At 66.2% G+C, this 56208-nt stretch carries 56 protein-coding genes (1 of these 56 only partly in view); 23 read left to right on the top strand and 33 right to left on the bottom strand.

Going from position 1 to position 56208, the window contains the following annotated elements:
* The 4 genes from ACM6JT_RS20685 to ACM6JT_RS20670 all read right to left on the bottom strand — a co-directional run.
* Nucleotides 1–136, bottom strand: partial view of an SDR family NAD(P)-dependent oxidoreductase gene (locus ACM6JT_RS20685; RefSeq protein WP_217588476.1) — the 5' end (the start) only. 623 nt of this gene lie to the left of the window's left edge; the window shows 136 of its 759 coding nt (coding positions 1–136); it begins with the start codon at nt 134–136; its stop codon lies beyond the left edge, outside the window.
* Nucleotides 137–143: 7 nt separating this feature from the next.
* A complete protein-coding gene (locus tag ACM6JT_RS20680) occupies nt 144–908 on the bottom strand; it encodes an SDR family oxidoreductase (RefSeq protein WP_034181113.1) in 765 nt (254 codons plus the stop codon).
* A gap of 76 nt (nt 909–984) precedes the next feature.
* Nucleotides 985–2016, bottom strand: coding sequence for a phosphotransferase (locus ACM6JT_RS20675; RefSeq protein WP_414857157.1), 1032 nt, complete (start codon nt 2014–2016; stop codon nt 985–987).
* A gap of 19 nt (nt 2017–2035) precedes the next feature.
* Nucleotides 2036–2710 carry a histidine phosphatase family protein gene (locus ACM6JT_RS20670; RefSeq protein ID WP_131948186.1) on the bottom strand — a complete coding sequence of 225 codons (675 nt, stop codon included), beginning with the start codon at nt 2708–2710 and terminating at the stop codon, nt 2036–2038.
* A 194-nt stretch (nt 2711–2904) separates the two neighbouring features.
* On the opposite strand from ACM6JT_RS20670, the gene ACM6JT_RS20665 reads away from it, so the two are divergent.
* A complete protein-coding gene (locus ACM6JT_RS20665; RefSeq protein WP_072438058.1) occupies nt 2905–3060 on the top strand; it encodes a DUF3309 family protein in 156 nt (51 codons plus the stop codon).
* A gap of 129 nt (nt 3061–3189) precedes the next feature.
* On the opposite strand, the gene ACM6JT_RS20660 is transcribed toward ACM6JT_RS20665, so the two are convergent.
* From ACM6JT_RS20660 to ACM6JT_RS20570, 19 genes are all read right to left on the bottom strand, one after another.
* The gene (locus tag ACM6JT_RS20660; RefSeq protein ID WP_217588472.1) at nt 3190–4479 is read right to left on the bottom strand and encodes an acyl-CoA dehydrogenase family protein; all 1290 of its coding nucleotides are present in this window, start codon (nt 4477–4479) and stop codon (nt 3190–3192) included.
* A gap of 171 nt (nt 4480–4650) precedes the next feature.
* Nucleotides 4651–5328, bottom strand: a complete 678-nt coding sequence (locus ACM6JT_RS20655; RefSeq protein ID WP_207921117.1) for a TetR/AcrR family transcriptional regulator — start codon at nt 5326–5328, stop codon at nt 4651–4653.
* 167 nt (nt 5329–5495) lie between these two features.
* A complete protein-coding gene (locus tag ACM6JT_RS20650) occupies nt 5496–6971 on the bottom strand; it encodes an NAD(P)/FAD-dependent oxidoreductase (protein WP_217588471.1) in 1476 nt (491 codons plus the stop codon).
* Between the two features lie 11 nt (nt 6972–6982).
* The gene (locus ACM6JT_RS20645) at nt 6983–8224 is read right to left on the bottom strand and encodes a thiolase family protein (RefSeq protein WP_131948189.1); all 1242 of its coding nucleotides are present in this window, start codon (nt 8222–8224) and stop codon (nt 6983–6985) included.
* A gap of 25 nt (nt 8225–8249) precedes the next feature.
* Nucleotides 8250–9803 carry an AMP-binding protein gene (locus tag ACM6JT_RS20640; RefSeq protein WP_217588470.1) on the bottom strand — a complete coding sequence of 518 codons (1554 nt, stop codon included), beginning with the start codon at nt 9801–9803 and terminating at the stop codon, nt 8250–8252.
* A 42-nt stretch (nt 9804–9845) separates the two neighbouring features.
* Nucleotides 9846–10979, bottom strand: a complete 1134-nt coding sequence (locus ACM6JT_RS20635; protein WP_131948191.1) for a saccharopine dehydrogenase family protein — start codon at nt 10977–10979, stop codon at nt 9846–9848.
* A gap of 176 nt (nt 10980–11155) precedes the next feature.
* Entirely contained in the window at nt 11156–11836 is a 681-nt protein-coding gene (locus ACM6JT_RS20630) for a c-type cytochrome (protein ID WP_414857156.1), read from the bottom strand.
* Entirely contained in the window at nt 11837–13315 is a 1479-nt protein-coding gene (locus tag ACM6JT_RS20625; RefSeq protein WP_217588465.1) for a flavin monoamine oxidase family protein, read from the bottom strand. It lies immediately after the preceding gene.
* A 42-nt stretch (nt 13316–13357) separates the two neighbouring features.
* Nucleotides 13358–14326 (bottom strand): WD40/YVTN/BNR-like repeat-containing protein, encoded by a 969-nt coding sequence (locus tag ACM6JT_RS20620; RefSeq protein ID WP_414857155.1) that lies wholly within the window; start codon nt 14324–14326, stop codon nt 13358–13360.
* 31 nt (nt 14327–14357) lie between these two features.
* Entirely contained in the window at nt 14358–14642 is a 285-nt protein-coding gene (locus ACM6JT_RS20615; protein ID WP_131948195.1) for a hypothetical protein, read from the bottom strand.
* A 31-nt stretch (nt 14643–14673) separates the two neighbouring features.
* Complete coding sequence (locus ACM6JT_RS20610; protein WP_414857154.1) at nt 14674–17034, bottom strand: efflux RND transporter permease subunit; 2361 nt, start codon at nt 17032–17034, stop codon at nt 14674–14676.
* 75 nt (nt 17035–17109) lie between these two features.
* Entirely contained in the window at nt 17110–18954 is a 1845-nt protein-coding gene (locus tag ACM6JT_RS20605; RefSeq protein WP_258284825.1) for a DUF1302 domain-containing protein, read from the bottom strand.
* 78 nt (nt 18955–19032) lie between these two features.
* Entirely contained in the window at nt 19033–20397 is a 1365-nt protein-coding gene (locus ACM6JT_RS20600; RefSeq protein ID WP_217588446.1) for a DUF1329 domain-containing protein, read from the bottom strand.
* A 229-nt stretch (nt 20398–20626) separates the two neighbouring features.
* Complete coding sequence (locus tag ACM6JT_RS20595; protein WP_047901979.1) at nt 20627–21040, bottom strand: RidA family protein; 414 nt, start codon at nt 21038–21040, stop codon at nt 20627–20629.
* A 17-nt stretch (nt 21041–21057) separates the two neighbouring features.
* Nucleotides 21058–21891, bottom strand: coding sequence for a phytanoyl-CoA dioxygenase family protein (locus ACM6JT_RS20590; protein WP_131948199.1), 834 nt, complete (start codon nt 21889–21891; stop codon nt 21058–21060).
* Nucleotides 21892–21979: 88 nt separating this feature from the next.
* The gene (locus tag ACM6JT_RS20585; RefSeq protein ID WP_414857153.1) at nt 21980–22273 is read right to left on the bottom strand and encodes a hypothetical protein; all 294 of its coding nucleotides are present in this window, start codon (nt 22271–22273) and stop codon (nt 21980–21982) included.
* 21 nt (nt 22274–22294) lie between these two features.
* Nucleotides 22295–22972 (bottom strand): hypothetical protein, encoded by a 678-nt coding sequence (locus tag ACM6JT_RS20580; protein WP_131948201.1) that lies wholly within the window; start codon nt 22970–22972, stop codon nt 22295–22297.
* A 35-nt stretch (nt 22973–23007) separates the two neighbouring features.
* Nucleotides 23008–23667: a c-type cytochrome gene (locus ACM6JT_RS20575; RefSeq protein ID WP_414857152.1), complete on the bottom strand. Its 660-nt coding sequence runs from the start codon at nt 23665–23667 to the stop codon at nt 23008–23010.
* Nucleotides 23668–23677: 10 nt separating this feature from the next.
* Nucleotides 23678–25162, bottom strand: coding sequence for a flavin monoamine oxidase family protein (locus ACM6JT_RS20570; protein WP_243565930.1), 1485 nt, complete (start codon nt 25160–25162; stop codon nt 23678–23680).
* 440 nt (nt 25163–25602) lie between these two features.
* Here ACM6JT_RS20570 and ACM6JT_RS20565 point away from each other — a divergent pair, with 440 nt between their 5' ends.
* The gene (locus ACM6JT_RS20565) at nt 25603–26352 is read left to right on the top strand and encodes a response regulator (RefSeq protein WP_414857151.1); all 750 of its coding nucleotides are present in this window, start codon (nt 25603–25605) and stop codon (nt 26350–26352) included.
* Nucleotides 26349–27434, top strand: a complete 1086-nt coding sequence (locus ACM6JT_RS20560; protein ID WP_243565929.1) for an ATP-binding protein — start codon at nt 26349–26351, stop codon at nt 27432–27434. Before ACM6JT_RS20565 ends, ACM6JT_RS20560 begins: the two co-directional genes overlap by 4 nt.
* Nucleotides 27435–27483: 49 nt before the next feature.
* On the opposite strand, the gene ACM6JT_RS20555 is transcribed toward ACM6JT_RS20560, so the two are convergent.
* Entirely contained in the window at nt 27484–28170 is a 687-nt protein-coding gene (locus ACM6JT_RS20555; RefSeq protein ID WP_217588405.1) for a hypothetical protein, read from the bottom strand.
* A 193-nt stretch (nt 28171–28363) separates the two neighbouring features.
* On the opposite strand from ACM6JT_RS20555, the gene ACM6JT_RS20550 reads away from it, so the two are divergent.
* Nucleotides 28364–29635, top strand: coding sequence for an MFS transporter (locus tag ACM6JT_RS20550; RefSeq protein ID WP_414857150.1), 1272 nt, complete (start codon nt 28364–28366; stop codon nt 29633–29635).
* 96 nt (nt 29636–29731) lie between these two features.
* Here the strand turns inward: ACM6JT_RS20550 and ACM6JT_RS20545 are convergent, their stop codons facing one another.
* Entirely contained in the window at nt 29732–30679 is a 948-nt protein-coding gene (locus ACM6JT_RS20545) for a LysR family transcriptional regulator (RefSeq protein ID WP_217588397.1), read from the bottom strand.
* Nucleotides 30680–30795: 116 nt separating this feature from the next.
* On the opposite strand from ACM6JT_RS20545, the gene ACM6JT_RS20540 reads away from it, so the two are divergent.
* From ACM6JT_RS20540 to ACM6JT_RS20500, 9 genes are all read left to right on the top strand, one after another.
* Entirely contained in the window at nt 30796–31851 is a 1056-nt protein-coding gene (locus ACM6JT_RS20540; protein ID WP_217588396.1) for a 4-hydroxythreonine-4-phosphate dehydrogenase PdxA, read from the top strand.
* A gap of 59 nt (nt 31852–31910) precedes the next feature.
* The gene (locus ACM6JT_RS20535) at nt 31911–33083 is read left to right on the top strand and encodes an L-rhamnonate dehydratase (protein WP_131948209.1); all 1173 of its coding nucleotides are present in this window, start codon (nt 31911–31913) and stop codon (nt 33081–33083) included.
* A gap of 8 nt (nt 33084–33091) precedes the next feature.
* The gene (locus ACM6JT_RS20530; RefSeq protein WP_217588395.1) at nt 33092–34009 is read left to right on the top strand and encodes a dihydrodipicolinate synthase family protein; all 918 of its coding nucleotides are present in this window, start codon (nt 33092–33094) and stop codon (nt 34007–34009) included.
* Between the two features lie 126 nt (nt 34010–34135).
* Nucleotides 34136–35428 carry an MFS transporter gene (locus ACM6JT_RS20525; RefSeq protein ID WP_131948211.1) on the top strand — a complete coding sequence of 431 codons (1293 nt, stop codon included), beginning with the start codon at nt 34136–34138 and terminating at the stop codon, nt 35426–35428.
* Between the two features lie 50 nt (nt 35429–35478).
* Complete coding sequence (locus ACM6JT_RS20520) at nt 35479–36426, top strand: YncE family protein (RefSeq protein WP_217588394.1); 948 nt, start codon at nt 35479–35481, stop codon at nt 36424–36426.
* 1 nt (nt 36427) lies between these two features.
* The gene (locus ACM6JT_RS20515; RefSeq protein ID WP_414857149.1) at nt 36428–37387 is read left to right on the top strand and encodes an amidohydrolase family protein; all 960 of its coding nucleotides are present in this window, start codon (nt 36428–36430) and stop codon (nt 37385–37387) included.
* Nucleotides 37388–37564: 177 nt separating this feature from the next.
* Nucleotides 37565–38587: a MerR family transcriptional regulator gene (locus ACM6JT_RS20510; RefSeq protein WP_243565922.1), complete on the top strand. Its 1023-nt coding sequence runs from the start codon at nt 37565–37567 to the stop codon at nt 38585–38587.
* A 238-nt stretch (nt 38588–38825) separates the two neighbouring features.
* Nucleotides 38826–39782, top strand: coding sequence for a hypothetical protein (locus tag ACM6JT_RS20505; RefSeq protein WP_034181418.1), 957 nt, complete (start codon nt 38826–38828; stop codon nt 39780–39782).
* A gap of 43 nt (nt 39783–39825) precedes the next feature.
* A complete protein-coding gene (locus tag ACM6JT_RS20500; RefSeq protein ID WP_414857207.1) occupies nt 39826–40263 on the top strand; it encodes a GNAT family N-acetyltransferase in 438 nt (145 codons plus the stop codon).
* Nucleotides 40264–40285: 22 nt separating this feature from the next.
* On the opposite strand, the gene ACM6JT_RS20495 is transcribed toward ACM6JT_RS20500, so the two are convergent.
* The 3 genes from ACM6JT_RS20495 to ACM6JT_RS20485 all read right to left on the bottom strand — a co-directional run bounded on the left by ACM6JT_RS20495 (nt 40286) and on the right by ACM6JT_RS20485 (nt 45233).
* Nucleotides 40286–41143: a peptidyl-prolyl cis-trans isomerase gene (locus ACM6JT_RS20495; RefSeq protein ID WP_105393525.1), complete on the bottom strand. Its 858-nt coding sequence runs from the start codon at nt 41141–41143 to the stop codon at nt 40286–40288.
* 316 nt (nt 41144–41459) lie between these two features.
* The gene (locus ACM6JT_RS20490; protein ID WP_414857148.1) at nt 41460–43394 is read right to left on the bottom strand and encodes an SMP-30/gluconolactonase/LRE family protein; all 1935 of its coding nucleotides are present in this window, start codon (nt 43392–43394) and stop codon (nt 41460–41462) included.
* Between the two features lie 540 nt (nt 43395–43934).
* Nucleotides 43935–45233, bottom strand: a complete 1299-nt coding sequence (locus tag ACM6JT_RS20485) for a dicarboxylate/amino acid:cation symporter (RefSeq protein WP_414857147.1) — start codon at nt 45231–45233, stop codon at nt 43935–43937.
* A gap of 540 nt (nt 45234–45773) precedes the next feature.
* Here ACM6JT_RS20485 and ACM6JT_RS20480 point away from each other — a divergent pair.
* Both ACM6JT_RS20480 and ACM6JT_RS20475 read left to right on the top strand, forming a co-directional pair.
* Complete coding sequence (locus tag ACM6JT_RS20480; protein WP_105393522.1) at nt 45774–46919, top strand: glycosyltransferase; 1146 nt, start codon at nt 45774–45776, stop codon at nt 46917–46919.
* 143 nt (nt 46920–47062) lie between these two features.
* Nucleotides 47063–47794 (top strand): polysaccharide deacetylase family protein, encoded by a 732-nt coding sequence (locus tag ACM6JT_RS20475; protein WP_414857146.1) that lies wholly within the window; start codon nt 47063–47065, stop codon nt 47792–47794.
* Nucleotides 47795–47953: 159 nt separating this feature from the next.
* Here the strand turns inward: ACM6JT_RS20475 and ACM6JT_RS20470 are convergent, their stop codons facing one another.
* Genes ACM6JT_RS20470 through ACM6JT_RS20460 form a run of 3 tightly spaced genes read right to left on the bottom strand, consistent with a single transcriptional unit; the run spans nt 47954 to nt 49700 of the window.
* Nucleotides 47954–48139, bottom strand: a complete 186-nt coding sequence (locus tag ACM6JT_RS20470; RefSeq protein ID WP_152855903.1) for a DUF1289 domain-containing protein — start codon at nt 48137–48139, stop codon at nt 47954–47956.
* Between the two features lie 2 nt (nt 48140–48141).
* Entirely contained in the window at nt 48142–49416 is a 1275-nt protein-coding gene (gene dmeF, locus ACM6JT_RS20465) for a CDF family Co(II)/Ni(II) efflux transporter DmeF (protein ID WP_414857145.1), read from the bottom strand.
* An 11-nt stretch (nt 49417–49427) separates the two neighbouring features.
* On the bottom strand, nt 49428–49700 hold the full coding sequence (locus ACM6JT_RS20460) for a metal/formaldehyde-sensitive transcriptional repressor (protein ID WP_072438025.1): 273 nt from the start codon (nt 49698–49700) through the stop codon (nt 49428–49430).
* Nucleotides 49701–49905: 205 nt separating this feature from the next.
* On the opposite strand from ACM6JT_RS20460, the gene ACM6JT_RS20455 reads away from it, so the two are divergent.
* Nucleotides 49906–50883, top strand: a complete 978-nt coding sequence (locus tag ACM6JT_RS20455) for a chromate resistance protein ChrB domain-containing protein (protein ID WP_175746957.1) — start codon at nt 49906–49908, stop codon at nt 50881–50883.
* Entirely contained in the window at nt 50880–52058 is a 1179-nt protein-coding gene (locus ACM6JT_RS20450; RefSeq protein WP_414857144.1) for a chromate transporter, read from the top strand. The genes ACM6JT_RS20455 and ACM6JT_RS20450 overlap by 4 nt, the downstream gene beginning before the upstream one ends.
* A 218-nt stretch (nt 52059–52276) precedes the next feature.
* Here ACM6JT_RS20450 and ACM6JT_RS20445 read toward each other — a convergent pair whose 3' ends face one another.
* The gene (locus tag ACM6JT_RS20445) at nt 52277–52492 is read right to left on the bottom strand and encodes a hypothetical protein (protein ID WP_152855901.1); all 216 of its coding nucleotides are present in this window, start codon (nt 52490–52492) and stop codon (nt 52277–52279) included.
* A gap of 612 nt (nt 52493–53104) precedes the next feature.
* Nucleotides 53105–53254: a hypothetical protein gene (locus tag ACM6JT_RS20440; RefSeq protein WP_193727055.1), complete on the bottom strand. Its 150-nt coding sequence runs from the start codon at nt 53252–53254 to the stop codon at nt 53105–53107.
* 81 nt (nt 53255–53335) lie between these two features.
* Between ACM6JT_RS20440 and ACM6JT_RS20435 the strand changes: the two genes are divergently transcribed.
* From ACM6JT_RS20435 to ACM6JT_RS20410, 6 genes are all read left to right on the top strand, one after another.
* Nucleotides 53336–53620 carry a hypothetical protein gene (locus ACM6JT_RS20435; protein WP_175959803.1) on the top strand — a complete coding sequence of 95 codons (285 nt, stop codon included), beginning with the start codon at nt 53336–53338 and terminating at the stop codon, nt 53618–53620.
* Between the two features lie 297 nt (nt 53621–53917).
* Complete coding sequence (locus ACM6JT_RS20430; RefSeq protein WP_034181431.1) at nt 53918–54121, top strand: cold-shock protein; 204 nt, start codon at nt 53918–53920, stop codon at nt 54119–54121.
* Nucleotides 54122–54838: 717 nt separating this feature from the next.
* A complete protein-coding gene (locus ACM6JT_RS20425; RefSeq protein WP_034181798.1) occupies nt 54839–55123 on the top strand; it encodes a hypothetical protein in 285 nt (94 codons plus the stop codon).
* Nucleotides 55124–55170: 47 nt separating this feature from the next.
* Complete coding sequence (locus tag ACM6JT_RS20420) at nt 55171–55380, top strand: hypothetical protein (protein ID WP_034181432.1); 210 nt, start codon at nt 55171–55173, stop codon at nt 55378–55380.
* 33 nt (nt 55381–55413) lie between these two features.
* The gene (rpsU, locus tag ACM6JT_RS20415) at nt 55414–55626 is read left to right on the top strand and encodes a 30S ribosomal protein S21 (protein WP_034181433.1); all 213 of its coding nucleotides are present in this window, start codon (nt 55414–55416) and stop codon (nt 55624–55626) included.
* Nucleotides 55627–55645: 19 nt separating this feature from the next.
* The gene (locus ACM6JT_RS20410; RefSeq protein ID WP_034181799.1) at nt 55646–55843 is read left to right on the top strand and encodes a hypothetical protein; all 198 of its coding nucleotides are present in this window, start codon (nt 55646–55648) and stop codon (nt 55841–55843) included.
* Nucleotides 55844–56208 lie beyond the last annotated feature (365 nt).

The following is a 56208-nucleotide window of genomic DNA, read 5'->3' as shown; positions in this document are numbered from 1 at the left end:
CGAGCGCTTCGCCGTTCAGGTCGCCGAGTACCAGCCGCGCGCCCATCGCGGCCAGTTCGCTCGCGAGCAACGCGCCGAAGCCGCTTGCGGCGCCGGTGATCATCACGGCCTGCCCGGCGTAGCTGTCGATTTTCATCGTGCGCTCAGATCGTCAGGCCGCCGTCGACGACGATGCATTCGCCGTTCGTGTAGCTCGCCGCGTCCGACACGAGATACAGCACGGTGCCGGCCATCTCACGCGGCTCCGCGTGGCGGCGCAGCGGGATCTTCGCCATCCAGTTCTCGTAGATGTCCTTGTCGGCGAACAGCGCGCCCGCGAACTTCGTTTTCGTCAGGCCCGGCAGCAGCGCGTTCACGCGGATGCCGAGCGGCCCGCATTCCTTCGCGAACGCCTTCGTCATGTTGACGACCGCCGCCTTCGTGATCGAGTAGATGCCCTGACGATCGCCCGGCTGCAGCGCGTTCACCGACGCCGTGTTGACGATCGCGCCGCCGCCGTGCGCCTTCATCAGCTTGCCGGCCTCGACCGACATGAAGAAGTAGCCGCGGATGTTCACGTCGACGGTCTTCTCGTACGCAGCGAGATCGGTATCGAGGATGTGCCCGAAATACGGATTCGCGGCCGCGTTGTTCACGAGGATGTCGAGCCGCCCGTGCTTGCCGCGGATATGCTCGAACGTCGCGGCGATATCTTCCAGCCGCCCGACGTGGCACGCCAGCGCCTCGGCGCGGCCGCCCGCCGCGACGATCGCGTCGGCCACGGCCTGGCAGTCGTCGAGCTTGCGGCTCGACACGATCACGTGCGCGCCCTGCTCTGCGAGCAGCTTCGCGATTTCCTCGCCGATGCCGCGGCTCGCGCCCGTCACCAGCGCGATCTTGCCGGTCAGGTCGAACAGATTCGTTGCCATGTCGTTGTGCTCCTCCATTGATGGTTTGTCGTGTCGCCGTTCTGCGATCCCGGCGATGTCAGCGATTTCAGTGATTTCAGCGATGCGCGTCGATCACGCCGACGGCCAGTTCGGCCAGCCGCCCGGCCATTTCGCCGACGCGCAGCGCTTGCTCGCTCGACGCGTTGCCCTGCAGCGCGCGCGCCTTCACGCCCTGCGCGATCGCCGCGAGGCGGAAGAAACTGAACGCGAGATAGAAGTGCCAGTCGCGGATCGGCTCGATCCCGCGCAATTCGCAATAACGCGCGACGATCGCCGCTTCGTCCGGCACGCCGAGTTCGGCGCGATCCAGGCCCGCGATCCCGCGCACCTGCCCGCCGGACGGCAGCCGCAGGCACATGCAGAAATACGCGAGATCGGCGAGCGGGTTGCCGAGCGTCGACAGTTCCCAGTCGAGCACGGCCTGCACGCGATAGCTGTCGCGCGCGAACATCAGGTTGTCGATCCTGAAATCGCCGTGCACCAGCGCCGGCCGGCCCGTGTCCTCGGGGCACGCCTTCGGCAGCCAGTCGATCAGCGTCTCCATCGCGTCGAGGCGCCCGGTTTCGGCCGCGCGATACTGCTTCGTCCACACGCCGATCTGGCGCTCGAAGTAATTGCCGGGGCGGCCGTAGTCGGCAAGGCCCACCGCGTCGACGTCGACATCGTGCAACGCGGCCATGGTCCGCAGCAGCGCGTCGTAGCACGCCGCGCGATCGGCCTTCGGCAGTTCCGGCAGCGCGGGATCCCAGAAGATCCGGCCGTCCTCGAAGCTCATCACGTAGAACATGCTGCCGATCACGTCGCGGTCGACGCACAGGTGATACGGACGCGCGACCGGCACCGCGGTGCCCGACAGCGCGGTCAGCACGCGGAATTCGCGGTCGACCGCATGCGCGGATTTCAGCAGTTCGCCCGGCGGCTGGCGGCGCAGCACGTAGCGGCCGCTCTTCGCGTGCAGCAGGAAAGTCGGATTCGACTGGCCGCCGGCAAATTTCTCCGTGTCGACCGGGCCTTCGAAGCCCGGCACGTGCGCTTCCAGATAGCGCGTGAGGCGGGCAGTGTCGAGTTGCTGGGAAGGGTTCGTCATCGTCGCGATCATTCGTGGGTCAGCCGTAGGTTCGCAGCGCGAGTCGTTCGGGATCCTCCAGATGCGGGATGCCGTTGAACGACGCGAGGTGGAACGCATCGGCGTTGAAGAAAAACTGCGAAAGACTGCTGTTGCGGATCTGCAGGTTCAGCGCGATCGCGCTCGACGGCGGCGCCGCGAGCACCTGCTGCACGGTGACCGCGATCGGGCCGCCGGAGCTCACCGCGAGCACGCGCTGGCCGCCGCCGTGGCGGATCGCGGCGCGCGCATCGGCGACGCGCTGCTGGAACTGCGCCCAGGTCTCGGGGGCCGCATCGCCGAGCTTGTCCTCGGACCACAGCTGCAGCACCTGCCGGAGCGCACGGAAATATTCCTTCATCGATCCGTCTGCGCGCCGCGCGATCTCCGGATAGTCGCCGGCGGCCGCCGCGAACAGCCCGTGGAAATCGTATTCGTTCAGGCCCGGATGACGGTCGTACGGCACACCTTCGCGGCCCATCCCGCGCAGGATCGCGTCGACCGTCTGCGCGTGGCGGTTCAGCGTGCCGCAGATCACACGGTCGAACACCAGGCCCTGCCGCGCGAAGTATTCGCCGAGCCAGACGCCCTGCTGCTCGCCGGCCGCGGAAAGCCGGTCGTAGTCGTCGGTGCCGAACGACGCCTGCCCATGCCGTACCAGAAAGAGTTCAGCCATCGCATGCCTGCCGGATCAGAAGAATTCAGCATAACGAGCGGGGGTGCATTTTTGAAATTTATTTTCTGAATCGAACAGTATTCACCCCATGAATTCAACCGCCCCAGCCAGGCTCGTTCGCGACACGCGGCCCCGCGGCACGCAAATTGCGGCGCCAACCGCCGTCAAGTCGACAACGTTCCAGGAGGGATGCGATGCTCGGTACCATCCTTATCGTCATACTGATTTTGTTGCTCATCGGAGCATTTCCTACATGGCCGCACAGCCGAAGCTGGGGCTATTGGCCATCGAGCACGGTCGGGCTGATCGTCGTCATCGTCGTCGTGCTGGTGCTGCTGGGTCAAATCTGACGTCCGGCGGCGCCGGTCGTGCTGCCGGGAAGCCTGTTCGGGGCCGGTTACGCCGGCCGCGTGAATCCGGATCAGCACTTCGCCGCGCCCCGGCGGTGTCCTGCCGGGAGCGCGGCCGCATGGCGCCGCTTACTCGCGCGTCCAGCCGTTCTGATAGAGCTGCCCGGCCAGCACACCGAGGCGCGACGCAAGCACGTAGTTCTCGCCGTCCTCGATCAGCGCCGAACGCACGTCGCGGAACAGCTTCTCGATCGGGAACTCGCGCGTGGTGCCGTTGCCGCCGAACAGCTGGAACGCCTCGTGCGTGATCTTCATCGCTTCCTCGGTCACGCTCACCTTGGCCTGCGCGGTTGCATACGGATGGCTCTGCGGCGACAGGCGCGAGAACGCGAGGCTGCGGCGCGCGATCGCACGCGCCATCTCCAGCCGGCGCAGCATCTCGCCGATGCGCAGGTGCGTCATCTGGTGATCCATCAGCAGCGCGCCGCCCTGCTTGCGCTCGTGGCAATACGCGAGCGCCAGTTCGAACGCGGCGCGCGCCGCGCCGACGAACACCTGGCACATGTGCGTGCCGGCGTACGACCACGTCGAAGCGAGGTTGCCGAGATAGTCGTCCTTCAGCGCGACCGCGAAGCGCTTCGGCACCTTCACGTTGTCGAAATAGATCTCGCCCTGCGGCAGCGCGCGCTGGCCGATCTTGTCGAGCGGCTTGCCGCGCGACACGCCCGGCAGATCGAGCGGCAGGATCATCGCGATGCCGTTCGTGAATGCGCTGCGCTCGCCTTCGCCGTAGAACCCGTCGCCGTAGTCGGCCGCCATGTATGCGAGCGCGACCTGCGCGACCGACCCGTTCGAGATCCACGCCGAGCTTTGCCCGTTGATCACGATTTCATCGGCGCCGACCTTCGCGGACACGTTGCCCACCGGCTGCCTGCCGTTCGCGCTGAGTTCCTGCCGATACAGGATGGCCGCGTCCGACCCGCGATCGGGCTGCGTGTTCATCCAGCAGCCGACCTTGCCAGCGCACATCTCGATCAGTTCCTGATTGCCGACCGTCTGCGCCATCATCAGCGGCATCGTCGCGGCGCCGATCGACACGGCGAGGCCCGAATCGCCCCAGCCGAGTTCCTCGCCGATCAGCGACTCGATGCGCACGGCCGTCTCCGGCGGAAACTGCGCGATCAGTTGCGGATCGAGCCCGAGCTTCGCACTCTCGACGATCGCGGCCCAGTACGGCGAGCCGGGTGCGATCACCTCCTCCGGCGTCATCCGGTCGAGCTCGCGGCCGATCGGCCGCAGCACGTCGCGCGCAAAGCGGTGAACCGTGTGCTGGATTGCGCTTTCCTCTTCGCTCAGCGGCGTCTCGAAGCCGGTCAAGCCGACCAGCGGCAGCGCCGCGGACTTGTTCAGACGAATCATCTCCGTTCTCCTCCTGGACTCGAATCATGTCGACCAGGCAGCGGACGCGCCCGGCCATCCCACACCTAGTAACACATACCAAACATAGGTCATCATGGCAAACACAGGGAGCAAAAAAAAGACAGGGTATTCCCCTGTCTGCTCCTGCGTGGCGGCTGTGAGGTCCGGCCGCTATTTGCCGGCGGGCACCACTAACGTGCCATAGGCGAGCGCGCGAGACGTCGCCGCGAAATACGCGTCGAGCGCCTGCGTGTGCCGCCCGGTGCCGTACTGCATCGCGAGGCCGTCCGCCAGCGCGATGAGCATCGTCGCCGCATGCCGGCTGTCGGCCGCGCTGAATGCGGGATTGACGGTGCGCAGCAGTTGCGCGAGATCGCGCGTCAGCGTCGCATACCATTCGTCGTAAAGCTTGAAGCACTCGGGATCGGTCGCCGCGAACGACAGGAAGTGCCGGAACAGTGCGTTGTACTTGGCATCCTTCGCATCGCGGATCGAGCGCTCCACGATCTCCTCGAACACGTCGCGCGGCGACGCGTCGCTGCTGAGCGCGCGCTTCATGTCGTCCAGGTATGTATCGATGACCGGCTCGATGACGGCCCGCAATACGGCGATCCGGGTCGGGAAGTAGTACTGCAGATTGCTGACGCTGATGCCTGCCGCCGCGGCAACCGCGCGCTGCGAGAATTCCAGCGGGCCGCCTTCCAGCAGCAGCTTCCGCGCGACACGAATAATCGTGTTGCGGGTGCGCAGGCCTTGCGCCCGCAAACCGTCCGGGTTGCTTGCCGCTGCGGTGGTCGCAGTCGAAGTGCGCCGCTTTTTGCCGCTGCGCTGCTCGTTGGGCACTGTCATCGTGTTCGTCGTGAAGGTGGCGTTTCGGCTTCGTCGAATTGACGCTCCGTACCTTACGGAGCGCCAACGACTATACCCGATGCGAGCCTCATTTTCCATCGAGCCGCCCGTCGGCGGGGCAGTCCGGCCGGATGCACGTTTCAGCGTCGTGACGATCGCTTGCGCCGCTACATCTTCCGCGCCTTGCGGTTCACGCGCTCGTCGAGCAGGTTCGCGACGCCGAGCATCGCATTCATCGCGCACCATCGCAGCGGCTCCGGCGGCACCGATGGCGTCTTGTGCGTCAGCGCCTCGAGCAGCGGCGATTGCTCGCCCTGGATCCGCTCGGCCAGCACGCGCCCGATCAGCGACTGCGTGCCCACGCCATGCCCCGAGCATCCGGCCGTATAAAACACGTTCCCGTGCTTGCCGGCCGCGCCGACCACCGGCAACGCGTCGCCGGCGAACGAGATATAGCCGCTCCAGCACGCGCGCACCGGCACGTTGCCCAGTTGCGGAAAGCGCGCGTGCAGCGCCTTCACGAGCGCGCGATACGCGTCGTCGTCCGGCACGTTCGGCGTCTGCGAACCGTAGACGTAATGCAGCCGCTTGGTCGTCAGCAGCAGCGTGTTGCGGGCGGTGAGGCGATGGCTCTCCATCGTCAGGTGCGACGTGACGATGCCCTCGCGACGCGGCCAGCCGAGCGCCGCGAGTTGCGCATCGGACAGCGGCTCGGTTTCGAGCGCCGACACGCGCAACGGCATCACCTTGTCGCCGAGCAGGCCGAGCTGCGGCGTGTAGGCGTTGGTGGCGAGCACCAGCACCGGCGCACTCGCGCTGCCGCGTGCCGTGCGCACGCGCACCGTCTCGCCTTCGTCGAAATCGAGCAGCGCGGTGTTCTCGTAGAGCTTCACGCCGGCCGCGAGCGCGGCGCGCCGCAACCCCGTCACGTACTTGCCGGGATCGAGCGTGCCGCCGCCCGGCACATACGCGCCGAACAGGAAGGCCGGCGGAATCCCGCGCGCGCGCATCGCCGCGCCGTCGAGAAACTGCGCGGGCGAGCCGAGTTCGATGCCGGTTTCCATGCTCTCGCGCAAACGCTTCTCCTGCGACGGATGCACGCCCGCGCGGATGATGCCCGACGCACGGTAGTCGCAGTCGATCGCATATTCGGCGAGCTTGCGCTCGACGTAGGCCACGCCTTCGTCGTAAAAGCCGACGATCTGCTTTGCCTGTTCGCGCCCGACGCGCTTGAGAAACAGCTCGTATTCGAGCCCCTGGCCACCGGCGAGATAACCGGCGTTGCGCCCGCTCGCGCCGAAGCCCGCGAACTCGCGTTCGAGCACGACGACGCTCGCGCCGCGCGCGGCCAGTTCCAGTGCGGTGGACAGGCCGGCAAAACCGGCGCCGACGACGATCACGTCCGCGCGGACGTCGCCTTCGAGCTGCGGCTGCGCATCATCCGGCGCCTCGATCCATCCGCCGACGGGACGATACTTCTGCAACGCGGCGTCGGCCCGGATTTCCTCGCCCCAGCGCGCCAGCGGCCCGGCCGCGGCCGCGCCCACTGCCTGCATCGACGCCGCCGCGCCGACGCCGTCCGGCGCGCGCCGCGCCGCCTGCCCTGCCCGCCCGAGCGCCATCGCGCCATGTGCGTCGCTCATGTCCGCCTCCGTCAGTCCCTGCTGAGAATGTGAATCGCCAGCGCTGCTTCCTCGACGCCCTGCAATCCGCCGCCGTTTTCCTGGATCGCATGGCGCGCGCCCTGCACCTGGCGCCCGCCCGCCTCGCCGCGCAACTGCGTGACCAGCTCGTACAGCTGCCCGATGCCGGTCGCGCCGAGCGGATGGCCCTTCGATTCGAGGCCGCCCGACGTGTTGATCGGGATCCGCCCGCCGAGCGTGAATTCGCCCCGCTCGGCAGCCGGGCCGCCTTCGCCGAACGGCACGAAGCCGAGGTTCTCGGCCTGGATGATTTCGCCCATCGCAGACGCGTCGTGCACTTCGGCGACGTCCATGTCCTCCGGCCCCACGCAGGCCTGCTCGTAGGCCTGCAGCGCGGCAAGCCGGCCGATGTGCTTGTGCGGCTCGTCGATGCGCCGACGCGTGAAGCTGCGCAGCACGCTCGCGGCGATCCGGATGCAGCGGCTGCGATCGGCGCCGATGCGCTCCAGCCCTTCGTCGGTGCAGAGGATCGCGGCCGCCGCGCCGTCCGACAGCGGTGCGCACATCGGCAGCGTGATCGGGTACGTGATCGGCGCCGCCGCGAGCACCTCGTCGATCGTGAACGGCTGGCGGAACTGCGAATACGGGTTGTGCACCGAATGCCCGTGGTTCTTCGATGACACGGCGGCGATCTGCCGCTGCGTCGTGCCGTACGTGCGCATGTGATGCCGGCACAGCGCCGCGTAGATCTTCATGAAGCGGCTATACGGGCGGTCGGATTCGGAGCCGGGCGGCGACTCGATCCCTTCGCCGAGCTGCGCGAGCATCGCGAAGTTTTCGTCGATGCGCGACACGTCCCAGCCCGCCTCGAACAGCGCGAAGGATTTCGCCTTGTCCGCGACGTTCATCTTTTCCGCGCCGAGCGCGAGCGCGACGTCGCACGCGCCCGACTGAAGCTGTCGCACGGCCAGGTGCACGGCCGTACTGCCGGACGCGCATGCATTCTCGACGTTGAACACCGGAATGCCTTCGAGGCCGATCTTGCTGAACACGACCTGACCAGGAATCGACAACTGCCCCTGCAGCGGGCCGTTGGTGATGCCGGCGTAGAACGCAGCGCGAATCGCATCGGCATGGCAGCCCGCGTCGCGCAACGCACGCTGCAGCGCCTCGCGCGCCAGGTCGTCGAGGCTACGGTCGAGGTGCCGGCCGAACACGGTCATCGAAATGCCGGCGATGTAGATGTTGCTCATCGTCTGGAATCCATATTAAATGGGCTCATATCCTGCGCTGCTGGCCCTGCCAGTACTGTTCGCGCAGGTCCTTCTTCAGCACCTTGCCGGCCGTGCTGCGCGGCAGCGCGACGACGAAGTCCACGCTCTTCGGCGCCTTCACCGAGCCGAGTTTCTCCTTGCACAGCGCGACGAGCTCGTCCGCGCTCACGTGCTGGCCGGCATTGAGTTCGACGACGGCCTTCACGGCCTCGCCCCACTTGTCGTCGGGCACGCCGATCACCGCGCAGTCCTGCACCGCCGGATGTGCCCAGATCACCTGCTCGACCTCGCTCGGATAGACGTTGAAGCCGCCGCTGATGATCATGTCCTTCTTGCGGTCGGTGATGTGCAGATAGCCTTCCGTATCGAGATGACCGATGTCGCCGGTGTGCAGCCAGCCGTCGACGATCGTCTCGGCCGTCTTGTCCCGCGCGTTGTAGTACCCCTTCATCACGAGATCGCCGCGCACGCAGATCTCGCCGGTCTCGCCCTGCTTCAGCACGTCGCCGCGATCGTCGACGATCTCGACGCGCACCAGCGGATTCGGGCGGCCAACCGACGACAGCCGCTCGTCCGGTGCGAGCCGGCCGTCGACGAAGTGCTCGGCCGGCGTCAGGTACGAGATCGACGCGGGGGCTTCGGTCTGCCCGTAGCCGCCCGTCATCACCGGCCCGAATACATCGATCGCGCGCTTGAGCTTCTCGACCGACATCGGCGCCGCGCCATACAGGAAGTAGCGCAACGACGAAAAATCGACGTTGTCGATGCCCGGGATGTCGAGCAGCCGGTAGATGACGGTCGGCGGCAGGAAGAACTCGGTCACGCGGTGCTTCACGATCGCGCCGAGCAGCAGCGCGGGGTCGGGCTTCGGCAGCACGACCACCGTGCCGCCACGCGCGGTGCATGGCAGCGACAACATGCCCGCCGTGTGCGTCATCGGCGCCGCGGCGAGATTCACCGGCCGCTCGGCGCCGTACGTCATCGCAATCATGAATTGCGCGAAATACGTCTGCAGCGAGCGGTGCGTGTTCATCACGCCCTTCGGCGCACCGGTTGTGCCACCGGTGGCCGACAACGCGACGACGTCGTCCATCGCGTATTCGACGGCCGGCAGCGTCGCCGGCTGGCGCCCGCTCCAAGTGGCCAGCGACGGCGCCCACGACAAGTCGGCGTCGAGGCACACCCACAGCCGGATCTTCGGCAGGCTCGGCCGCAGCGCGTCGATCGCGGACGCGAACGCCTGGTGGAAGAACAGCACTTCGCAGTCGAACGCATCGAGCACGTACTGGTTCTCCGCAGGCGCATTGCGCCCGTTCACCGGAATGTACGCGAGCCCGGCCCGCCACATCCCGAGCGCGCAGCTCCAGCCGATCACGTCGTTGTCCGCCCACACAGCCGCCTTCGTCTCCTTCGCGAAGCCGGCGGCAAGAAGTCCGTTGGCGATGCGGCACGACAGCTCGCCGATCTCCTGGAACGTATAGCTGCGGTCGCCCTGGATATAGGCAATGCCGTCGGGATTGATGCGCCACCCGCGGTCGTAGAAATCGATAATGGCCATTTCACAGGTTCCGTTGAGTCTGTACCGGTAATGCGGCGGCCGTCACAGTTGCGTGACCGTGGCGCGCGCGAGCCCGCGCTGCTCGAGGAAGCCGAGCAGGTAGCGATGGCCGAACGCCTTCGAACCCGATGCGAAGCCGACCTTCGCGGTATCGCCGTCCAGGAGCTTGATGGCGCCCGCTGCATGCAATGCACCGGTTGCGATGTACGGCGTGATGCCATGCAACGTCGCGCGGACTGCGTTAAGGTGGCCACGACCGATCGCGAAGTCGACCGTGCGATGAAGCGACGTACGCTCGCGCGGTGGCATCGACGGCGTCGTCGAATCCACGATCTGCTTCAGCACCGCGTCCTGCTGTTCGCGCGGCAAGTGCTTGTACTCCGCATCCCATTTCTGGCCGAGCGCATGCACCATCTGCATCGCGTTGTTATCGTAGAAACCGACGGACGAGATACAGCTGCGCACACGCGCGTCATGCTCGAAGTACACCGGCAGGGACGTGCCGCCCCACGGCAGCGAGAACACCGGCTGAATGAAATCCGGGGAGACGATGCTGAACGAAGCGTGCTGTTCGTGCGGCACCAGCTGCTTTTCCCACAGATAGCAGGCTTCCTGTCGATACCCTTCGAAGATGGTTGCCGTCGAACCGACACTTACGCCGGCGCCTGCGCCCCGCGGGCCGCGCGTAAGCGTTGCGGTTTCCAGCGCATCGATGCCCGGCGTCTCGAGTGCCAGCTCCGCGGCAATTTCCGCGAACGAGTACATGTACGCAACCGAAGGGGACAGCAGCAGCCCTGCCTGCCGATACAGTTCGCCGAACTGTTCGCGGACCTGGCGGATATAGTGCTGTTCGCCCGTGGTGTCGAGGTAATGACAACCCGCCTTGAGCGCTGCTTCGACAGACACCAAACCGAAATTGAAGAACGGTCCGACCGTGTTGCATACGACCTTTGCGCCACGGAATGCGTTGACGAGCGAATCGACGCTGTGATCCGCTTCGATGATCTCGAAGTTCGCCGATTCGAGGCGCACGACGCGCTGCGCCATCATTTCCTTCGTGCGGCCCGCGTTGCGCGCGACCGCGGTGAACGGGATGTTCTGGTCGATCAGCCAGTCCATGATCAACATGCCGGTGTAACCGCTTGCGCCATAAACGACGACGGGGTGCTTAGCCATGGTTGTCTCCTGAAACGTACGTTGTTCAAAATCGATTCGGCCGAACGCCGGGTACTGCCGCTTCACATCCGGGGGGTGTTTCTTTTATAGAACACATTACCAATCTTAGGTCACTATGACAAAGTAAGCGGCAAAGAAAAAGGCAGGGTATTCCCGGTCCTGTCGCGCGGCCGGCATCATCGGGCCGCACCGTCGGCACTGCCCGGCGACAGGCCGGCCAGATAGTGCGCAACTGCGCGCGTGTCGTCGCCCGACAGTGTCGCGGCGACGCCATTCATCGCGCCGCCCGGATCGTGGCGCTGGCCCGATCGGAACGCCGCGAGCTGCGCCTCCAGGTAAAGCTGCCCCTGGCCCGCGAGACGCGGTGCCTGGTCCCTGCCCGTCAGCGCCGCGCCGTGGCATGCCCGGCAGCTTCTGGCCTCCACCAGCGCCATCCCGCGCTTGTCGAGCGCGGCGTCGGCCGGCGCCGTCTCGTTACGCGCCGACGCCTGCCGTGCGAAATAGGTCGCCAGCGCGTCGATCTTCGCGTCGTCGAGTTCGCGCGCGAGCGGCCCCATATACGCGTTGCCGCGCCGGTCGCTCGCGAACGCGCGCAGTTGTGCGGCAAGATACGTGGCCGGCTGCCCGGACAGCGACGGATACCACGCGTTCTGCGACTGGCCGTGCACGCCGTGGCAGAAGAAGCACGTCTCCTGCGGCTGCGGCCACGCGCCGCCATTGGTTTTGTCCGCGTCGCCGATCGCGGCCATCGCCTTCTGGTAACGCATGCCGTCGACGAGGTCGGGCCCGAACAGCACGCCTGCCGCCACCACACCGGCTACCGCAAGCGCGGCGCCGATCGTCAGTGTTCGTTTCATTCAGGCCTCCCTGCCGCGGCCGGCCAGTTTGCCGAGCGCCTGCAGCGCCGCGCGATGCCCGGAGCGCACCGCACCGTCCATCGCGCCTGGCCAGAGGTCGGCCGTCTCGGTGCCCGACCAGATCAGCCGGCCGACCTCCGGACGCAGGAACTTGCCCCACCTCGTCCAGAAGCCGGGCGGCAGCGGATGAATGCACTGCAGCGTCCATGGATCGACGCGGCCCCAGTCGTAGTCGTGAAACTGCGTCGGATGCAGCGCCTTGTCGCCGAGCGCGCGAGCAAAGATCGCCGACAGCGTCCGCTCGGCGCCCTTCGGGTCCGTCGGCAGCGCGCCCGGCGCGACGAATGCGGCGAGCACGCCGACCGAACCGTCCGGCGGCGAGTTGTCGTACGCCATGAAGACCGGGCCGCCGACCTCGAAGATCTGCCCGTTGTAGCCGTCGTCGCGCCAGAACGGACGCTCGTACACATGCACGGTCTTGCGCATCGGCGCGTTGGCCGGCCAGTTCCGGTGCAACTGCGCGCGGCCGTCCGGCAGCGGCGGATCGAACACGATCTGGTTGCACAGCGCCGGATTGAGCGCGACGATCACGCGCCGCGCGCGGATCGTGCCGCGATCGGTCTGCAAGTCGACCACCTCGCGATCCCATCCCGAGATCTTGCGCACCGGGCAGGACAGCTGCACCTTCGCGCCTAGTTCGTTCGCCATCCTGACGCTCAATACCTGTGAGCCGCCGACGAAGCGCGTTTCCTGCGCGCCGCCCTTGATCGATTCGAGTTTCGCGTAATCGCAGTCGGCACTGTTGATCATCGACAGGTAATGCAGCAACCCGAGCTGCGCCGGTGCACCGCCGAGCGACAGCTTGGCCGCGACGCCGAGGAAGTATCCGTCCTCGTAGGTCACGCCCTGCTTGAGCAGCCAGTCGCCGTAGGTCAGCTTGTCGAGTTCCGCCGCATGCCGTGCGGTCCAGGGCTCGCGGGACGGCACGCCGCGCGCGAGCGCGCCGAGCTTCGTGCCGATCGCGTCGTCGCCGCCCGAGCCGCCGTGAAGATCCTGCGCGACGCGCGCGTCGCCGGCCAGCACGACCGTCTTGCCCGCGTACCAGGTCGGGAACGTATCGACGCCGAGTTCGCGCGCGAGATCAGCGATCGCCGTTTGCCCGGGGCCGATCCACTGGCCGCCGGCTTCGGACACGACGCCGTGCCCGAGGTCGTGGTTGAAAGTCCGGCCGCCGACGCGATCCCGCGCCTCGACAACGACGAACGATTCGCAACCGGCACGCTTCAGGTCGCGCGCGGCGGTCAACCCGGCGAGCCCGGCGCCGATGATGACGACATCGAACACGCCGCGCTCCGCCGAAGCCGACGCCGTGCTTTCCGCGAACGACATCTCTCCGGCCGCGAGCGACGCGGCGCCCACGGCCGCGACGCGCAGTACCTGTCGCCGGGTCTGCGGGTCCGGCTTGTGCTTGCGATTCATCTTGAGTGCTCCATCCTTCCAGGCCTTTTTAGTGGATTCAACTCACGGCGCAGCCAGCACGCCGTCCTGCGAAAACAGGATCGGCTTGCCGCGCGCATCAATCAGCGTCGCGGTGAGCGTCGCGCGATCTGCGCGCTGCGCGACGTCGAACGGGCCGCCTGCGACGCGCTGCGCGAGCGTCAGCCCGTCGAGCCCGACGCCGACCAGCCCGCCGCCGGTCGCGACGAGATCGGTGATCGAGCTGCGCGTGCCGGATTTCAGCGCGGCCCACGTCGCGCCGCCGTCGTGACTTTCGAAAAGGCTGCCGAGCAACCCGCCGACCACGATTCGGCCATCGGGCATCGCGACGCCCGACCACAACGTGCCCTTGCCGCCGGTCGGCAGATAGGTCCAGTTCGCACCGCCGTCGGCCGACTTGAGCACCATCCCCTGTTCGGACACGATGTAAAGCGCCTGCGTGGCGTCGGCGAACACGTGATAGAGATTGCGGTCGGCCTTGCCGCCGCCCGGTGGCTTCGGCAGCGTCGTGCGCGCCCACGTCTTGCCGCCGTCGTGCGTCTGCAGCATCAGCGACCACAGGCCGACGGCAATGCCGTCCCGCGCGTTCGTGAACAGCACCGAGAACAGCGGTTGGTCGACCGACGTATCGAGCCGCTGCGTGACCCACGTGTCGCCGCCGTCGTCGGTCGCGAGAATCCCGCCCCACTGGCCGACGGCCCAGCCGTGCTTCGCATCCGCGAACGACACGGCCGACAGCGTCGTCGCTACCGGCACGCGTTGCGCCTGCCGCCAGGTCTTGCCGTCGTCGTCGGACAGCAGCACGATGCCGTGCTCGCCGACCGCGACGATCCGCGATCCGGCGCGCGCCGCATCCATCAGCATCCGGTGCGTCGGCGCGGCCCAGGCATGCGCGGGCTTCGCGGCCCAGGCCGCAACCGTTCCGTCCTGCGGTTGCGCGAAGGCCGCCGCGGCGGCGCAGAGCGCGGTACAGGCAACGAGCGTCTTGATCATGGAAGAACCTCCGTAGTGGTATGCGCTGGCATCAGTGGCTGAACAGCACCGACCAGCCGGCATGCGCGACGCCGAGCGCGACGACGGCGGGCTTGTCGGCACCCTGCGCGGCCGCCGACTGAGGTCCGGCGTCGCCGTCGTTTGCCGACGGGGCCATAGCCGGTTCGTCGACCGCGACGTGGCGCACACCGACGCGTTGCGCGTCGGTCGCGAACGTGCGGGCCGGCGCGGGTTGTTGCGCAACCGTTTCATGGAAGCGTGCGAAGCCTGTCGCCACGAGGCAAAGTGCGCCGCAAACAGCAAAGGTCTTGACCATGACTGGATCTCCGTCGGGACGTGCGTCTACTTCAGTGGCTGAACAGGCCTGGTGCGCGGGCCGGCTTGCGGCGCGGAAACCAGCGTTCGAGCAGCGACGCGAGCGCGGGCAGCGCGGTCATCGCCATCACCAGATTCACGATGAACATGAATGCGAGCAGCTTGCCCATGTCGGCCTGGAACTTGAGCGCCGAGAAGCTCCACGTCGCGACGCCGATCGCCAGCGTGATCGCGGTGAAGATCGTGGCCACGCCCACTTCGAGCATCGCGTGCTGCACGGCCTTCACGATGTCCTGCCCGCCCGCGAGATGCACCTGCAGCCGGTTGTAGATGTAGAACGCGTAATCGACACCGATGCCGACCGCCAGCACCATCACCGGCAACGTCGCAACCGTCAGCCCGATCTGCAACTCCTTCATGAACCAGTAGCCGATGAAGGTCGCGACCGACAGCGGCACGCAGCACGCGAGCATCGCGCGCCAGTCGCGGTAGGCGAGGAACACGAGCACCAGGATCGCCGCATACACGTAGAGCATCATCGGCAGCTCGCTCTTCTCGACTTCGTCGTTCGTCGCGGCGAGCACGCCCGCGTTGCCCGCGGCCAGCCGCACCGTGATGCCCGGGAACGGATGCGACACGCGGTATTGCTTCACGTCGTCGAGGATGCGGTTGATCGTCGTCGCCTTGTGATCGGTCAGGAACAGATGCACGGCCGTCATCCCGCAGTCGCGGCTCATGAAGCCCTTCAAGCGCGACACGTCGACCGACACCGCGCCGTAGTTCTCGGCAGCGATCGGCACAACGTTCATCTTCGGGAAATCCTCGTTGTAGCCCTGGTTGTACGCGCGCAGCATCGCCGAGTACGATTGCACCGACACGACGCCCGGCTCGGTCTTCATCGCGGCCGAAAAGTCGTCCTCGTACAGGCCGACCGCCGGGTTGTCGCACGCGTGGCCGGTCGATTCGATCGCCACCGTCAGCCAGTCGAGGCCCATGTCGTAGTTGCCGGCAATCGACGTCGCGTCGCGGTTGAATCGCGCGTCCGCACGCAGTTCCGGCGCGCCCGGCTGCAGCGTGCCGATCACGCGATCGCGGCTTTGCCACGCGGCGAGCGCGAAGATCGCCACCGTCAGCGCGACGGTGATGCCCGCGTACTTCGGCTCCGCCACGCGGGCGAGCACGCGCAGCGGCTTCGCACGCTGCTGCGCGCGCTTCAGCGAATTGTCCGCATAGGTTTTCGTGAAGTTGAAGCACGATGCCGCGACGGGCAGTAGGATCAGGTTCGTCACGATCTTGTACGCGACGCCGAGCGACGCGGTAATCGCCAGCTCGCGCACCATCGGGATCGGGATCAGCAGCAGCGTGATGAACGACACGAACGCGGTGATCAGCGCGAGCACGCCGGGGATCAAGAGGCCGCTGAAGCTGTGGCGCGCCGCATCGAACGAACTCTGCCCGTGCGCGATCTCGCGGACGATGAAGTTCACCTGCTGCACGCCATGCGACACGCCGATCGCGAACACGAGGAACGGCACGAGCACCGCGAGCGGATCGAGGCCGAAGCCGAGCAGCTTCAACGTGCCGAACTGCCACACGAGCGACGTGAGCGAGCACGCGACCAGCAGCACCGTGAAGCGCACCGAATGGCAGTACCAGTACACCGCGAGCGTGGTCAGCAGCAGCGCGACCGCGCAGAAGCCGAGCACGGCCGTCGCGCCGTCGGCGATATCGCCGATCTGCTTCGCGAAACCGATGATCTGGATCTCGTAGCCGGCATCCTCGAACGGCTTGCGGATCTTGTCTTCGAGCAGGTGATTGAACGCCACGTAGTCGAGCACCTTGCCGGCGCTGTCGCGCTCGTTCAGCTCGGCCGTGATCATCGCGCTGTCCTCGCCGTGCGACACGAGCGTGCCGACGTAGCCGCCGAGCGTCGTCGCGCGGCGCACGCGCGCCACGATGTCGGACGTCAACTGGTCGGGCGTGACCGTGCCCGGAATGATCGGCTCCGCGCGAAACCCTTCGTCGGTCACTTCGTTGACGAACGCGTTCGGCGTCCACAACGAACGAACGCCGATCCGGTCGACGTTCGGCAGGTACGTGACGGCCTGCGTGACGTCGTACAGCCGCGTCAGCCCCTGCTTCGACCAGATCGAGCCGTGCTTCGCGCGCACGACCACCGTGATCCGGTTCGCGCCGAGCAGGTCGTTCCGGTATTGCTGGAACGTGCGGATGTACTCGTGCCCGATCGGCATCTGCTTTTCGAAACCGGCATCCATGCGCAGTTGCACGGCGAACACGGCCATCGCGACGGTGAACAACGCGATCGCCGCGAGCACGATCGCGCGGTGACCGAAGAAAAGCCTTTCCAGGCGACTGACCAGACGATTGAGCACGACGTTACCCCTTCATGTATTCCGGTGGCGTACGCCACCTGCCACCTGCCACCTGCCGCTTGCCACCCGCCGCCGTCAGAAATTCCGCGTGACGAACAAGCCGACGAAATTGCGGTCCGCATAAGGCTGGCCCACCGTGTTGTGGCCGCCCCAGAACGCGGTGAAATTGATGCCGGCCTGCCAGTTCGGCGGGTTCTGGTTGAACAGCACGTAGACGTTCACCGACTTCGCGCCCTGCATGTAATTCGCGGTGAAGGTCGGCGTGTAGCCGTACAGGCCGGTGCTGAACGTCACGCCAGGCGTGACCTGCCAGCCGGGGATCAGCGAGCCGTCGTAGGTCCAGTTGAAGTCGATCGTCGCGCCCACCGAGCTCGAGGTGCCCTGGCCCATCCCGATCGGATAGCCGGCCGCCGACCCGTTGTTCAGCCACGGCAGGTAGCCGGCCTGCGGTACCTGCGTGACGGTCTGGCCGTCGATCGTGCGCGTGACGCCGCTGGATTTCAGGCCCGGGTAGTAGATCCACGTCAGTTCCCAGGTCAGCGCGGCCGAATCGGCGCCGAGCAGCTTCAGGAACGGGTATTCGCTGCGCGTCAGCGCAAGCAACCCGTTGATGTCGTACTGGAATTTCTTCTTGTCGGCCCATTGCTGGCAGTTGATGCCCGCCACGCCGTTCGTGTTCAGGTCGAGCGGGCCGCCTGCGCCGTAGCAGCTCGACAGCGCGACCGCGTCGCGCGGCCGGTACGACAGCTCGGTGCCGATCGCCCACGGGCCGAGCCCGAAGTTCGCGCTGACGCCGAACAGTTGCCGCCGGCCGAGATATGACCATTGCACGGTCCCGTTCGCGAGCGACGCGAGCACCGGCGACTTGTCCGTGTAGTTCAGGTAGTAGAACGCGAAGTTCGCGTCGAACGAGCGCGGCGAGTAGTTGAACTTCACGCCGAACTGCGGCCGGTATTTCGCCGGCAGGTTCGTCGTGCTCGGCAGGCCGATGTCGTTGAACGGCGGCCCTGCGTACGTGCCGTTCACGAGCCCGTTCTTGATCGCGTTGAGCGTGTCCTGGTTGCCGGCGGCGCCCGGCCCGCCGATCGCGTTGGCGATCGTGCCCGCGCTCGGGCCGGTCACGTTCAGGTTGTTCGTGTTGATCGTGAACGGCTCGGCACCGCGGCCGAAGCCGTTCGTCACCGACCAGTACGAACCGACCGGCGGGTAGCGATTGCCGTTCCACTGGAACTGGTAATACGCCTCGGTGCTGAACCCGTGCGACAGGTCGGCAGCGAAGCTCGCCATCGGCGCCGGCAGCAGCGCCTGCTTGAGCTGCGAGCCCGGAATCAGCAGCTTCTGCACGTCGATCGAGTTGGTTGCGTTGATGCCGCTCTGCGCGAACATGCTCTCGCCCCAGTTGATCACCTGGTTGCCGAGCCGCACGTGCGCGTTGCGCCCGCCGATCGTGAAATCCTTCTGCGCCCACAGGTCGAGCAGTTGCGCGTTGTACACCACCTGCGCGGCCGCGGTGCTCGACAACGGCGTGCGGTTCGTGTTCTTGGCCATGAAGTCGTACATGCCCGTGCCGCGCACCATGAACTTCAGCCCTTCGCTCGGCATCTTCAGCAGCAGCTCGCTGGTCGCGCTGATGTAGGTGCTGAACGGCTGGCCCTTGCGGTAGTTCAGGTCACCGTTGTCCGCGTAGCCCCACTGGTTGGTGTTCGCGCCCGCGCCGCAGCCGAAGGCGTTCGGGTCGCCGGTGAGCGAGCAACTCGGGTTTTTGGTGCGAATACCGGCGCCGGCCGTCAGGTTCGACACCCACGAGCCCTGCAGTGCCCCGCCTCCCATCGTGAAATCGTACGCATAGGCGCTCGACGTCGCAGCCCCCGCCATTGCAATCGATACCGTAGCATTCCTTACTAATCTTGCCGATTCCATAATCCACCTCCGCCCCTGTTCGATGCCGGCGCACGATCGTTGCGCGCGCCGGTCCTTGTATCCGTCAGCCGGTGACCGTCACCGTTCGCTGACCGAGCGCAGCGATTCCGCCGTATAGAAATCCGACTTGAAGCGCGGATCGTCGGCCTGACCGAACCAGCGAATGTCCTTGCCCTGGCCGATCGACGACGCATCGAACACATAGCGACCGTTGATCATGTCGTACTGCGCGAGCGGTTCGTTGTCGCAGGTGCCGCCGAGCTCCCATACCGGAATCGGGTAGCTTTCCCGCACCTTCCACAACTTGCCCTGCGCGTCGTAGTCCTCGCCGACGAGCGCGAGCCAACTGTCTTCGTCGAGATAGAACACCTTCTTCGACGCGACGTGCCGCGCGCTCGGCTTCAGCGTCGCTTCGACGACCCACACGCGATGCGTCTCGTAGCGACGGTTCGCGGCAGCGAGGCCGTCAGGCGTCGCGACGTCGTGCAGCTTGTTCTTGAACCGGTACATGCCGAACGCGTTGTACGGGACGAGCATTTCCTTCTTGCCGACCAGCTTCCAGTTGAACCGGTCGAGCGAGCCGTTGATCATGTTGGCCTCGTCGATCAGGTACTGGTTCTCGAAGCCGATCAACGGCGCGTCGTGCGTATAGGCCGGCATGCGTCGCACGCGGCGCTGGCCCGGGAAGTAGTAGTAGGTTTCCGAGTCCTTGTTGAAGTACTGCCGCTGGACGAAGGCCTGCCCGGCGAGCGCGGCGGGCGAATTCATCTGGAAGTAGACGGCGGCGCTCAACTGGTCGACGTCCTGCGGCGACGCCTTGCCGAGCTTGGCCGACGGGAAGTAGAACGTCTGCGGACCGACCGCGTCGATCCATTCGCTGCTGCCGGGGCGCGGCGAAATGCTCGTGGCGACCTGCGCCCATTCGACGCCTTCGCCGCGATAGCGCATCTCGTAGTTCAGGATCGCTTCGATGCCGCTCTTCGGTTGCGGGAACGGCACTCCCGGCAACGCGGCCGATGCGAGGTTTTCACCGGTCGAATCCAGCTTCGCGGCCGTGAGGTTCGCCTTCGAATTCTGCTCGGCGGCATCCGGCAACTGGCATTCGCGGTGGGACGGGTAGACGTCCATCCGGTAGCCCTTCTTCTGCTTGATCAGCGCAACCTGGCCGGGCGACAGCTTGTCCGCATACTTGTCGACGTTCGCCGCGTCGATCGAGTAGAGCGGCTTTTCGTTGCGATGCTTCCAGAAATCGCCGCGCACCTTGCCCCACTCCCAGCCCGCATCGGGCGATTGCTTGCCGGCGTAGGCCGGCACCGCGCCGTCCTTGCTTGCCGTTCGATCGGCGCCGGCCGGTGTCAGGTCGTCCGCCGCGACGGCCGTGCCGATCGCGAGACATGCAGCGGCCGCGATCGCGGACACGGCCCAGAAACTATGCTTCTTCATCACGGTTCTCCTTCCCACTCCGCCTTCGTTCGCCCGTCGTGGGCGAAACGCGTTCACTCCGACCGCTTTCGTCGACCGACGATTGCGTCGCTCCTTGATCGCGGCCGGCCGGGGGTCCGGCCGGCCGACTGCCGATTGCATTGCCTTCTTCGATTCGCTCGTGCCTTTCCTTCAGGACTGCGATTCATATGGAACGCGAACCCGTCCTGAAATTCGTCGCTGCCGCCCGTCAGTCCTTGCCGGAACCGGCCACCGCTACCGCGCGGACCTCCACGCACAGGCCCGGCAGCGCCAGCTGCGTCACGCCGACCGCGGTCCAGGACGGATAGCGGTTCGGGAAATACTCGTCCTTGACTGCCGCAAAGCCCTCGGTCTCGCGCTGCAGATCCGTATGAAATGTCGTCAATTCGACGACGTCGGCGAGGCTCGCGCCTGCCTCCTCGAGGATCATCTTCAGGCACTCGAACGCGATCCGCGCCTGCGCCTGCACGCCGTCCGCCGGCTGCATCTGCGCGTCGAGGCCGACCTGACCCGAGACCCAGATCGTGTCGCCGACACGCGTCGCCGGCGAGAAGTGGTACGCGTCGTACCACGGCTGGAAGGCGGGCGGAACGATCGATTGCCGCTTGGGGGTAGCTGCCATGATGAAAATCTCCTGGCTCAGACGAGTTGACGGAAACACGGTGCCCGGAACGGATCGCCTGCCTTCAACGCGGCGAGTTCCTCGACGAACAGCACGCCGGCGGGCGTGAAGCCCGAGCGGCTTTCATCGGGCAGCGGGCTGAACACCGCGTCGTCGCCGAAGAAGCGCAGCACCAGCGTGTGGCGATCGGGGAAATCCGCATCGACCGCGCCACCGCCGTGCAGCACGCCCGGATGGAGCAGCAGCACGTCGCCCGGCTTCGTTTCCCACGAGACGATGTCGTACGCGCCCGGCGCCGCGCGGCGTTCGGCTTCGATGTTCGGCAGGCGCGGCCACACGTCGCCGCCATGGAGCGGGTCGGTCGGGTCGTCGGCATTCTGGAACGTGGTGCCGTCGTGGCGCACGCCGTGATGCGAACCGCGTACGATCTCCAGCGCATTGCGCTTCGGCACGGCCTCGAAGCTGATCCATGCGTTGCCGAAGTGCATCCCCTGCCATGGCAGGTACGACGTGTCCTGGTGCCACGGCGAGCGCGCGCTCTTGCCGCCGCCCTTCATGAACAGCTCCTCCGCGAAGTACCACACGTGCTTCGAGCCCCACAGGTCGGCGAACAACTGCCCGAACGGCAGCGTGCCGACGAGTTCGTCGAGCCGTGCCTTCGCATACGGGTTCGCGTTGTCGTTGTGCGACTTGTACTCGGTGCCGTCGAGCAGCGTCGTCGCCATCGGGCCCGGGTTCTCCATCCCCCAGTCGAACACCGCGCGGCATTGCGCCAGTTGTTCGTCGTTGAGCACGCCTTCGACGAGAACCGCACCATCCTCGAAGAAAGCCCTGCGTTTGGCTGCATCCATCGTAGATCTCCTGATTCGTCCAACGATAGCCGGCGATCAACCTCGATTGCCGACCTTTTCAGTAGAACATGGTGACAATGTTAGGTCATCATGACAAAAATAAAATAAAGAAATAGACGGGGTATTCCCTGTTTTGTCTGCATGATTGAACGAGCATCGCGACGGGCTGCCGGCCCGTCATGACAATCGGCTTTCGGCCTTCATACAAGCTTGCGACGAAGCGCGGCCGGCACTTCGTCGCGACTTCGTCCGCGCGCGCGGCCGCATGCCTCTTCTCCGCGAAGATCGCACGCGGCGCCACTGCGCCCGAGTCAGGCGGGTCGCTTCCGTCGGCACGCTCCGCCACCGCCTCGGCCAGCCCATTCCGATTCGTGAATCCCAACCAGTTTTTCAGTACAGCTACTCATTTCGGATACGACAAGACGCCCGCACCGTCACGGCTTCGCCCCTGCTCCGGCTCCAGCGCGCAATACGCGTAATAGATCACGACCGTGAAGTACGACCACGTGAGCAACGCGAGTACGTAGAAGTTGAACACGACATTGGTCTCGTCGCCCGGTATCTTGTAGAAGTCGTAGATGCACGCGATCGCCAGCGACGCGGCGAGCGCGACGAGCGTCGTCAGCGCATGAAACGCGTGCCCGGCGCGCAGCAGCCGCATCACGAAGCCGGCGAGATAGATCGCGAGCAACGTCCACATCGTCACGTAGAAATACGGCAGCGGGCCTTTCAGGAAATCGGCCGTTACCAGCGCGATCGTTCCGACGGTCGCGAGCACGAACAGCAGCACGTCCTGCCACACCGACGGCCGGTAGCCGTGCGTGACGGTCATCAGGCCCGCGACGGCGATGACCGGCATCCCGAACCCCCGCGAGAATGCATCGAGAAAGTGCGAAATGGCGTACGACACCGGGGATTCCGTCGCGAAAAAGATCAGCGCATTGGTCGCGGAGATCGTGACGATCCACCATTCGAAGCCGAGCAGGAAGTTGCGCTTGCGGACGAACTTGAAGCCGTACACGCCAGTCGTCGTCGCAAGCGTCGCGCTGGCAAGACAAAGAGCAAGTGATCTGTGATCCATGGTGAGAACTCCCGAGGTCGATTGCTTTCGATGATTCACTGTTTGCCGGGGCCGACACTCGCGAGATAGGTCGCGACCGCCGCGCGATCGTCCGCCGACAGCGCCTGCGCGACGCGCTGCATCGTGCCCGTGGCCTCGCTGCGCGAGCCGTTCGCGAACGCGTCGAGCTGCGCGAGCAGGTAGTCGTAGCCCTGCCCGGCCAGACGCGGAAACTGCGCCTGCCCCGTCAGCCGCGCGCCGTGGCAGGCCGCACACGCGCCGCCCGTCACCAGTTGCTCGCCCTTCGCGCGCAGTCGTGCATCCGGTTTGAAATAGCGGTTGTCCGCCGGCGCCTGTTTCGCGTAGTAACCGGCCAGATGGACGATCTCCGCTTCGCTCATGGTCATCGCGATCGGGCCCATCGTCGGGTTCGCCCGTTGCCCGCTCGCGAACGCGCGCAGCTGCGCGGCGACGTATTGGGCCGGCTGGCCGGCGAGGCTCGGATATGCCTGGCTGAGCGACGTGCCCTTCACGCCGTGGCAGCCCATGCACGCGTCGGTCACGCGCGGCCACGGGCCGCCGTCGGCGTCGTCGGCTTGCGCCGTCGTATCGATATGGTGCTGCAGGCGATAGAAGCCGAGCAGCGCAGGGCCGTAGAGGGCCAGCAGCGCGCCCGCCACCACGAGCACCGCGAGAAGCAGCATGCGTTTCTTCATCTCCGCTCTCCTATGCGCGACGCAGTGCGTTGAGCGCCTGAAGCGCGCTTTGGTGACCGGAGCGAACGGCGCCGTCCATATAGCCGGCCCAGATGTTCGCGGTCTCGGTGCCCGACCAGATCAGGTTGCCGCACGGCGCGCGCAACGCTTCGCCGTGCGCGCTCCAGAAGCCGGGCGGGATTGCCGATACGCACGTGAGCGTCCACGGGTCGGCGAGCCCCCAGTCGCGATCGTGGTACGACACCGGCGCGCGCGCGTCGTCGCCCCATGCCTGCGCGTACAGATCCATGTGCATCTGTTTCGCGGCCTGCGGGTCCGACGGCACCAGCGCATTCCGGACGAACGCGTTGATCACGCCGATTTCGCCGCCCGGCGGCGAATTGTCATAAGCCCAGAAGATCGGCCCGTCGGTCTGGAAAAGGTGGCCGTTCAAGCCCTTGTCGCGCCAGAACGGGCGGCGGTAGACCATCGCCGTCTTGCGCGCCGGCGAATGGGCCGGCCACGCACGCTGCAGCGCGCTGCGCTTTTCCGGCAGCGGCGGGTCGAACTGCACCTGGTGGCACAGCGCCGGGTGGAGCGCCATCACGACCTGTTTCGCGCGCACCGTGCCGCGATCGGTCTGCAACGTGACGACGTCGCGATCCCAGCCGACGATCCGGCGCACCGGCGACGACAGGCGCACCTTGTCGCCCAGTTGCTGCGCCATCCGGGTGCTGAGGATCTGCGAGCCGCCGACGAAACGGGTTTCCTGCGCGCTGTGCTTGATCGAGTCGAGCTGCGCGTAATCGCAATCGGCGGAATTGATCATCGACAGGAAATGCAGCAGCCCCATCTTCGCCGGCGCGACGCCGCCCGACAGCGAGATCGACGCGTTCCAGCCCATCCGGTCTTCGGGTTTGATGCCCTGCTGCGCGAGCCAGTCGCCGACCGACAGCCGGTCGAGTTCGCCGGCCTTCGGCGACGTCCACGGCGTGGCCGACGGCACGTCGCGCGACAGCCTGCTGAGCTTCGCCGCGACGGCCTCGTCGGTGCCGAACGTGCCCTGCAGGTCGATCTCGGCGCGCCCGTCGCCGCCGAGAATGACCGTCTTGCCTGCGTAATAACTCGGGAACGTGCCGACTTCCAGCTCGCGGGCGAGATCCGCAACAGCCGTCTGGCCCGGGCCGATCCACTGGCCGCCGACTTCCGTCACATAGCCTCCACCCACGTCGTAATTGAGCGTGCGGCCGCCCACGCGATCGCGCGCCTCGAGCACGACGAAGGATTCGCAGCCCGCGTAGCGCAGATCGCGCGCGGCCGTCAGGCCGGCAAGCCCGGCGCCGACGATCGCGACATCGAGCACGTCGCCGTCGTTGCCGGCGGCAGGCACCGCATCGGCCTTCGCCCGCACCGTGCCGAGCGCAAGCCCGCCCGCCGCGACGGACGCGCCCGCGACCTTGAGCCACTGCCTGCGCCGCATGTCGGCCGACCCGCTGGTGGATGACTTCCTGGACATGATGTGTTGGTTACCGCCTGCAAATGGCGCGAGCGGCGGCCGCCTCGGCGGCACGCGGCCATCGCTCGCGCGGGATCTGACGACTGGATGCGACCTCGTTCCGCTTCACCTGCCGCCGGCCCGCCCACCTCGATTCCGGTGTGCGATCCAGTTCGCATTCCTGCCTGTACGCGTGCCGTATTTCCTTGTATCGATAAGGATTTGCCGGCCCCCTGAATTAGTAAATGTTGCAAAAGTTAGGTCATGATACATAAAACAAGATTGAAAAAAAAAGACAGGGTATTCCCCTGTCGCGATGCGAATCGTGCCGATTCTGAAAGGTCTGTGAAAGACGGCGCGCACGATGCGGATCGGTGGCGCCCGATGTCTACGTTCGATGGAACAGCCCGTGCGGTAGTATGGCGGCTCGATGGAACCCCGATGGATCTGAACGAGTGGCCATGCCCGATATTTCTTCATCTTCCGGCGCCGGCCAGGGCGCCCAGGCGCTCGTCCTCATCGCCGAGGACGAACCCGAGATCGCCGAGATCCTGATCGCCTATTTCGCGCGCAGCGGCCTGCGCAGCGGCCTGCGCACCGTACACGCCACCGACGGCCGCCGCGCGCTCGAACTCCACCTGTCGCTCAAGCCCGACCTCGTGCTGCTCGACGTGCAGATGCCGCACGTCGACGGCTGGAAGGTGCTCGCCGAGATCCGCCATCGCGGCGACACGCCCGTCATCATGCTGACCGCGCTCGACCAGGACATCGACAAGCTGACCGGGCTGCGCATCGGCGCCGACGACTACGTGGTCAAGCCGTTCAATCCCGCCGAAGTCGTTGCGCGCGCGCAGGCCGTGCTGCGCCGTTCGATGGCCGGCTCGCGCCACGAGGAACAGCGCGTGCTGCGCGCCGCGCCGTTCGAGATCGATCTCGAACACCACGAAGCGACGGTCGAGGTCGGCAGCACACGGCACACGCTCGTGCTGACGCTCACCGAATTCAAGCTGCTCGCGCAGCTCGCGCGCGCGCCGCGGCGCGTGTTCAGCCGCGCCGAGCTGATGGCCACCTGCCTGCCGGAAGGCGATGCGCTGGAGCGCACGGTCGACAGCCACGTCAGCAAGCTGCGCAAGAAACTCGACGATCTCGGTGTCGCGGGCGTGCCCGTGAGCGTGCGCGGCGTCGGCTACAAGCTGTGGAGCGGAGATTGAAACTCGACGGGCTGAGCCGCCAGATCGCGCTGGCGATGGGCGCGATCGCGTTCGGCGTCACGCTGCTGGTCGTCGTGACGGCCTACGCGTTTTACTACGTTCTGTACACCTACTGGCCGGACGATTTCAAGCAGACGGGCTGGTTCCCGACCGGGCCGGAGTGGGTGTGGATCACTTCGACCGCGCTGGTCGGTCTCGTGATCTCGATCATCGTTGCGGTCAACCTGTCGCGGCGCATCCTCGTGCCGCTGAATTCGGTGACGGACGGCATCCGCCGCGTCGCGCGCGGCGATCTCGGCGCGCGCGCCGTCGCCGGCGACCGCTCGCTGCACGAAGCCGCGCGGCTCGCCGACAATTTCAACGCGCTCGCGAGCGAACTGCAGCGCGTGACCGACGAGCAGACGTTCTGGAATGCCGCGATCGCGCACGAACTGCGCACGCCCGTCACCGTGCTGCGCGGGCGGCTGCAAGGGCTCGCCGAAGGCGTGTTCACGCCGAGTGAAGCGCTCTACCGCAGCCTGCTCGCACAGGTCGAAGGGTTGACGCGGCTGATCGAGGATCTGCGCGTGGTCAGCCTCGCCGATAGCGGCCACCTGAGCATCGAGATTCGCGAAACCGATCTTGCCGCCGACGTGCGCGCCGTGGTCGACGTGTTCGCACACGCGCTGCAGGCCGCCGGCCAGCAGCCGGTGCTCGATCTCGACCCGCGGCGCATGTGCTGCGACCCGGTCCGCCTCCGCCAGGCGCTGCTGGCACTGCTGGAGAATGCGCGCCGCCATGCGGTGCCCGGCGCGATCCGGATCCAGACGCGCATCGAACACGGGATGTGCCGGCTGCGTGTCGAAGACGACGGCCCCGGCATCCCGGCCGATTTCGCGCCGCACGTGTTCAAGGCATTCAGGCGCGTCGACGAGTCGCAGCCCGGCGGCACCGGCCTCGGGCTCGCCGTCGTCGCGGCGATCGCGCATGCGCACCACGGCGAGGCGATCTGCGTGCCGACGGGCGCCGGCGGCACGCGGTTCGAGGTGCAGTGGCCCGACAACCTCGTGCCGGCGCCCGACAGCGAGCGGTTCCCGGCTTAGGGCCTGTTCCGGCCAATAACGGGCTTGCGCCGGCGCCGCGTTCCCGCGATCACGCGCGCGGTTCGCGCCCGACCTGTTCGAGCGGCGGGCTGAACCCGAGCACCGTGTACTCCGTCACGGACACCGTCCCCTTCCCGGCCGCGCCCTGCACCACCACCGCGCGCACGGCGCCGGCCCGGTCGAATTTCAGCTGCGTGCCGACGGTCGCGTTGCGCAGCGCCTCCAGTTCCTCGATCCGCGCAATCGCCAGCTTGCGCACCGCGCCGGACACGTACACCGGCAGGAACACCAGCGCGATGAAGATCGACACCGCGTCCTTCGACACGCTGTCGAGCATCGGCTGGCCCGACATCACGAGCGACAGCGACGTTGCCGCGACGAAGATCGCAAGCACGGTTGCGCCCACTCCGAGCGACGAGAACCGTTCGGCCGCCTTCTTCATGCGCGCCTTCACGAGTGCGCGCGCGGCCGCGGACGTCACCAGCCATTCGCGCTGCGCGCCGAAGAACCCGGCGATGCCGAGGAACAGCGTCGCAACCGCGCTGACGACGATGCCGCTGTACAGCGCGTCGAACATCACGCAGACGAATTCGAGCACGAACACGATGACCAGCGGAACCAGCAGCAGACGGAACGAATAGCCGCCGCGACCGTGCCCCTGGATCCACCATTTCACCGGCGACAGCTGCCAGAATCGGCTCTCCCGGTGTAGCGAAAGTTCTTCGTTGTCCGTCAATGTCTCACCCGTGGAGTTCCGTTGCGCCACCAGCACTGCGTTACCCGCGCCCGACCGAAATACAAATGAATACCTCAGGTTATCGATTGATCCCAAAGATTCATTAGACGGTGCCTCCGCCGCCGCGCGATGCTGGCCCCGCCAGTGAACGCGGTGTCATTGCAACGCCGCGCACGCGAATGGAGTGAGACACATGCCTAACGACCACCGTCAACGGCGCCACACACTGTGGCTGCTGTGCGCGCTTTCGTTCATCCTCTACGTCGACCGCGTCAACCTCGCGACCGCGGCCGGCGCGATCAAGGCCGAGCTCGGCCTGTCGAACACCGAGCTCGGCGTCGCATTCTCCGCGTTCGCGTATTCGTATGCAATCTGCCAGATCGGCGGCGGCTGGATCGCCGACCGGTTCGGCGCCCGCATCACGCTGATCGGCTGCGGGCTGATCTGGGTCGTGTCGACCTTCACGACGGGGCTCGTGCACAGTCTCACGCTCCTGTTCGCCGCGCGCCTGCTGCTCGGCATCGGGGAAGGCGCGACGCTGCCCGCCCAGGCCCGCGCGATCACGCACTGGTTCCCGCGCGAGCGGCGCGGCGTCGTGCAAGGCTTCACGCATTCGTTCTCGCGGCTCGGCAACGCGGTCACGCCGCCGATCGTCGCCGCGCTGATGACGTGGCTGTCGTGGCGCGCCGCGTTCTTCGTGATCGGCGCGGTGACGCTGGTGTGGCTCGTCTGGTGGGTCGTCGGCTTCCGCGAGCATCCGCTCGGCGACGACGGCCACGCACGCGGCGCCGCCCGCCCCGCGCCACCGTCCGGCCCGACGCCGTGGGGGCCGCTGTTGCGCCGGATGGCGCCGACGATCTTCGTCTACTTCTGCTACGGCTGGACCGCCTGGCTGTTCTTCACGTGGCTGCCGACGTTCTTCCTGAACGGCCAGGGCCTGAACCTGAAATCGACCGCGCTGTTCGCGTCCGGCGTGTTCTTCGCGGGCGTGGTCGGCGACACGCTCGGCGGCTGGCTCTGCGACCGGATCTACCGGAAGACCGGCAACCTCGCGCTGTCGCGCCAGAGCGTGATCGTGACGAGCTTCGCCGGCGCGCTCACCTGCCTGCTGCCGCTCGCGTTCGTGCATTCCACGGCCGGCATCGCACTGTGCCTGTCGGGGTCGTTCCTGTGCCTCGAACTGACGATCGGGCCGATCTGGGCCGTGCCGAGCGACATCGCGCCGATCCACGCCGGCATCGCGAGCGGGATGATGAACGCCGGTTCCGCGATCGCGGGGATCCTGTCGCCGATCCTGTTCGGCTATCTCGTCGACCGCACCGGCAGCTGGACGGTGCCGTTCATCGGATCGGTCGCGATGCTGCTGATCGGCATCGTCGCCGCGCTGCGGATTCGCCCGGACCGCACGCTGTCGGCATCGATGCCGACGCTCGCCGAGGCGCCCGTCGCACCGTCGGCGCACTAAACCGGCTCGCCATGACTTCACCCGTGCCGCCCGCACCGCCATCACGCATCGCCACGTTCCGCGACGCGTGATCGGCACAGCCGGCAAACCGCTCCGTCAAGCGCCGTCATCCTCCTCGCCACCCTCCCGGTGAAACAGCGCGAGAAACTGCTGCGCGGGGATGCTCAGCGGCCGGTCGCGCCGCACGATGCTGCCGTACGACGGCAGCTTCTGATCGAGCGCGTAGTCGATGATCGCGACGAGCCCGTGCTCCGCGTTGCGCTGCGCGACCGTCAGCGGAATCACGCCGAGCATCGTCGAACGGTCGACGAGGTTCATCGTGGTCAGGATCGAGCCCGTTTCGACCAGCCCGCGCGGCATCGGCTGGTGACGCGCATGGAACTCGCGCTCGACGACCTCGCGTGCCGGGCTACCCGCCGGCTGCAGGATCCACGTGTAATCGAGCAGCGCATCGAACCCCACCGGCCCGGCGCCCGCGAGCGGATGGTCGCGGCCCGCGATGATCGCGAGCGCCTCGTCGTCGACCACGCGAAAGTCGCAATCGGCCCCGACGTTGCGGCCGATCACCACTTCGAGCACGCCTTCGCGAAGCTGCGGCATCAGCCGGTCGCTCGTGTCGACCGCGATGTCGATCGCGAGCAGCGGATAACGCGCCTTCAGCTGCACCAGCGCCTCGGTGAGCCGCCCCGGCGACGCGGCCATGATGCTGCCGATCGCCAGCCGCCCGGCGCTGCCGAGCTGCAGTTCGCCGAGCTCGCGGTTCAGCGCCTCCATGCTGCCGCGGATCCCGCGGAAATAACCGAGCACGCGCTCGCCGGCCGGATTCAGCACGAGCCCGCGCCCGATGCGATCGAACAGCCGCTGGCCGAGCGCGCTCTCCAGTTCGGCCAGCATCTTCGTCGCGGCCGGCTGCGTGAGGCCCATCTGCTCGGCTGCCGCGCGCAGCGTCAGGCATTCGTCCACGGCAAGCAACAGCGCGATCTGCCGCATGCGCAGCCGGTTCAGCAACTGCGGGGTCGAGTCTCGTCTGTCGATCGAGCCCATTTTTGATTACTCCAGGTTATCGATTCATCAAGAGTTTTCAATTTACCGACTCATTCCGTCTACCTAGCATCAACCCCATACAACGAACGGCCACGCGCCGCCACCGGAGACGCAGCATGAACACCCCCTCGACCGCCGCCCCCCTGCCCGTCGTCGCGCTGACGCTCGGCGACCCCGCCGGCATCGGCGCCGAACTGATCGCGAAACTGCTCGCGCGGCCCGATGCCACGGCTCATGCGAATCTGGTGCTGATCGGCGATCGCTGGCTGTGGGAAGCCGGCCAGCGCGTCGCCGGCGTGCAGGTCGCCGTCGAACCCGTCGCTTCGCTGGCCGCGGTGCGCGGCCGGCCGTCGACCGCGCGCGCCGCGTTCGTCGAAGTCGATACGGTCGTTCCCGCGCAGGTCACGGTCGGCCAGGCCGGCGCGGACGGCGGCCGCTCGACGCTCGCCGTGCTCGACCGGTGTCTCGACGCCGCGCTCGCCGGCGACATCGACGCGATCTGCTTCGCTCCGCTGAACAAGTACGCGATGAAGCTCGGCGGGCTGCGCCACGACGACGAACTGCACCACTTCGCCGAAGCGCTCGGCGTGACCGGTTACTTCTGCGAATTCAACACGCTCGGCGAACTGTGGACCGCGCGCATCTCGTCGCATATCCCGCTGAAGGACGCGGCGGGCTGCCTGAGCATCGAGCGGATCGAACAGGCATCCGAACTGATCTACCGGTCGCTGCTCGCGAACGGCGTCGCCGCGCCGAAGGTGGCGATCGCCGCGTTCAACCCGCACGGCGGCGACGGCGGCAGTTGCGGCCGCGAGGAAGTCGACATCATCGAGCCCGCGGTGCGCCAGCTGCAGTCGCGCGACTGGCCGACCGACGCGCCGTTCCACGGCCCGTTCCCCGCCGACACGATCTTCCTGAAGGCGCAGGCCGGCGACTACCAGGCGATCGTCACGATGTACCACGACCAGGGGCAGATCGCGATCAAGCTGCTCGGCTTCTCGCGCGGCGTGACCGTGCAGGGCGGGCTGCCCGTGCCGATCACGACGCCCGCGCACGGCACCGCGTACGACATCGCCGGCCGCGGCACGGCCGACGTCGGCGCCACCTGGCAGGCGCTGCAGATCGCGTGCCGGATGGGCGCCGCGCGCCGCACCCCCGCTGTTCCGGCGTGACGGCCACGCCGGCCTCCCGCCTTTCACACACGACAACATCGATTCTCGGAGACACCATCATGAAAATCAGGTCCGTGCGCGCACGCGTATTCCAGTGGAAAGGAAAGACCGTCCCGCCGCAGGGCAACTTCTGCTCGAATGCGATGGATCTGCTGTACGCGCCTCAGGAAACGATGAGCACGTTCCGCTTCCATTCGTGGACGGTCGTCGAAGTCGAGACCGACGACGGCATCGTCGGCCTCGGCAACGTCGCGCTCGCGCCGCACGTCGCGAAGGTCATCATCGACCAGTACCTCGCGCCGCTCGTGATCGGCCATGATCCGTGGGACTACGAATACCTGAACCAGCGGATGTATCGCGCCACCCACGCGTGGGGCCGCAAGGGCATCGGCATGGCGGCGATCTCGGCGGTCGACATCGCGATCTGGGACATCCTCGGCAAGAGCGTCGGCAAGCCGGTGTTCAAGCTGCTCGGCGGCCGCACCAAGGAAAAGATCCCCTGCTACTACTCGAAGCTCTACCGCACCGACCTGAAGGCGATGCAGGACGAAGCGCAGCAGTATCTGAAGGAAGGCTTCCGCGCGTTCAAGATGCGCTTCGGCTACGGGCCCGCGCACGGGCAGCAGGGGGTGATCGAGAACCTGAAGTCGGTCGCGGCGATCCGCGAGGTGATCGGCTACGACAACGACCTGATGCTCGAGTGCTACATGGGCTGGAACCTCGAATACGCGAAGCGCATCCTGCCGAAGCTCGAGAAATACCAGCCGCGCTGGCTCGAGGAACCGGTGATCGCCGACGACATCGACGGCTACGCGGAGCTGAACCAGCTGACGCGCATTCCGATCTCCGGCGGCGAGCACGAGTTCTCGCTGTACGGCTTCAAGCAGCTGCTCGACCGCAAGGCCGTGTCGGTCGTCCAGTACGACACGAACCGCGTCGGCGGGATCACGATGGCGCACAAGATCAACGCGCTGTGCGAGGCGTACAGCGTGCCGGTGATTCCGCACGCGGGCCAGATGCACAACTATCACCTGACGATGAGCACGCTCGCGTCGCCGATGAGCGAATACTTCCCGATGTTCGACGTCGAGGTCGGCAACGAGCTGTTCTATTACATCTTCGACGGCGAGCCGGTAGCCGAAAACGGCTTCCTGCAACTGCGCGACGACGTGCCGGGTCTCGGCCTCACGCTGAAGACCGAATTCCTCGACCAGTTCGACATCGTCGAGTGAGGCCCGCCATGAACGCACGCTACCAGGGCGTCTTTCCGGTCGCGCCGACGATCTTCGACGCGCACGGCGCGCTCGATCTCGACGGCCAGCGCCGCTGCCTCGACTTCATGATCGATGCCGGTTCGCAGGGCCTCTGCATCCACGCGAACTACTCCGAGCAGTTCGCGCTCGGCGACGACGAACGCGACCTGATCACGCGCACCACGCTCGAGCACGTCGCGGGCCGCGTGCCGGTGATCGTCACGACGTCGCACTTCAGCGCGCGGATCTGCGCGGAACGCAACCGGCGCGCACAGGCGCTCGGCGCGGCGATGGTGATGGTGATGCCGCCGTACCACGGCGCGACGTTCCGCGTGCCCGAAGCGCAGGTTCGCGCATTCTTCGCCGAGGCGGCCGACGGGCTCCGCATTCCGCTGATGATCCAGGACGCGCCGGCCAGCGGCGTCGCGCTCACCGCGTCGTTCCTCGCGACGCTCGCGCGCGAGATCGATGCCGTGTCGTACTTCAAGATCGAGACGGCCGGCGCCGCGTCGAAGCTGCGCGAGCTGATCGCGCTCGGCGGCGACGCGATCGAGGGGCCGTGGGACGGCGAGGAAGGCATCACGCTGCTCGCCGATCTCGACGCCGGCGCAACCGGCGCGATGACGGGCGGCGGTTATCCGGACGGGATTCGCCGGATCACCGACGCGTATTTCGCCGGGCGCCGCGATGAAGCATGCGAGCAGTACGCGCGCTGGCTGCCGCTGATCAACTACGAGAACCGTCAGTCGGGCTTCCTGACCGCGAAGGCGCTGATGCAGGAAGGCGGCGTGATCGCGTGCGACCGGCCGCGCGCGCCGTGGCCCGAGCTGCATCCGCAGGTGCGTGCGGGGCTGCTCGATACGGCGCGGCGGCTCGACCCGCTCGTGCTGCGCTGGGGACGCTAGAGATCGAAAGCACGCGCGACGCAAACGCGTTGCGCATCGGCGGCCGGCACCTGCCGGCCACCACGGCGAGACAGCGGCCCATCAGAAGGCCGCCGCGGCCGACTACCCGAACTGGACGGAGACACAATGACCCTGTTGAACCCCACCACCCCGGCATACGAAGCCGGCGAAGCCATTCCGCGCCGCCGCTGGCTGCGCGTGATTCCGCCGCTGCTGCTCGCCTGCATCATTTCCTACATGGACCGCGTGAACATCGCGTTCGCGATGCCCGGCGGGATGAACGCCGAGCTCGGCATGGACGCGACGATGGCCGGCCTCGCCGGCGGCATCTTCTTCTTCGGCTACCTGTTCCTGCAGATTCCCGGCGGCCGGCGCGCGGCGCTCGGCAGCGGCAAGACATTCATCGCGTGGTCGCTCGTGAGCTGGGCCGTGCTGTCGGTGCTGACCGGGCTCGTCACGCATACCTGGCAGTTGCTGGCGCTGCGCTTCCTGCTCGGGGTGGCCGAGGGCGGCATGCTGCCCGTCGTGCTCACGATGGTCAGCCACTGGTTCCCCGACCGCGAACGCGGCCGCGCGAATGCGATGGTCATCATGTTCGTGCCGCTCGCCGGCATGATCACCGCGCCGCTGTCCGGCTTCATCCTCGCCGCGTACGACTGGCGCCACCTGTTCTACAGCGCGGGCGCACTGTCGCTGCTGTGCCTGGTCGCGTGGATGCTGCTCGCCGACGACGGCCCGGAGACCGCGCGCTGGGTGTCGCCGCGCGAAAAGGCGTACATCCTCGACGCGCTGCGCGACGAGCAGGAACGCAAGCGCGCGGCCGGCACGCCGGCTGCCGCATCGTTCGGCGAGATGCTGCGCAACCCGACGATCTGGCTGCTCATCGCGATCAACTTCTGCTATCAGGTCGGCATCTACGGCTATACGATGTGGTTGCCGACGCTGCTGAAGAACCTCACGCACGGCGGAATGGGCAAGGTCGGCCTGCTCGCGATGCTGCCGTATGTCGCGATGGTGATCGGGATGTTCGTCACGTCGTATTTGTCTGACCGAACCGGCAAGCGCCGCCTGTTCGTGCTGCTGCCGCTCGTCGGCTTCGCCGCGTGCCTCGCGCTGTCGGTGCTCACGCACGCGTCGATGGCCGTATCGTTCGCGTTCCTGATCGGCTGCGGCTTCTTCCTGCAGGCGGCCGCCGGCGTGTTCTGGGCGATTCCGCCGAAGCTGTGCAGCGTCGAGACGGCCGGCAGCGCGCGCGGCCTGATCAATGCGCTCGGCAATCTCGGCGGGTTCTGCGGCCCGTATGCGGTCGGCGTGCTGACCCAGCACGTGAGCGCGGCGGCCGGCGTGCTCAGCCTCGCGGTCACGCTCGCGGTGGCCGGCCTGCTCGCGCTGACGCTGCCGAAGCGCTGCGAGGACTGAGCCCTGATACCCGATATGCAGGCCTGCGAACGAAATAACGGAGACACACCTTGAACGACATCCTGCTGCTGGTGCAGAAATGCGCCCATACCTTCAGTTTCTACGACCTCGACACGAAAGCCGCGCTCAAGCACATCGTGCTGCCGAACTTCCCGCACGAGTTCACCGTCGACGTGAACGAGCGCTACGCGTACGTCGGCATCTTCGGGATCGAGACCGCGTGGACGCGCGGCCATGAAGGCGACCACCGGATCGCCGAGATCGACCTCGTCGAGCGCACGCACACGCGCATGCTCGACCTGTGGCCGTACTACCGGCCGCACGGCATGGCGAGCGACCGCGACGGTCGGTTGTACGCGATGAGCGAGGCGCACGACATGCTGCTCGTGTTCGACGAGCCGACCCGGCAACCCGTGCCGAACATGGCCGTGCCGTCCGGCGGCGTGAAGACGCACCTCGTGACGCTCACGCGCGACGCGAGCCGCGCGTACGGCGTGCACCTGCTGTCGAACACGGTTACGCAGTTCCATCCGCGCGATGCGACGGTCGCGCCGCGCGCGGTGATGCCCGGCCCGCGCCCCGAAGGCAATGCGCTGTCGGCCGACGAGCGCACGCTGTTCGTCGCGAATCGCGGCGACGACACGCTGGTCGAGATCGACACGGAGACGATGACCTGCGGCCGCCGCGTGAAGACGCGCAGCGATCCGAACCGCATCTACCGGACCAGCGCGCCGGACGGCCGCGACCTGCTTCTGCTGACCAATTCGGGCGAACGGTCGATCTCCGTGTTCGATGCACGCCAGCTCGAGGAAATCGAACGCATCGCGCTGCCCGCGAACCCGACCGCACTGTCGTTCCATCCGTCGCGACGCGTCGCCTACGTGTCGTTCCAGGACGACTACGTGCGCGAACTGGATCTCGAAACCTGGCGTTTCGTCGGCGCGCTGGCGACGCTGCGCGAGCCCGATGCATCGTACGTGCTCGCGGGAGCACGCTGACATGCGCGACGGATCGCCGCCCGACGGCATGCCCGATGCGCTCGTCGATGCGCATCACCACCTGTGGCGGCTCGATGCGGGCGCGCACTATCCGTGGCTGCAGACACACTACGATCCCGCGCGCTTCATGTTCGGCGATTACGCGGCACTGTGCCGCGATTTCGGCGTGGACGATTTCCGGCGCGCGGCGCAACGCGCGCCGATCGTCGCCAGCGTGCACGTCGAGGCCGAACGCGCACGCGACGAAGCACTGGCGGAAACGCGCTGGCTGCACGAGGTCGCGGCAGCGCACGGGTTGCCGTCGGCCGTCGTCGCGTGGGTCGACCTGCTGGCCGGCGACGCGGACGAACGGCTCGCCGAGCAGGCCGCGTGGCCGCGCGTGCGCGGCGTGCGCTTCAAGCCGCGCACCGCGTCGTCGCCGGATGCGCCCGTCGACGGGCCCGGCACGCTGCACGATCCGCGCTGGCCGGCCGCGCTGGAACGCGTCGCCGCGCACGGCCTGTGCTGGGATCTGCGCGTGCCGTTCTGGCATCTCGGCGACGCGGCCGCGCTGCTCGCCGATGCACCCGCTGTCGACGTCGTGCTCGAACACGCCGGGCTGCCGTGGGATCGCTCCGACGCAGGGCTCGCGCGCTGGCGCCGCGGCATGGAAGCGCTCGCGGCATCGCCGCGTGTGGTCGTGAAGATTTCCGAACTCGGCTTGCGCGACGCCGCGTGGAACGACGCGGACAACGCGCGGATCATCCGCGACACGATCGCGATCTTCGGCTGGGAGCGCTGCCTGTTCGCCAGCAACTTTCCGGTGGCCGGCCTGCGCGTGTCCTATCCCGCGCTGCTGCGCACGTTCGCCCGCGCGATGGCGAACCTCGACGACGCGGCACGCCGCGCGATCTGGCATGACAACGCGCTGCGCGTTTACCGGATTGCGCTCGATGGGCCATCCCGGACAGCTCGCGGATAAGCTGCCGTTCCGCGCCTTTCCCGATCCCGTCGATCGGGCATGGCGCCCGGCCGCGGCCAGCGACCAAGTGGCAGCGCGCTCGCGTATTCGATCCTTCGCGCGTAATCGTGCTTGACCCGGCCCTTGGGGTCGCCTTTATGCTGAGCGCAACGAATCGACAGCAGAGAGAGGTGACGGATGGGTACGTCCACGCCCCGTTTGAGCGCATCGGCCGCCGCCGCGCAGCTCGGCGTATCGGTCAAAGCGCTGCGGCTGTACGAACAGCACGGTCTCGTGACACCGGAGCGAACGCCTGCCGGATACCGTGCCTATGGCCCGGACGACCTCGCACGCGCGGCCGACATTGCGGCACTGCGAGCGCTCGGCCTCAGTCTGGCACAGGTGGCGAACGTGCTCGATGGCGACGCACGCAGCCTGGACGACGCGCTGGCCGCTCACGAAGCGGTGCTTGAGCACGGCATTCAGGATCTCGTGCGCAAGGTCGACAGCGTGCGCTCGATCCGCGCCGGCCTTGCGCGCGGCCGAATGCCCGCCGACGGCGAACTGACGCGGCTGCTCGACGATACCGGCGCCGGCGTCGCGTTCAGCCTGCCGTGGCCGTGGGGCGGCGAGTGGTTCGAATGTCGCGATATCCGGCCGTTGAACTACATCATCGGCTCGCTCGGAAGCGGCAAGACGCGGCTGGCGCTTCGGCTGGCCGACGCGCTGCCAGGCGCCGCGTTCGTCGGTCTCGATCGGCTGGAAAACGATGGCGCTGCCGCATGCGATGCGTTGCGCGCCGATCCGGAACTGAAGTCGCGCGTCGACCGCGCATCGGCCGCGCTCGTTGGCTACGGTGCAACGCCGTCGGTAGCACTCACCGCGCTGCTCGTCAGTCTCGAAGCGGATGGCCCGCGCGCGCTGGTCGTGGACATGATCGAACAGGATCTCGACCGGCCCACGCAACACGCTTTGATCACCCATCTGCGCGAGCACGCGAGCGCCGGGATGCGGCCGCTGTTCGTGCTGACGCGCTCGTCTGCGATCCTCGACCTGTCGGCGGTCGGCCCGAACGAAACCATCATCCTGTGCCCGGCCAATCACAGCCCGCCTTCGCGCGTGGCGCCCTACCCGGGCGCGCCGGGCTACGAAGCGGTTGCCACGTGCCTTGCGTCGCCCGAGATCCGGGAGCGGATCGCGCGTCGACCGGAAGTGGCGTGATCCGCCATCCGTTCGCTGTGCCGGCAACAAGCGCGTTCGGCGCGCCCGCAAGCTGGCGATTGTGACCGGGGAAAGTATCGGAAAAGTTCGTTGTTTGCCGGGCGCTATCAGGACAGGTCAGCGTGTCGTCTTGGCCGGACGGCCAAAATCGCGCGCAGCCGGTCGATCACGCCTAACATGAAAGGCGTCCGAAAGCGTTCGTTTCAGGTATCGTCCACGTCTCCAGCCAACATTCCGCATGTCCACACGCAATGGAAGCAGTACCGGCCCGGCCGATATCGGCCCCTTCGATGCAATGAGCCGATTTCGCGTCACGTACGACGGGCCCGCGCTCGAATCGTCCGAGATGGACGTGCGCGAACTTGCACCCGCGCTGCTTGCAATCGGCGATTTGCTCGACGCGTCGACCCGCGCGCTGTGCGGCGATCAGGTTCGGCCGCAGGTGAACGTGCGCGGCAGCTTCAAGACCGGCAGCTTCGGCATCGACTTCACGCTCGCGACATCGCTGCTCGGCCGCATGCGCGATATGCTGAGCGGCAACGAAGGTACGGCGCTCGCCAATGCGGTCACGATCCTGACCGCGCTCGGCATCGCCGCGCCCCGGGCAAGAAAGGGGCTCTTCGCCGTCCTCAAATGGCTGCGCGGGCGCGAGATCCGGCAAGTGCGGATGCAGGACCACACCGCGGTGCTGCACGTCGACGGCGACGAACTCGAGATCGACCTGCCCGTCCTCACCCTGCTGCGCGACGTCCGCGTTCGCAACGCAACCGCACAAGTCCTTGCGCCGCTCGCGCGGGAAGGCATCGTGATGTTCGCGGCCGGCACCGATACGGAAATCATCGAGACGGTCACCCGCAACGAGATCGCGTGGTTTCTCGCGCCCGAACCAGCCGATGCGCTCCTTCTCGACGAGCATCGAAAGATGGCATTCTCGATCGTGTCGCTCGCGTTCAAGGACGACAACAAGTGGCGACTGTACGACGGCTCATCGACGATTCACGCGGCGATCACGGATACCCGCTTCCTGTCGCGCGTGAACAACAGCCAGATCAGCTTCAGCAAGGGGGACGTGCTCGTCTGCAATGTCCGAATGCAGCAGTGGCAAACCTCGGACGGCGCAAAAACCGAATACGAGGTCACGGATGTCCTCGAACATCGCCCGGCCGGCCTGCAGATTCAGTTGCCCGGCCTTTGATCCGCGTCGAAGGCCAGGCGCCCGACCCAACCCGTCATCCATCATGAAACCGGCGATCGATCTGCGTCCTGCCACCCTGGAGGATCTCCCCTTCCTGCTGACCCTCCGCCGGCTCACGATGACCGGGCACCTGCAACGGGTCGGCGCACCGACCGACGATGAAGCGCACGACCGGCGCATCCGCGCGCACTTCGAGGACGCGATGATCGTCTGCGAAGGCGCCACCGCAATCGGCTTGCTGAAGGTGACGCGCGCCGCCGGCGCATGGCACGTCCATCAGATCCAGATCCTCCCTGCCCGCCAGGGCCAGGGCATCGGCGAGGCCGTGCTGCGCGAACTGCTGGCCGACGCGGCACGCGAGAACGTGCCGGTATCGCTCAGCGTGCTGCACGGCAATCCGGCGCGGCGGCTCTACGAACGGCTCGGCTTTCGGCCCGCATCGGAAACGGAAACGAGTGCGAGCCTCGTCTGGCGCGCGTAACGCATCACAGATCGACGCCGCGTTATTGCGTGATCTTCGCGTCCTTCAGCAACTTGCCGATCATCTGCGCACTCGCCTTCTCGACCGCAATCGCCTGCAGCTGCTGCTGAAGCACCGGCTTCGCAGTCTCGAAGCCCGGCACCTGCGTCGGCCGCTTCGCATCCAGCTTCACGATGGCCCGCACGCCATCGACCGGGATCGAATCCTTCGTCGCGGCACCGACCGTCAATTTCTCGAGCGCCTGCGCGATCGGCAGCGGCAATCCGCCCGTCTTGCCTTCCGCCGCCGGCGTGTTGAAACTCACCCACGGCAGCTCGCCGCCGGCATCGCGGCTCGGCGCCATGCTGTACTGGCGCGCCAGCCCGTCGAACGACTTGCCAGACTTCAGCTCGCTCAGCACGGTCGCGGCCGTCGCCGGATCCCTGACGACGATCAGCCGCGGCTTGTACTCGTTCTTGCCGAGCGCCGCGACGAGCGCGTCGTAGCGCGCCTTGACCTGCTCGTCGGTCACCGGCTCGGGCTTCACGTTGTCGCGCACGTACAGTTGCACTTCGGCATTCGTCTTCGCCTGCTGGATCGCCGCCTTGACCTCGGGCTTGTCCGCGTAGTTCGCTTTCTCCGCGGCCTGCTGAACCAGCACGCGCGTAATCAGTTGCTGCTTGATCGCGTCGCGGATTTGCGGCGAGTCGGGCTGCCCCGACGCGCGCAGCACCGCATCGACGTCCGCCTGCGTGATCGCCGTGCCGTTGACGGTCGCAACGGTTGCCGTCGCGCCGGACGGCTGCGATGCAGCCGCCGTCTGGGCGTGAACAGGACCGCTCAGCGCGCCGGCCAGCACGGCAATCAGCAACAGGCGGTTCGGTGTCGTTTTCATCTTCATCGTTTGGTCGCTTCGTGCTTGGAAAACGCGGCATGGGGTATGCCGCGCAGGTTCACCGGCGTTGCCACACGCCGACGCAACCGTTCAGTCGTTCAGGTTCATCATCGCGAGCACAGATAGCCTCCGCCCGTGCCGCTGTCATTGTGCACGGAACCGCGTTTGCGCGTCGGGAGGTTAGGGGCGGCCGCCGAAGGCGGCGAAGCGCGCGTTGCGCGCGCCGTTCATCACGCAAGCAGTGACGATCGCGGTACGACGAATTCCCGCCGCCAGCCGAAACGGCGACGGGCATGCGTCACCGCAACCGGCCGCACCGCCGTCAAGGCGTCCACCGATACACGGTGATGCTGTTCCCCTTCACGTTGTTCTTCATCACCACATACTCGCCGTTCGATCGGCGGTACGCGCGAATGCTGTACATCGCATCGATCGCGCTGCTGGTATCGACGGTCGCGGGGCTCGCGTTGACCAGCGTGGTGTCGAGATTGCCGGTGGTGAGGTTGAACGCGTCGACGTTCGGCCACAGGGGCCCGCTGCTGCTGAACCAGTAGCCGACGAACAGATGGTTGCCGGCCGCGTCGATCGATTTCGCGCCGCTGTGCGGCAGCATGATCACCGGATCCGGCTTCGTCGTGTTGCCCGCGCTCCAGCCGTGATACACCTCGATGCGCGTGCCGATCGACGTCCAGTCGTTGGTCCCGACCGCGCCCTGCGCGAGCACCATCGTGTCGCTGTCCGCGAGGTAGACGATGCGCGTCAGCGGCTGGATGCTGGCGGGAACGCGGGTCGCGACGCCCGCCCCCCACGACGGCTTGCCGCTCGCGTCGAAGCCGGTCAGCGGGTAGTGGTAGATCGCGCCGGTCTTGTCGAGGCCGGCCCACACGCCGCCCTTGCTGTCGATGCTGAACCCGCTCGTGACGCGCTGCGTCGTGTTGAATGCGGGGCCCGGAATCGATCCGTCCGGAATCGCGATATAACCGTTCGCCGCGTTGAAATGGAAGAAGTAGAAGACCGGCGGGTTCTGGCCCGCCGCGACGAGGATCCGGTTCGCGCCGACGGACGTGAGCAGCCCGAAATGCTCGTCGCGCTGCGTGTCGCTCATGTTGATGCGCGGATCCGACGGGTACGTGAACGGATCGACGGTGTTCGCGACGAACGTGCCGCCCGCGCTGCCGCTGTATACATGCGTGCCACCGTAGAACAGCGCGCCGTCCGTGACCGGGTCCGGCGCGGCGATGCCTTCGAAGTTCAGCGACTGCAGCGTCCAGCGCAGGCTGCCGGCACTGCTGTACGCATGAATGTCGGTGGCGCCGTTGCGGCCGAGATCCCAGCTTCCGCCCCACGGGTTGTTGAGCACATAGAGATTGCCGGCGCTGTCCTTGCCGATCCCGGCGACGCGCGTGAAGCGTTTCGCGCCGACCTGCCCCTTGATGCCCGTCGTCGTGTCGAGATAACCGCCGCGCACGCCGAACGTGCCGGCCAGCGCGGGCCGGCCCGACACCGTATAGCGCTTGATGTTCATGTCGGGGCCTTCGTCGCCCACCATCAACTGCCCGGCCGCCGCATCGAAATACAGCGCCGACGGTTGCGACCCGGCCGGCATCCGGATCGTGTTCAGCAGCGCGCCGGCCGGGCTGAAGCCGACGACCGAGCCCGCGCTCTTCTGCGCGACCCACACGTTGCCCGCGCCATCCACCGCGAGCGCGCCCGGCCCCGACACGTTGATGTCCCGCTGCCAGACGCCGTCGGTGGTGAACACGCGCACGCGATTGCCGTAGAAGTCGCTCGCATAGAGCAGCGAGCCGGCCGTCGCGAGCCCGGTGACGACGTCGATGCGCGGCTGGTTGGTCGCCGCGCTGATCTGGATCACGCGGTCGCGATACTTCGTGGCACGGTTGTACCGCCCGACCGCGCCGCTGCCGTAGGTTTTGCCGGGCTGCAGCGCGACGAACAGCGACGTCGCGTTGCCCGTGATCGCGCTGCCCTGGAATTCCGAATGCGCGCCCATCGAGCCGACGCTCTTGCCGTTCTGATAGATCGCGACACCGCCTTCATCTTCGTCCCACATCGACGCCGTGTAGATCACGCCTTCGGGCGCAACCCACATCGAACGTGCGACGTTGCCGACGTGGGCCGCGAGCGTGCCGTACGTGTTCGCCAGCCAGTCGGTGGTGTTGCCTGCGTGAGCGGCCGGCGCGATCGCGGCGATTGCTGCGGCAAGAAGCGCAGCCTGAATACGTTTTCCAGCGACCATGACTGATGCTCTCCTGAATGGGGCAAACATTCACATGAGGGGACGGCCGGCCGGATGGCTTGAAATCCGCGATGCGTAAATTGTTCCGCTGAATCATCCGGCGCAGTCGGTATTACGTGCGGCATGCGTTCGATAATGAGCAGGGCGAGAATAGCGTTATATAAATCGAAAAAAATTGCGGACCGTCCGTGCCATGGCGCTTTTCGCCGAATCGGCTTCGATCGCATCGCCCGTGGCAATCAGGCACCCCGACAGCGGGCGCTGCGGTGCGACAGTGAATGTTCACTTGCGCGCTCGATCGAGAATGGGGAAAACCGGGGAAATCAGGCCGTTCGCCTGCGGGAATATCGCCGCTTGTTCAACGACGAAAGATTGAAACCGCGAATGCCGTTTCCGGCGAATCGGGAAAAAGCTACCGCACGTAATGCGGAATCATTGCCACAAAACAAATCGCCGGCCTGAATCCGTTTCGAATCCAGGCCGGCGATCGTCATTGATCGCGGAGCAGGCAATGCGCCGTCGCCGCCGCGTTGCCACGCATCATGCCGATGTCTCCGGCACCTTTACCTGCATGACGCGCCCTCCGTCCGGATCGTCGTCGTCACGCGGCGCGTCGAGCTGCCCTTCCCACTTCGCGACCACGGCAGCCGCGATCGAGTTGCCGACGGCGTTGGTGGCCGAGCGCCCCATGTCGAGAAACATGTCGACGCCCATGATCAGCAGCAGCCCCGCTTCGGGCATGTTGAACTGGTTGAGCGTCGCCGCGATCACGACCAGCGATGCGCGCGGCACGCCCGCCATCCCCTTCGACGTCACCATCAGCATCAGCAGCATCGTGATCTGCGTGCCCAGCGGCAGATGGATGCCGTACACCTGCGCGATGAATAGCACCGCGAACGTGCAGTACATCATCGAGCCGTCGAGGTTGAACGAGTACCCGATCGGCAGCACGAAGCTCGAGATCTTGCGGTTCACGCCGAAGCGGTCGAGCGCGTCCAGCAGCTTCGGATACGCGGCCTCGGAGCTCGCCGTCGCGAACGACAGCAGGAACGGCTCGCGGATCAGCCGGATCAGCGTGAACGCGCGCTTGCCGAGGAACGTCACGCCGGCGAGCGTCAGCACGCCCCACAGCAGCGCCAGCGCCAGATAGAAGCTCGCCATGAACTTCGCGAACGTGAGCAGGATGCCGAGCCCTTCGGTCGTGATCGTCGACGCCAGCGCCGCGAACACCGCGACCGGCGCAAACCACATCACCGCGCCCGTCACCTTCAGCATCACCTGCGCGAGATCGTCGATCACGCCGGTCAGGCGCTTGCCCGCTTCGCCGAGCGCGGACAGCGCGGTGCCGAAGAAGATCGAGAACACGACGATCTGCAGGATTTCGTTGTTCGCCATCGCCTCGGCGATCGATTTCGGCACCAGGTGAACCACGAAATCCTTCAGCGTGAATGCGCCCGTCTTCAGGTTGAGGGCCGCGTCGGACGCCGGCAACGGCAGGCTCAGGTGGCTGCCCGGCTGCAGGATCGTCGCGGTCAGCAGGCCGAGCAGCAACGACGTGAACGACGCGATGAAGAACCAGCCGAACGCCTTGACGCCCACGCGGCCCACCGCGCCGCCGTCGCCCATCTGCGCGATGCCGACGGTCAGCGTCGCGAATACCAGCGGCGCGATGATCATCTTGATCAATCGCAGGAACACGTCGGACAGCAACGACACGTAGCCGGCGACTTCCTTGGCCATCTTCGGGTCGGGAAACGCGCTATGGCACGCGTAACCCACTGCGATACCAAGAATCATCGCGACGACGATGTACTTGGTAATGTTGTGCTTCTTCTTCATTAGCAATCCAAATTACAGAGCGTGTGCTTCTAACGGCTGGAAAATCATTCGCGTCCGGCTGCGAATCGGAACTCACGTCGCAACGCGTGCGACAGGCCCGCTTCCGGCGGTCGCCATGGCGGACAGGGGGGGCATTCTAACGCAAATGGCGCGCCGGCTTTCAAATCTGAAAGCAAAGGGGTTGATCCGCGTCCATGCGGCCGCCGTAAAAGCGGGTTCTGTCGCGATCCGGCCGAACGGCGCGAGCGGCTATCGAGCGCCGCGGCCTCGATGGACGGACAGGCCGCCCGTGCCGGCCCGCGACGACACGGGAAGACGATCGCGACACATTCACACAAAGATGCGCAGACCTCGACACTACCGCGCGTAACCTCTATGTAATATTTCGAAATGATTCGCGTTGCCGTAACGCCCGAGCGGCAATGCGCAATCGCGAGTCGGGAATGCGGAGCCGCGTTCGCGCCTTTTTTCGAGACGGGGCGAGTCGTTCGCTTGATAAGCAGTCCTCCCAATGAATGAACGGGAAAAATCGGCATCGTGATGAACATTCTGTACACCAACTTCCACGGCGACTACGGCGGCGGCCAGGATACCTACGTCCGCGATCTCGCCGCCGCGATGAGCCGGCATCACCGCGTAACCGTCGCGTCGCCGGAGGGAAGCCGCCTGTCGCGGCTGCTGAAGGACAGCCCCGACGTGGCCATCTTCGACATGGAATTCAAGCCGCGCTGGAACCGGCTGTGCCAGGAGCTTGTGCGGCTGCGCCAGCGGATCGTCGCCGAGCGCTTCGACGTCGTTCACGTCAACGGGTCCGCCGATCACCGGCAGGTGATGCTGGCGCTGCTCGGGTGCCGGCACCGGCCCGCGGTCGTGCTCACCAAGCACAACACGTATCGCGCCGACAGCTTCGGCAACCTGCTGCGTGCACGGCTCGCAACCGACCACACCATCGCGGTCAGCGACTATGTCGCGAGCATGCTCGCGCTCCGGTCGCCGTACGGGAACGTCACGGTCGTCAAGCACGGCGTGCGCAGGCAGGCCGCGGAACGACCGGCGAGCGACGAGATCCGCCGCCGCAAGGTCGCGCTGTTCGGGCCGTCCGGCGCGGACGCGATCGTGCTGGGCAGCAGCGCCGGCACCGCGCCGGAAAAAGGCTGGATGGACCTGATCGCGGCGCTCGGCCGCCTGCCCGAGCACGAGCGCGAGCGGTTTCGCGTGCTGCTGGTCGGTGCGGAGCCGTCCTGCGACCAGCGCGAGCAGATCGCGCGGCACGGCATGACGTCGCGCACCGTATTCACCGGACGGGTCGACGACATATGCGCGCCGTTCTCGATCATCGACGTGTCGTTCGTGCTGTCGTACCACGAGAGCCTGTCGTACGCGTGCCGCGAAGCGATGTCGCTGGGCTGCCCCGCTATCGTGACGCGCGTGGGCGGGCTGCCTGAAAACGTCGAGCCGGGCGTGGACGGATGGGTCGTTCCGCCGCGCGAGCCCGAAGCGATCGGCGAGATCCTGCGCGCGATCGTGCGCGAGCCCGGCTGCGTCCGCGCGATGGGACGCAGCGCGCGGCTGAAAGGCAAGCGCGAGTTCTCGTTCGACAGATTCGTCGACGCGACGCTGTCCGTCTATCAGAAATCGATTCGACACAACCCGTATCGTTGGGTGGCGTCCCTGAGGTCCATGTAATGGCCATGAATATCTGGAAGAAGTATTGGGACCTGCGGACGCAGGAGTGCCCGTGCGACGTGCACTTCGTCGAGGTCGGCGACTTCAAGACCCTGCGGATTTTCCGCAAGGACGCGTAACCCTTGCCTTGTCACGATCCGCCGATGCTTCTCGCCACGCGCTATCCGATCCTGATGTATCACCAGATACGCCCGCTGCCGCCGCCGCCCGACCGGCTGCGCGGCCTGAGCGTTGCGCCCGACGCGTTCCGCCGCCAGATGACGTTGTTCAGGCGGCTCGGCTACCGCGGCCTGAGCGTGCGCGAACTGCAGCCGTATCTGCGCGGGGAGCGCAGCGGAAAGGTCTTCGGCATTTCGTTCGACGACGGTTTTCTCAACGTGCTCACGCATGCGATGCCGGTGCTGGACGAGCTCGGGTTCACCGCGACCTGCTATTTCGTCGCCGGCCGGTTCGGCGGCGAGAACGACTGGGATGCGGGCGCCGATACCGCACGCTCGCCGCTGATGACGCGCGAGGACATGCTCGCGTGGCGCGATCACGGCCATGAAATCGGCTCGCATACGCTCGATCACGTCGCGCTGTCGTACGTGCCGGCGCACGTGTCGGACCTTCAGGTCATCGAATCGAAGCGGCAGCTCGAAGCGCTGAGCGGCCGGCGCGTCGAATCGTTCTGCTATCCGTACGGCGATCTGGACGCGCGCGTCCGCGACCAGGTCGCCGCCGCCGGGTACGGCAATGCGACGACGACCCGGCGCGGTTGCGCCGACGCGTCCGACGATCCGTTTCTGCTGCCGCGGATTCCGGTGGCGGGCGGTGTCGGTGCGCTTCGGCTGCTGTTCAAGTGTACGCGTTGGCGGGTGCGCAAGCGCGGGTAGCGCCGGGAACGGCGCTTGTGTCATGGCGAAAGGGTGAAGCGTCGGCACCGAGTTCGATCGGCCCGACGCCTGCGCACGGATCGATGCCTTTACCGAGGCAAGGTCTTCCGGATCGCGGCCGTCGCCGCCGCGTTTGCCGCGATCGCCGCGCGTGCGCGATCAGTCCGATGTTTCCCGCGCGAGTTTTGCCTGCCGCCGGGCCCGGTCGTTCACGATCTGGTGGCGCCGATGGTCCGTCATCTTCTTCCACGCGCGCGCTTCGTCCCGCGTTCGCAGGCACGCCACGCAGTAGCCCGTTCTGCCGTCGAACGAGCACACGTCGATGCAGGGCGATTTGACCGCCATGCTTATTGCCCCTGCGTCGCCGGCACGACTTCGACGGTGACATGCGACAGATCCTTGAACCGCTGCAGCACGCCGTGATAGAAGCGCGAATCCCGCTTCGGGTCGTCCGTCGCCACCGACACGACCGCACTCATGTGCCCCGGCCCGAGACGCCAGACGTGCAGGTCGTTGATCGTGTCGCCGCCGCCTTCGATTGCGCTGCGCACGTTGTCCGCCAACCGACGGTCCGCACTCATGTCGAGCAGGATGCCGCCGGTGTCGCGCATCAATCCGTATGACCAGTTCGCGATCACGAGCGCACCGATGATGCCTGCCAGCGGGTCCATCCAGAGCCAGCCGAATGCGCGCGCGAGCAGCAGCCCGACGATCGTCAGCACGGAGACCGCCGCGTCGGCAATCACGTGGACGTAGGCCGAACGGATGTTGTGATCGCGCGCCGCTGCCGCGGACGCGCCATGGTCGTGCTCGTCGAATGCGAGTTCGTGCTCGCGCCCGTTCAACCGGACAATCGCCGTGAATTCATGCGGCTCGGGAATGTTCTCGACCGACTCCAGGCATGCGCCGCGCACGCTCATCGCGAACGCCTGCCGCGTACCGTCCGGACGAATCGTCGTGATCGATGCAGCCGTGACGTCGCCGAGCGTCGTGCCGGAGATCGCCGGTGAGATCCGGAACACCGGCGGCACGCCGTCTTCGAAGATCGACACGAAGAACGCGCCGCTTTGGTCGAAGACCTTGTGCGTCACCTCGTCGTGGTCATGGTCGTCGTGCCCATGCCCGTGGTGATGCCCATGACCGTGCCCGTGCCCATGGTGGTCGCCGCTCAGCAGCCAGACGCTCGCGATGTTGACGAGCAGGCCGGCAACCGCGATCGGAATGGCCTCGCCGAAATGGATCGGAACGGGCTCGAGCAAACGCGCAACCGCTTCATAGCCGATCAGCAGCGCGATCATCGCGAGCACGATGGCGCTCGTGAAGCCTGCCAGGTCGCCGAGCTTGCCCGTGCCGAACACGAATCGCGGGTCGCTCGCATGCCGGCGCGCGTACGTGTACGCGAGCGCGGCGATCAGCATCGCGCCCGCGTGCGTCGACATGTGCAACCCGTCCGCGATGAGCGCCAGCGAGCCGAAAATCGACCCGCCGACGATCTCGACCACCATCATTGCCGCGCACAGCCCGATGACCATCCAGGTCCTGCGTTCGTTCTGTTCGTGCGCGGCGCCGAGAAAGATGTGGTCGTGCCCTGCGCCGAAGGCGTCGTTCCTGAAGTCGCTCATCCCTGCCTCGATCATTTGAAGTAGCTGTGAACGACTTCGATCAGCTGCTCGGTCGCGCTGCCCTCGTCCTCGTGCCCCTCGGCATCGACGAGATGGCTGCGGATGTGATCCTCGAGCACGACCGCGAGCAGGCCGTTCATCGCACCGCGGCCGCTCGTGATGAGCTGGAGGATTTCGTTGCAACCGCGCTCTTCCTCCAGCGCGCGTTCGATGGCTTCGACCTGCCCCTTGATCCGGCGGACACGATTCAGCAGCTTCTGCTTTTCCTTGACGGTGTGGCTCATGGCGATCCTTTGATATACCGGGGGGGAGTATATCCGGAAAGGATTTTCCCTATAGAGGGGCGGGGTATATTCAGCGAGACGAAAGGTTGAGCTTGAACTGCGAACCATCGGTGCCTGACCGCCGCTACACGTGCCCACGACGCCATGCCGCCCGTCCCCGAAAGTCATCTTGTAGAGATTCAGACATGGAAGTAGCATTCTCTACATGACTCCGTTCTCAATCTGGTCGATTCTCGTTCTGACCCTCCCTACGGAAAACGCGACGGCCCGCATGCGGTTCTGGCGCGCGCTCAAGGCGAAGGGTTGTGCCGTGCTGCGCGACGGCATCTACCTGCTTCCGTACACGGAAGAACGCGAACGCATGTTGCGCGAACTCGCGGACGCAATCACCGACAGCGGCGGGACGGCCCACCTGTTGCGCACGCAGAGCCTCGACGCATCGCAGGAGCAGGAATTCCGCGCACGCTTCGGGCGCGACGACGACTACGCCGCCTTCATCCGCGAGCTCGCGGATGTGCGCAAGACGCTTGCCGGGCAGTCGGCCACGGAACTCGCCCGGCTGCTGCGCCGCCTGCGCAAGGATTTCGACGCCCTCCGTGCGATCGACTATTTCCCGGGCGATGCGGCGACCCGCGCCGAAATCGCGCTGCAGGATTTCATCGCGCTGGTCGACACGCTGCTGTCGCCGGGCGAGCCGCACGCCTCAGATCGCGTCGTCCGCCGGCTTGCTGCCGACGAGTACCAGGGCCGCACCTGGGCCACCCGTCAGCGGATGTGGGTCGATCGTGTCGCCAGCGCATGGCTGATCCGCCGCTTCATCGACGCGCGCGCCCGCTTCGTCTGGCTCGCGTCGCCCGCGGATTGCCCGCCTGACGCGCTGGGCTTCGATTTCGACGGCGCCGCGTTCACGCACGTCGGCGAGCGCGTGACGTTCGAGGTCTTGCTGGCGAGTTTCGGGCTCGACACGGATCCGGCGTTGATACGGCTCGGCGAGATCGTGCATGCGCTCGACGTCGGCGGTCCCGCCGCCCCCGAAGCGGCCGGCTTCGAGGCCGTGATGGCCGGCACGCGTCAACGCACGGAAAACGACGATCAGCTGCTGGAACAGATGAGCGCGGTGCTTGACTCGCTCCATGCGCACTTCGCGTCGAACGGAAAGAACGAAACCGGAGGACGGCCATGACCACGACGGTGACGACAAACGCGCCGGGTTACTCGCTGGGCCAGCTGGTCGGATACATGTTGCGACTCGGCGCGCTGGGGTTCGGCGGCCCGGTGGCGCTCGCCGGCTACATGCGTCGCGATCTCGTCGAGAGGCGCGGCTGGATCACGGAGGCCGACTACAAGGAAGGACTCACGCTGGCCCAGCTCGCACCGGGACCGATGGCCGCCCAGCTCGCGATCTATCTCGGCTTCGTACACTACCGGATCCGCGGCGCGACGCTCGTCGGTTTTGCGTTCGTGCTGCCGTCGTTCCTGATGGTGCTCGTGCTCGGGTTCGCCTATGCACGCTTCGGCGGGCTGTCGTGGATGCAGGCGGTCTTCTATGGCGTCGGGGCCGCCGTGGTCGGCATCATCGCGATGAGCGCGTACAAGCTCACGATAAAGACCGTCGGCAACGACAAGCTGCTGTGGGCGATCTTCATCACGCTGGCTGCCGTGACCTTCATCACGGAATCGGAAATCGCGTGGCTCTTCATCGTCGCCGGCCTGATCGGCTGGCTGTGGCGCGCCCCGCCCAAGTGGCTGCACAAGAGCGGGCTGAGCGCGCTTGCCGGCGCCAACCTGCCGGCGGCCAGCGGCCTGCTGAGCGGCATCGATCTGCCGCAACTCGCGCAGATCGGCGTGTTCTTCGCGAAAGCCGGCGCATTCGTGTTCGGGTCGGGGCTCGCGATCGTGCCGTTTCTGTACGGCGGTGTCGTGACCGAGCATCACTGGCTCAACGACAAGCAGTTCGTCGACGCCGTCGCGGTCGCCATGATCACGCCGGGGCCGGTCGTGATCACCGTCGGCTTCATCGGTTATCTGGTGGCAGGCTTCCCGGGCGCAATCGTCGCCGCGCTCGGCACCTTCCTGCCCTGCTATCTGTTCACCATCATCCCGGCGCCCTACGTCAAGAAATACGGTCACCGGGCCGACGTCAAGGCGTTCGTCGACGGCATTACGGCGGCAGCCGTCGGTGCAATCACAGGCTCCGTCCTGGTCATCGCGAAACGCTCGATCGTCGACGTCCCGACCGCCGTCGTGGCCGTCGCGACCGTTCTGCTGCTGTGGCGCTTCAAGAAGCTCCAGGAGCCGGTGATCGTCACCGCCGCGGCGCTCCTCGGGCTGGTGGCCTACCCGTTGCTCCATCATTGATTCGAAGGCGCGATTCGCGCTTTCGGATCGACGGGCCGGCCTGTCGCTCGCGCCCGTCGACCGCCGGACCGCGCCCGTTCTCGCCAGCACGCCGGGCACGAAGCGATCGCAGCGCTCGCAGCGCGAACGCTACGGCTTCGCTCTCTGTCGAAACCGGCCTCTTGCTCATTGCGGTTCGATCCCGGCGGCGCACGCTTCGGACGAAGTGCCCGCAGCTTTCAACCGAATTGGGCGGTCAGCCATCCTTCGGCCCATTTCGTCGCGTATGCAACCGCGTCGTCCCGCGCATCGAAGCCGGCCAGATCGCCGCTGGCGTGTACTTCCCGCTCACCACCGTCCAAAAGAGTCGTGGTGATCCTCACATGCGCGATGTACTCTCCGTCCGCCCTGCGGGGTGTCGGGTCGATTCGGAACCGTGTCGAATTGAAGAGCATGGGCTCCTCCCTGTTGGGTTACCGCGAGCCAGGCTGTCGCGGGAGCAGCGCGAGAAAGCGTCGGACGTCGACAAGTGCCGTCGCCCGGCCGCCTCCCGGCAGGATTAACGATTCGCCATCCCGCTTTTGCGGCGTGGCGCACAACCCGATTCGAACATCGGGAACGCATCCGCATCGACCTCGCAGCGATGGTCGCGGATAGACCGGCAAATGAAGTGCCGCCCGCAGACAGAGATGGAAGCTCGTTGCTTCGGAATACCTCCGAAGCCACTCTCAAGCGACGGGACGAGAGGGGAGCGTCATCGCTATTCAATGGTGCCCGGACGATCGGCCACGGTGAGCAGCCCGATCGCATTCAGAGAGGCACGCAGAGCGATGCGCAAGAATCGGTCATGGGTCATCCGATGATTCGATGCTACGCCGTTCCACAATTTTGTATAGCGAAATTTCGGGTGAATTCCTGTCGCCGGAGCGTGCCTTCGTACTGTTGCGAGGTGTGAGTCACGGCGGCAGCGCGTATAGTGGGGCTAGCTGCGCCACCGGCTCCGGATAACAGTTTCGGCACTGACGACGCAGCTCACGCATGGGAGCCGATGCTCATGACTCGCATCATCAAGCATCGATGAATTCGAAGCACGCCGTGCCTGGCTTGCACGAGCCGCGGATATCGATACTGGAGCTGCATTCGACGATGTCCTGCGCATCGAGCAGCGTCGACGCATAGGCGAGAAGCACGTCACCAACGGTCTTTTGCGTCCACATCGAACGCCCTGCTCGAAGGAGAGCGTCGACACGAGTTGGACCGGCTAACGCAAGCCCTCCCTGGAACAAACAGCGCAACCCATGAAAATCGATCGCAGTTCCATTCCCCACTACCTCGTCCTACGTGCCGGCTGGCCACCCTATGTGTTGAATGCAGACCGCCTGGTGCTCCGCCGCGAAGCGAGCCCGCTGTTGCGAGCGTTCGCGCGAACGCGCGGAAGGTGCGCACATGTCGATGACGTCGCGTGGAACATCTTCTCCGATGCAGAGGGCCTTTCGATGATCGAGCGTCGGGAAACAGGGTTCTTCACGTTGATCACCGGAACCGAGACCGAGCATCAGTTGCATTTGCTGGCAACCCTCTGACGTTGCAGTCGGGACGGCGTACGACCAGGGCCGACGAACGGCCGCGCGCGGGGATTTTTCGCGCATTTTTTACGGAATGCTGATTTTCCTGGGCAGTCGCTTGTTCTGCCCCTCGGCCGAAAGCGCTTGACACCTTCGTTGCCGAGGCGTACTGTCAGCCGCTGAAGTATTCAAGAAGCGCGATTGCTGCCCATCATTAACCGCGGCCTGCGGTATTCGTTGTCCTCTCCCTCCTTGATTATTTTTTCCCGCGTCCATTCAGGGCGCATACGCTCGTCCATTTTCAGGAGATCTAACATGGATACCGGTACCGTCAAGTGGTTCAACGACAGCAAGGGCTTCGGCTTCATCACGCCCGACGCAGGCGGAGACGATCTGTTCGCGCATTTCTCGGAAATCCGCGGCGACGGCTTCAAGACGCTCGCCGAAGGCCAGAAAGTCAGCTACGAAACGAAGAGCGGCCCCAAAGGCCTGCAGGCGTCGAACATTACCGGCCTGTAAGTCCCGTTCACGAAGCGGCACGTAACTGCCGCTTCCTGCGCATACGCACCTCCATCGCGGGCGCCACGCGTCCCGATGCAAGCTCGACCGGGTCATCCGTTTCGTATTCGGACGTCGAACGTGCGCGTATGCAGATGCCCAGCCCCCTCGCCGCGCGCGTGTCCAGCCGCGCGTGCGTGAGCGGACGAGTCCCGCTCGGCGGACCGCTCAAGCCGCGCAGCAGGAGAACCCGCATGACCAGAAGTCAACCTCGCAGTAACAAGGCGCCTCCGCGTGCCAAGCCTGCCATGACCCTGCCCAAGCTCGGCACGGCATTGAACTGGGTGCCGCCCAAGGCTCCCGCTAGCGAGAAATCGCGCCCGAAGAAGCGGCCGCCTGCTCCGTAATAGCGGAACGAGCCAACCGCTGCGCGACGAATAGGCAAAGAGGCGGCCACCGCTGCCGTGCAGCGCGATCTCGGCGTGATGGGCCGAGCGCATCGACGCGCGCAATCCGGAATAAGTTGAACGCCCAACAAACGATGCGCGTATGATGGGTTTATTCGGGCGATCACTTGCCGTCTGACTGCTCACCCCTCCATCTACCCTCTTGCTGCATCGCCCCTCCCTCGCGCTGCAACGTTGTCCCTTTCACCCCACCGGCACGCCCTGCAACGGCGATACTGGCCGGATGTGTTCGTCCATGCAATTCGTGGTGGCCGAACGCCAGGAGTTTGCCATGAGCATGCATGTCTACCGTGGATTCGAGATTTATCCACTGATTTACCCCCACGTACCGGCGCCGAATGGCTGTCCGCATAACTACGATGCCGGTTTCGACGCGGCAGTCAAGATTTGCCTTCGCGGCACCACCGACACGGTGACGCAGAGCCAGACGTTCAGATTGCACGACAACTCCCCGTTTGACAGCGCCGGTGACGCACGTCGCGCTTCGCTGCGCTACGCCGAGAACATCATCGACGACAATCGCGAGAAACAGGGCTTCTTTTCCAACGGGATCTGACGCGCCCCGTCTACGCAACGCAATCTGTCGGCGATTTGGAGGGCAACATGATCATCGACGAACTACTCGGCTTGATCAGTCGACGTGAGGTCAGCTGGACCGGCACCGTCCTGCCCGCCGGAATCGCCGACTCGGCACGAAGCCATCAGCAAGAACTGCAAATGTTCGTGGCGGTACGCGCGCTATCGATCGGAGCCGGATATTCGGAATTCGAATCCGACGAGATAGCGAGCGCCGTCATGACACGACTCGGCTAGTTTTCCGTTCAAACGTTCCCAAACAGGATCTACATGACAACAGTCACACTCAAGGTCAACGAACCGATCGACGTCGCGCTGCGGCGATTCCGACGCACTATCGAGAAAACCGGGCTGATTCGGGAGTTGCGCAGTCGCACCAGCTACGAAAAACCCACGACGGAACGCAAGCGGAAGAAAGCCAGCGCCGTTTCCAGGCAGCGCCTGCGGGCGAAGCGGATGTTGCCGCCCCGCAAAATGTACTAGGGAGCACACCGTGTACAAGATGCCGGGCGACGAGCCGCCGTTTTTCCCGCTGACGAAATGCGAAGTCGATTTCGATCAGCAGAAAGACATGGTGACGCTGCTGCCGAGCTTCTATGCGTTCGGATGCGAGTACACCAGCCGCGGTTTTCTGATCGGGCGGGACGATGCGTTCAAACTGATTGCAGCGATCGAGAAGGCGCTCAGCATCCAGGGATGAGCCGGCGCCGGCACACTCGCGAGCATCGACAACCAGAAGATGGACTATGCGCGTCCGGACCAAGTACGTTGATTTGCTCTATTTCCTTGTTGTCCTGCAACTCGTCACGCAACGGCAGAGTCGCGAGTGGCTGTCGCCGTTTCAGCTCGTCGAATCGCTGCAAGGATGGTTGATCGTCCATCGCGCGAAATGCGAGTGGCGCGATCGGGTCTGGATCGGCCATGCGTCGCTTCAGATAGCGAAGTCGGTCCGCCCGGTCGACAACGCCGCATTTTCAGGACCGCCCCCTGGTGCGGCAAAAGACTCGACGCCCCCTCCGCGAGACGCACTCGCTGGGCGGTCGAGTCTACGAATGAAGTGCATCC

This window comes from Burkholderia sp. IT-111MI5, from assembly GCF_949752865.1.
GTDB lineage: Bacteria > Pseudomonadota > Gammaproteobacteria > Burkholderiales > Burkholderiaceae > Burkholderia > Burkholderia pyrrocinia_C.
This window is presented reverse-complemented; position numbering and strand designations above follow the sequence as displayed.

Excerpts from the sequence above, each read along its gene's own strand:
- ACM6JT_RS20545 (WP_217588397.1), bottom strand. The coding sequence starts at position 30,679 with ATGGGCTCGATCGACAGACGAGACTCGACCCCGCAGTTGCTGAACCGG.
- ACM6JT_RS20435 (WP_175959803.1), top strand. The coding sequence starts at position 53,336 with ATGAAAATCGATCGCAGTTCCATTCCCCACTACCTCGTCCTACGTGCC.
- ACM6JT_RS20680 (WP_034181113.1), bottom strand. The coding sequence starts at position 908 with ATGGCAACGAATCTGTTCGACCTGACCGGCAAGATCGCGCTGGTGACG.
- ACM6JT_RS20420 (WP_034181432.1), top strand. The coding sequence starts at position 55,171 with ATGATCATCGACGAACTACTCGGCTTGATCAGTCGACGTGAGGTCAGC.
- ACM6JT_RS20510 (WP_243565922.1), top strand. The coding sequence starts at position 37,565 with ATGGGTACGTCCACGCCCCGTTTGAGCGCATCGGCCGCCGCCGCGCAG.
- ACM6JT_RS20565 (WP_414857151.1), top strand. The coding sequence starts at position 25,603 with ATGCCCGATATTTCTTCATCTTCCGGCGCCGGCCAGGGCGCCCAGGCG.
- ACM6JT_RS20645 (WP_131948189.1), bottom strand. The coding sequence starts at position 8,224 with ATGAGCAACATCTACATCGCCGGCATTTCGATGACCGTGTTCGGCCGG.
- ACM6JT_RS20525 (WP_131948211.1), top strand. The coding sequence starts at position 34,136 with ATGACCCTGTTGAACCCCACCACCCCGGCATACGAAGCCGGCGAAGCC.
- dmeF (WP_414857145.1), bottom strand. The coding sequence starts at position 49,416 with ATGAGCGACTTCAGGAACGACGCCTTCGGCGCAGGGCACGACCACATC.
- ACM6JT_RS20635 (WP_131948191.1), bottom strand. The coding sequence starts at position 10,979 with ATGGCTAAGCACCCCGTCGTCGTTTATGGCGCAAGCGGTTACACCGGC.
- ACM6JT_RS20445 (WP_152855901.1), bottom strand. The coding sequence starts at position 52,492 with ATGCTCTTCAATTCGACACGGTTCCGAATCGACCCGACACCCCGCAGG.
- ACM6JT_RS20580 (WP_131948201.1), bottom strand. The coding sequence starts at position 22,972 with ATGGATCACAGATCACTTGCTCTTTGTCTTGCCAGCGCGACGCTTGCG.
- ACM6JT_RS20650 (WP_217588471.1), bottom strand. The coding sequence starts at position 6,971 with ATGAGCGACGCACATGGCGCGATGGCGCTCGGGCGGGCAGGGCAGGCG.
- ACM6JT_RS20455 (WP_175746957.1), top strand. The coding sequence starts at position 49,906 with ATGACTCCGTTCTCAATCTGGTCGATTCTCGTTCTGACCCTCCCTACG.
- ACM6JT_RS20665 (WP_072438058.1), top strand. The coding sequence starts at position 2,905 with ATGCTCGGTACCATCCTTATCGTCATACTGATTTTGTTGCTCATCGGA.
- ACM6JT_RS20495 (WP_105393525.1), bottom strand. The coding sequence starts at position 41,143 with ATGAAGATGAAAACGACACCGAACCGCCTGTTGCTGATTGCCGTGCTG.
- ACM6JT_RS20410 (WP_034181799.1), top strand. The coding sequence starts at position 55,646 with ATGCCGGGCGACGAGCCGCCGTTTTTCCCGCTGACGAAATGCGAAGTC.
- ACM6JT_RS20540 (WP_217588396.1), top strand. The coding sequence starts at position 30,796 with ATGAACACCCCCTCGACCGCCGCCCCCCTGCCCGTCGTCGCGCTGACG.
- ACM6JT_RS20615 (WP_131948195.1), bottom strand. The coding sequence starts at position 14,642 with ATGGTCAAGACCTTTGCTGTTTGCGGCGCACTTTGCCTCGTGGCGACA.
- ACM6JT_RS20535 (WP_131948209.1), top strand. The coding sequence starts at position 31,911 with ATGAAAATCAGGTCCGTGCGCGCACGCGTATTCCAGTGGAAAGGAAAG.
- ACM6JT_RS20550 (WP_414857150.1), top strand. The coding sequence starts at position 28,364 with ATGCCTAACGACCACCGTCAACGGCGCCACACACTGTGGCTGCTGTGC.
- ACM6JT_RS20485 (WP_414857147.1), bottom strand. The coding sequence starts at position 45,233 with ATGAAGAAGAAGCACAACATTACCAAGTACATCGTCGTCGCGATGATT.
- ACM6JT_RS20630 (WP_414857156.1), bottom strand. The coding sequence starts at position 11,836 with ATGAAACGAACACTGACGATCGGCGCCGCGCTTGCGGTAGCCGGTGTG.
- ACM6JT_RS20440 (WP_193727055.1), bottom strand. The coding sequence starts at position 53,254 with ATGTGGACGCAAAAGACCGTTGGTGACGTGCTTCTCGCCTATGCGTCG.
- ACM6JT_RS20475 (WP_414857146.1), top strand. The coding sequence starts at position 47,063 with ATGCTTCTCGCCACGCGCTATCCGATCCTGATGTATCACCAGATACGC.
- ACM6JT_RS20640 (WP_217588470.1), bottom strand. The coding sequence starts at position 9,803 with ATGGCCATTATCGATTTCTACGACCGCGGGTGGCGCATCAATCCCGAC.
- ACM6JT_RS20625 (WP_217588465.1), bottom strand. The coding sequence starts at position 13,315 with ATGAATCGCAAGCACAAGCCGGACCCGCAGACCCGGCGACAGGTACTG.
- ACM6JT_RS20590 (WP_131948199.1), bottom strand. The coding sequence starts at position 21,891 with ATGGATGCAGCCAAACGCAGGGCTTTCTTCGAGGATGGTGCGGTTCTC.
- ACM6JT_RS20505 (WP_034181418.1), top strand. The coding sequence starts at position 38,826 with ATGTCCACACGCAATGGAAGCAGTACCGGCCCGGCCGATATCGGCCCC.
- ACM6JT_RS20460 (WP_072438025.1), bottom strand. The coding sequence starts at position 49,700 with ATGAGCCACACCGTCAAGGAAAAGCAGAAGCTGCTGAATCGTGTCCGC.
- rpsU (WP_034181433.1), top strand. The coding sequence starts at position 55,414 with ATGACAACAGTCACACTCAAGGTCAACGAACCGATCGACGTCGCGCTG.
- ACM6JT_RS20500 (WP_414857207.1), top strand. The coding sequence starts at position 39,826 with ATGAAACCGGCGATCGATCTGCGTCCTGCCACCCTGGAGGATCTCCCC.
- ACM6JT_RS20530 (WP_217588395.1), top strand. The coding sequence starts at position 33,092 with ATGAACGCACGCTACCAGGGCGTCTTTCCGGTCGCGCCGACGATCTTC.
- ACM6JT_RS20575 (WP_414857152.1), bottom strand. The coding sequence starts at position 23,667 with ATGAAGAAACGCATGCTGCTTCTCGCGGTGCTCGTGGTGGCGGGCGCG.
- ACM6JT_RS20425 (WP_034181798.1), top strand. The coding sequence starts at position 54,839 with ATGAGCATGCATGTCTACCGTGGATTCGAGATTTATCCACTGATTTAC.
- ACM6JT_RS20670 (WP_131948186.1), bottom strand. The coding sequence starts at position 2,710 with ATGGCTGAACTCTTTCTGGTACGGCATGGGCAGGCGTCGTTCGGCACC.
- ACM6JT_RS20480 (WP_105393522.1), top strand. The coding sequence starts at position 45,774 with ATGAACATTCTGTACACCAACTTCCACGGCGACTACGGCGGCGGCCAG.
- ACM6JT_RS20470 (WP_152855903.1), bottom strand. The coding sequence starts at position 48,139 with ATGGCGGTCAAATCGCCCTGCATCGACGTGTGCTCGTTCGACGGCAGA.
- ACM6JT_RS20620 (WP_414857155.1), bottom strand. The coding sequence starts at position 14,326 with ATGATCAAGACGCTCGTTGCCTGTACCGCGCTCTGCGCCGCCGCGGCG.
- ACM6JT_RS20675 (WP_414857157.1), bottom strand. The coding sequence starts at position 2,016 with ATGACGAACCCTTCCCAGCAACTCGACACTGCCCGCCTCACGCGCTAT.
- ACM6JT_RS20660 (WP_217588472.1), bottom strand. The coding sequence starts at position 4,479 with ATGATTCGTCTGAACAAGTCCGCGGCGCTGCCGCTGGTCGGCTTGACC.
- ACM6JT_RS20450 (WP_414857144.1), top strand. The coding sequence starts at position 50,880 with ATGACCACGACGGTGACGACAAACGCGCCGGGTTACTCGCTGGGCCAG.
- ACM6JT_RS20570 (WP_243565930.1), bottom strand. The coding sequence starts at position 25,162 with ATGTCCAGGAAGTCATCCACCAGCGGGTCGGCCGACATGCGGCGCAGG.
- ACM6JT_RS20600 (WP_217588446.1), bottom strand. The coding sequence starts at position 20,397 with ATGAAGAAGCATAGTTTCTGGGCCGTGTCCGCGATCGCGGCCGCTGCA.
- ACM6JT_RS20655 (WP_207921117.1), bottom strand. The coding sequence starts at position 5,328 with ATGACAGTGCCCAACGAGCAGCGCAGCGGCAAAAAGCGGCGCACTTCG.
- ACM6JT_RS20515 (WP_414857149.1), top strand. The coding sequence starts at position 36,428 with ATGCGCGACGGATCGCCGCCCGACGGCATGCCCGATGCGCTCGTCGAT.
- ACM6JT_RS20605 (WP_258284825.1), bottom strand. The coding sequence starts at position 18,954 with ATGGAATCGGCAAGATTAGTAAGGAATGCTACGGTATCGATTGCAATG.
- ACM6JT_RS20490 (WP_414857148.1), bottom strand. The coding sequence starts at position 43,394 with ATGGTCGCTGGAAAACGTATTCAGGCTGCGCTTCTTGCCGCAGCAATC.
- ACM6JT_RS20595 (WP_047901979.1), bottom strand. The coding sequence starts at position 21,040 with ATGGCAGCTACCCCCAAGCGGCAATCGATCGTTCCGCCCGCCTTCCAG.
- ACM6JT_RS20430 (WP_034181431.1), top strand. The coding sequence starts at position 53,918 with ATGGATACCGGTACCGTCAAGTGGTTCAACGACAGCAAGGGCTTCGGC.